The 55,643-nt window shown below is 73.4% G+C and carries 52 protein-coding genes (1 of these 52 running past the window's edge); 19 read left to right on the forward strand and 33 right to left on the reverse strand.

Annotated elements, in window-relative coordinates; all coding sequences use genetic code 11:
* Both ACWEJ6_RS28645 and ACWEJ6_RS28650 read left to right on the forward strand, forming a co-directional pair.
* On the forward strand, positions 1-240 hold a 240-nt coding region (locus ACWEJ6_RS28645), incomplete at its 5' end, for an aldehyde dehydrogenase family protein (RefSeq protein ID WP_452427663.1).
* A gap of 85 nt (positions 241-325) precedes the next feature.
* On the forward strand, positions 326-1,936 hold the full coding sequence (locus tag ACWEJ6_RS28650; protein ID WP_452427665.1) for a serine/threonine-protein kinase: 1,611 nt from the start codon (positions 326-328) through the stop codon (positions 1,934-1,936).
* A 48-nt stretch (positions 1,937-1,984) separates the two neighbouring features.
* Here the strand turns inward: ACWEJ6_RS28650 and ACWEJ6_RS28655 are convergent, their stop codons facing one another.
* On the reverse strand, positions 1,985-3,340 hold the full coding sequence (locus ACWEJ6_RS28655) for a sensor histidine kinase (RefSeq protein WP_452427667.1): 1,356 nt from the start codon (positions 3,338-3,340) through the stop codon (positions 1,985-1,987).
* Positions 3,341-3,443: 103 nt separating this feature from the next.
* Positions 3,444-5,270, reverse strand: coding sequence for a transketolase-like TK C-terminal-containing protein (locus tag ACWEJ6_RS28660; RefSeq protein ID WP_452427669.1), 1,827 nt, complete (start codon positions 5,268-5,270; stop codon positions 3,444-3,446).
* Positions 5,271-5,319: 49 nt separating this feature from the next.
* On the opposite strand from ACWEJ6_RS28660, the gene ACWEJ6_RS28665 reads away from it, so the two are divergent.
* The 3 genes from ACWEJ6_RS28665 to ACWEJ6_RS28675 all read left to right on the forward strand — a co-directional run bounded on the left by ACWEJ6_RS28665 (position 5,320) and on the right by ACWEJ6_RS28675 (position 7,195).
* The gene (locus ACWEJ6_RS28665) at positions 5,320-5,694 is read left to right on the forward strand and encodes a GNAT family N-acetyltransferase (protein ID WP_452427671.1); all 375 of its coding nucleotides are present in this window, start codon (positions 5,320-5,322) and stop codon (positions 5,692-5,694) included.
* A gap of 211 nt (positions 5,695-5,905) precedes the next feature.
* Positions 5,906-6,259: a hypothetical protein gene (locus ACWEJ6_RS28670; protein ID WP_352355057.1), complete on the forward strand. Its 354-nt coding sequence runs from the start codon at positions 5,906-5,908 to the stop codon at positions 6,257-6,259.
* A 126-nt stretch (positions 6,260-6,385) separates the two neighbouring features.
* Entirely contained in the window at positions 6,386-7,195 is an 810-nt protein-coding gene (locus tag ACWEJ6_RS28675) for a TetR/AcrR family transcriptional regulator C-terminal domain-containing protein (RefSeq protein ID WP_452427674.1), read from the forward strand.
* Here the strand turns inward: ACWEJ6_RS28675 and ACWEJ6_RS28680 are convergent.
* From ACWEJ6_RS28680 to ACWEJ6_RS28705, 6 genes are all read right to left on the reverse strand, one after another.
* Entirely contained in the window at positions 7,182-8,312 is a 1,131-nt protein-coding gene (locus ACWEJ6_RS28680) for an aminotransferase class I/II-fold pyridoxal phosphate-dependent enzyme (protein WP_452427676.1), read from the reverse strand. The genes ACWEJ6_RS28675 and ACWEJ6_RS28680 overlap by 14 nt on opposite strands.
* Positions 8,309-8,935, reverse strand: a complete 627-nt coding sequence (locus tag ACWEJ6_RS28685) for a helix-turn-helix transcriptional regulator (RefSeq protein WP_364338690.1) — start codon at positions 8,933-8,935, stop codon at positions 8,309-8,311. Before ACWEJ6_RS28685 ends, ACWEJ6_RS28680 begins: the two co-directional genes overlap by 4 nt.
* 64 nt (positions 8,936-8,999) lie before the next feature.
* The gene (locus ACWEJ6_RS28690) at positions 9,000-10,124 is read right to left on the reverse strand and encodes a winged helix DNA-binding domain-containing protein (RefSeq protein ID WP_452427678.1); all 1,125 of its coding nucleotides are present in this window, start codon (positions 10,122-10,124) and stop codon (positions 9,000-9,002) included.
* A gap of 115 nt (positions 10,125-10,239) precedes the next feature.
* Entirely contained in the window at positions 10,240-11,478 is a 1,239-nt protein-coding gene (locus tag ACWEJ6_RS28695; RefSeq protein WP_452427680.1) for an RNA polymerase sigma factor, read from the reverse strand.
* Positions 11,475-11,846, reverse strand: a complete 372-nt coding sequence (locus tag ACWEJ6_RS28700; RefSeq protein ID WP_452427682.1) for a YciI family protein — start codon at positions 11,844-11,846, stop codon at positions 11,475-11,477. The genes ACWEJ6_RS28695 and ACWEJ6_RS28700 overlap by 4 nt, the downstream gene beginning before the upstream one ends.
* A 40-nt stretch (positions 11,847-11,886) precedes the next feature.
* Positions 11,887-12,549 (reverse strand): DUF998 domain-containing protein, encoded by a 663-nt coding sequence (locus ACWEJ6_RS28705; RefSeq protein ID WP_452427684.1) that lies wholly within the window; start codon positions 12,547-12,549, stop codon positions 11,887-11,889.
* A 159-nt stretch (positions 12,550-12,708) separates the two neighbouring features.
* Between ACWEJ6_RS28705 and ACWEJ6_RS28710 the strand changes: the two genes are divergently transcribed.
* From ACWEJ6_RS28710 to ACWEJ6_RS28720, 3 genes are all read left to right on the forward strand, one after another.
* Positions 12,709-13,134, forward strand: a complete 426-nt coding sequence (locus ACWEJ6_RS28710; protein WP_452427686.1) for a hypothetical protein — start codon at positions 12,709-12,711, stop codon at positions 13,132-13,134.
* Positions 13,135-13,429: 295 nt separating this feature from the next.
* Positions 13,430-16,798, forward strand: a complete 3,369-nt coding sequence (locus ACWEJ6_RS28715) for an OmpL47-type beta-barrel domain-containing protein (protein WP_452427688.1) — start codon at positions 13,430-13,432, stop codon at positions 16,796-16,798.
* Positions 16,799-16,887: 89 nt separating this feature from the next.
* Entirely contained in the window at positions 16,888-18,303 is a 1,416-nt protein-coding gene (locus tag ACWEJ6_RS28720) for an amino acid permease (protein ID WP_452427690.1), read from the forward strand.
* A 15-nt stretch (positions 18,304-18,318) separates the two neighbouring features.
* On the opposite strand, the gene ACWEJ6_RS28725 is transcribed toward ACWEJ6_RS28720, so the two are convergent.
* Positions 18,319-20,406 carry a hypothetical protein gene (locus tag ACWEJ6_RS28725; protein ID WP_452427692.1) on the reverse strand — a complete coding sequence of 696 codons (2,088 nt, stop codon included), beginning with the start codon at positions 20,404-20,406 and terminating at the stop codon, positions 18,319-18,321.
* 419 nt (positions 20,407-20,825) lie between these two features.
* Here ACWEJ6_RS28725 and ACWEJ6_RS28730 point away from each other — a divergent pair, with 419 nt between their 5' ends.
* Positions 20,826-23,831, forward strand: coding sequence for a M4 family metallopeptidase (locus tag ACWEJ6_RS28730; RefSeq protein ID WP_452427694.1), 3,006 nt, complete (start codon positions 20,826-20,828; stop codon positions 23,829-23,831).
* Between the two features lie 214 nt (positions 23,832-24,045).
* Positions 24,046-24,531 (forward strand): DUF4232 domain-containing protein, encoded by a 486-nt coding sequence (locus tag ACWEJ6_RS28735; protein WP_452427696.1) that lies wholly within the window; start codon positions 24,046-24,048, stop codon positions 24,529-24,531.
* Between the two features lie 18 nt (positions 24,532-24,549).
* Here the strand turns inward: ACWEJ6_RS28735 and ACWEJ6_RS28740 are convergent, their stop codons facing one another.
* Genes ACWEJ6_RS28740 through ACWEJ6_RS28750 form a run of 3 tightly spaced genes read right to left on the reverse strand, consistent with a single transcriptional unit; the run spans position 24,550 to position 25,665 of the window.
* Entirely contained in the window at positions 24,550-24,672 is a 123-nt protein-coding gene (locus ACWEJ6_RS28740; protein ID WP_358299463.1) for a hypothetical protein, read from the reverse strand.
* Between the two features lie 51 nt (positions 24,673-24,723).
* On the reverse strand, positions 24,724-25,296 hold the full coding sequence (locus ACWEJ6_RS28745; RefSeq protein WP_358299460.1) for a dienelactone hydrolase family protein: 573 nt from the start codon (positions 25,294-25,296) through the stop codon (positions 24,724-24,726).
* 51 nt (positions 25,297-25,347) lie between these two features.
* A complete protein-coding gene (locus ACWEJ6_RS28750) occupies positions 25,348-25,665 on the reverse strand; it encodes a helix-turn-helix transcriptional regulator (protein WP_452427699.1) in 318 nt (105 codons plus the stop codon).
* 228 nt (positions 25,666-25,893) lie between these two features.
* Here ACWEJ6_RS28750 and ACWEJ6_RS28755 point away from each other — a divergent pair, with 228 nt between their 5' ends.
* The 3 genes from ACWEJ6_RS28755 to ACWEJ6_RS28765 all read left to right on the forward strand — a co-directional run bounded on the left by ACWEJ6_RS28755 (position 25,894) and on the right by ACWEJ6_RS28765 (position 28,082).
* The gene (locus ACWEJ6_RS28755; RefSeq protein ID WP_387674124.1) at positions 25,894-26,277 is read left to right on the forward strand and encodes an STAS domain-containing protein; all 384 of its coding nucleotides are present in this window, start codon (positions 25,894-25,896) and stop codon (positions 26,275-26,277) included.
* Entirely contained in the window at positions 26,277-26,672 is a 396-nt protein-coding gene (locus ACWEJ6_RS28760) for an STAS domain-containing protein (RefSeq protein WP_452427701.1), read from the forward strand. The genes ACWEJ6_RS28755 and ACWEJ6_RS28760 overlap by 1 nt, the downstream gene beginning before the upstream one ends.
* Before the next feature lie 225 nt (positions 26,673-26,897).
* A complete protein-coding gene (locus tag ACWEJ6_RS28765) occupies positions 26,898-28,082 on the forward strand; it encodes an alpha/beta hydrolase family protein (RefSeq protein ID WP_452427703.1) in 1,185 nt (394 codons plus the stop codon).
* A 103-nt stretch (positions 28,083-28,185) separates the two neighbouring features.
* Here the strand turns inward: ACWEJ6_RS28765 and ACWEJ6_RS28770 are convergent, their stop codons facing one another.
* Genes ACWEJ6_RS28770 through ACWEJ6_RS28780 form a run of 3 tightly spaced genes read right to left on the reverse strand, consistent with a single transcriptional unit; the run spans position 28,186 to position 30,677 of the window.
* Complete coding sequence (locus ACWEJ6_RS28770; protein ID WP_452427705.1) at positions 28,186-28,752, reverse strand: YciI family protein; 567 nt, start codon at positions 28,750-28,752, stop codon at positions 28,186-28,188.
* Between the two features lie 41 nt (positions 28,753-28,793).
* Positions 28,794-29,966: a macrolide family glycosyltransferase gene (locus ACWEJ6_RS28775; protein WP_452427707.1), complete on the reverse strand. Its 1,173-nt coding sequence runs from the start codon at positions 29,964-29,966 to the stop codon at positions 28,794-28,796.
* A gap of 54 nt (positions 29,967-30,020) precedes the next feature.
* Positions 30,021-30,677 carry a CatB-related O-acetyltransferase gene (locus ACWEJ6_RS28780; protein WP_387674139.1) on the reverse strand — a complete coding sequence of 219 codons (657 nt, stop codon included), beginning with the start codon at positions 30,675-30,677 and terminating at the stop codon, positions 30,021-30,023.
* Between the two features lie 55 nt (positions 30,678-30,732).
* Between ACWEJ6_RS28780 and ACWEJ6_RS28785 the strand changes: the two genes are divergently transcribed.
* Complete coding sequence (locus ACWEJ6_RS28785) at positions 30,733-31,389, forward strand: TetR/AcrR family transcriptional regulator (protein WP_452427709.1); 657 nt, start codon at positions 30,733-30,735, stop codon at positions 31,387-31,389.
* A gap of 14 nt (positions 31,390-31,403) precedes the next feature.
* Here ACWEJ6_RS28785 and ACWEJ6_RS28790 read toward each other — a convergent pair whose 3' ends face one another.
* Both ACWEJ6_RS28790 and ACWEJ6_RS28795 read right to left on the reverse strand, forming a co-directional pair.
* Positions 31,404-32,030 carry an NAD(P)-dependent oxidoreductase gene (locus ACWEJ6_RS28790; RefSeq protein WP_452427711.1) on the reverse strand — a complete coding sequence of 209 codons (627 nt, stop codon included), beginning with the start codon at positions 32,028-32,030 and terminating at the stop codon, positions 31,404-31,406.
* Between the two features lie 39 nt (positions 32,031-32,069).
* Positions 32,070-32,525: an SgcJ/EcaC family oxidoreductase gene (locus ACWEJ6_RS28795; RefSeq protein ID WP_452427713.1), complete on the reverse strand. Its 456-nt coding sequence runs from the start codon at positions 32,523-32,525 to the stop codon at positions 32,070-32,072.
* Between the two features lie 180 nt (positions 32,526-32,705).
* Here ACWEJ6_RS28795 and ACWEJ6_RS28800 point away from each other — a divergent pair, with 180 nt between their 5' ends.
* Positions 32,706-33,131 carry a MerR family transcriptional regulator gene (locus ACWEJ6_RS28800; RefSeq protein WP_358299351.1) on the forward strand — a complete coding sequence of 142 codons (426 nt, stop codon included), beginning with the start codon at positions 32,706-32,708 and terminating at the stop codon, positions 33,129-33,131.
* Positions 33,132-33,229: 98 nt separating this feature from the next.
* Here the strand turns inward: ACWEJ6_RS28800 and ACWEJ6_RS28805 are convergent, their stop codons facing one another.
* Positions 33,230-34,666: an MFS transporter gene (locus tag ACWEJ6_RS28805; RefSeq protein ID WP_452427715.1), complete on the reverse strand. Its 1,437-nt coding sequence runs from the start codon at positions 34,664-34,666 to the stop codon at positions 33,230-33,232.
* 136 nt (positions 34,667-34,802) lie between these two features.
* Here ACWEJ6_RS28805 and ACWEJ6_RS28810 point away from each other — a divergent pair, with 136 nt between their 5' ends.
* Positions 34,803-35,156, forward strand: coding sequence for an ArsR/SmtB family transcription factor (locus ACWEJ6_RS28810; protein WP_452427717.1), 354 nt, complete (start codon positions 34,803-34,805; stop codon positions 35,154-35,156).
* A 78-nt stretch (positions 35,157-35,234) separates the two neighbouring features.
* Positions 35,235-36,296 (forward strand): hypothetical protein, encoded by a 1,062-nt coding sequence (locus ACWEJ6_RS28815; RefSeq protein ID WP_452427719.1) that lies wholly within the window; start codon positions 35,235-35,237, stop codon positions 36,294-36,296.
* 16 nt (positions 36,297-36,312) lie between these two features.
* On the opposite strand, the gene ACWEJ6_RS28820 is transcribed toward ACWEJ6_RS28815, so the two are convergent.
* Complete coding sequence (locus ACWEJ6_RS28820; RefSeq protein WP_387674164.1) at positions 36,313-36,858, reverse strand: YceI family protein; 546 nt, start codon at positions 36,856-36,858, stop codon at positions 36,313-36,315.
* A gap of 89 nt (positions 36,859-36,947) precedes the next feature.
* Between ACWEJ6_RS28820 and ACWEJ6_RS28825 the strand changes: the two genes are divergently transcribed.
* Positions 36,948-37,403, forward strand: coding sequence for a MarR family winged helix-turn-helix transcriptional regulator (locus ACWEJ6_RS28825; RefSeq protein ID WP_452427722.1), 456 nt, complete (start codon positions 36,948-36,950; stop codon positions 37,401-37,403).
* 30 nt (positions 37,404-37,433) lie between these two features.
* Here ACWEJ6_RS28825 and menC read toward each other — a convergent pair whose 3' ends face one another.
* From menC to ACWEJ6_RS28885, 12 genes are all read right to left on the reverse strand, one after another.
* The gene (menC, locus tag ACWEJ6_RS28830; protein WP_452427723.1) at positions 37,434-38,552 is read right to left on the reverse strand and encodes an o-succinylbenzoate synthase; all 1,119 of its coding nucleotides are present in this window, start codon (positions 38,550-38,552) and stop codon (positions 37,434-37,436) included.
* Positions 38,549-39,307: a GNAT family N-acetyltransferase gene (locus ACWEJ6_RS28835; protein ID WP_452427725.1), complete on the reverse strand. Its 759-nt coding sequence runs from the start codon at positions 39,305-39,307 to the stop codon at positions 38,549-38,551. Before ACWEJ6_RS28835 ends, menC begins: the two co-directional genes overlap by 4 nt.
* A 53-nt stretch (positions 39,308-39,360) precedes the next feature.
* Positions 39,361-40,968: a PucR family transcriptional regulator gene (locus ACWEJ6_RS28840; RefSeq protein WP_452427727.1), complete on the reverse strand. Its 1,608-nt coding sequence runs from the start codon at positions 40,966-40,968 to the stop codon at positions 39,361-39,363.
* Positions 40,965-42,515: an N-acyl-D-amino-acid deacylase family protein gene (locus ACWEJ6_RS28845; RefSeq protein WP_452427729.1), complete on the reverse strand. Its 1,551-nt coding sequence runs from the start codon at positions 42,513-42,515 to the stop codon at positions 40,965-40,967. Before ACWEJ6_RS28845 ends, ACWEJ6_RS28840 begins: the two co-directional genes overlap by 4 nt.
* Positions 42,516-42,556: 41 nt before the next feature.
* Entirely contained in the window at positions 42,557-44,269 is a 1,713-nt protein-coding gene (locus tag ACWEJ6_RS28850) for an oligopeptide/dipeptide ABC transporter ATP-binding protein (protein WP_452427731.1), read from the reverse strand.
* The gene (locus tag ACWEJ6_RS28855) at positions 44,262-45,119 is read right to left on the reverse strand and encodes an ABC transporter permease (RefSeq protein WP_352355187.1); all 858 of its coding nucleotides are present in this window, start codon (positions 45,117-45,119) and stop codon (positions 44,262-44,264) included. Before ACWEJ6_RS28855 ends, ACWEJ6_RS28850 begins: the two co-directional genes overlap by 8 nt.
* Positions 45,116-46,063: an ABC transporter permease gene (locus ACWEJ6_RS28860; RefSeq protein ID WP_352325726.1), complete on the reverse strand. Its 948-nt coding sequence runs from the start codon at positions 46,061-46,063 to the stop codon at positions 45,116-45,118. Before ACWEJ6_RS28860 ends, ACWEJ6_RS28855 begins: the two co-directional genes overlap by 4 nt.
* Positions 46,063-47,622 (reverse strand): ABC transporter substrate-binding protein, encoded by a 1,560-nt coding sequence (locus ACWEJ6_RS28865; RefSeq protein ID WP_452427734.1) that lies wholly within the window; start codon positions 47,620-47,622, stop codon positions 46,063-46,065. The genes ACWEJ6_RS28860 and ACWEJ6_RS28865 overlap by 1 nt, the downstream gene beginning before the upstream one ends.
* A gap of 121 nt (positions 47,623-47,743) precedes the next feature.
* Positions 47,744-49,309 carry a serine hydrolase domain-containing protein gene (locus ACWEJ6_RS28870; protein WP_452427736.1) on the reverse strand — a complete coding sequence of 522 codons (1,566 nt, stop codon included), beginning with the start codon at positions 49,307-49,309 and terminating at the stop codon, positions 47,744-47,746.
* Between the two features lie 59 nt (positions 49,310-49,368).
* The gene (locus ACWEJ6_RS28875; protein ID WP_387674189.1) at positions 49,369-50,223 is read right to left on the reverse strand and encodes a M55 family metallopeptidase; all 855 of its coding nucleotides are present in this window, start codon (positions 50,221-50,223) and stop codon (positions 49,369-49,371) included.
* Between the two features lie 2 nt (positions 50,224-50,225).
* Positions 50,226-51,650 carry an MFS transporter gene (locus tag ACWEJ6_RS28880; RefSeq protein ID WP_452427738.1) on the reverse strand — a complete coding sequence of 475 codons (1,425 nt, stop codon included), beginning with the start codon at positions 51,648-51,650 and terminating at the stop codon, positions 50,226-50,228.
* A gap of 63 nt (positions 51,651-51,713) precedes the next feature.
* Positions 51,714-52,325, reverse strand: coding sequence for a TetR/AcrR family transcriptional regulator (locus tag ACWEJ6_RS28885; RefSeq protein WP_452427740.1), 612 nt, complete (start codon positions 52,323-52,325; stop codon positions 51,714-51,716).
* A gap of 68 nt (positions 52,326-52,393) precedes the next feature.
* Here ACWEJ6_RS28885 and ACWEJ6_RS28890 point away from each other — a divergent pair, with 68 nt between their 5' ends.
* On the forward strand, positions 52,394-53,725 hold the full coding sequence (locus tag ACWEJ6_RS28890) for a M14 family zinc carboxypeptidase (protein WP_452427742.1): 1,332 nt from the start codon (positions 52,394-52,396) through the stop codon (positions 53,723-53,725).
* Here the strand turns inward: ACWEJ6_RS28890 and ACWEJ6_RS28895 are convergent.
* Entirely contained in the window at positions 53,691-54,377 is a 687-nt protein-coding gene (locus tag ACWEJ6_RS28895; RefSeq protein WP_352355203.1) for an alpha/beta hydrolase family protein, read from the reverse strand. The genes ACWEJ6_RS28890 and ACWEJ6_RS28895 overlap by 35 nt on opposite strands.
* Before the next feature lie 2 nt (positions 54,378-54,379).
* Positions 54,380-55,643, reverse strand: the 3' portion of a protein-coding gene (locus ACWEJ6_RS28900) for an FAD-dependent oxidoreductase (RefSeq protein ID WP_452427744.1). It continues 71 nt past the right edge of the window; 1,264 of the gene's 1,335 nt are visible here — the last part of the coding sequence; the start codon falls outside the window, past its right edge; it ends in the stop codon at positions 54,380-54,382.

Genomic DNA, 55,643 nt, shown 5'->3' on the forward strand with positions numbered 1-55,643 from the left:
GGGGGCGCGGCGCGCCGGTTCCAGAACGAGGTCGAGGTGGGGATGGTCGGGATCAACGTGCCGATCCCGGTGCCGATGGCGTTCTACAGTTTCGGTGGGTGGAAGTCGTCGTTGTTCGGTGACACGCATGTGCATGGCACCGAGGGGGTGCAGTTCTACACGCGGGGCAAGGTGGTGACCTCGCGCTGGCTGGACCCGTCCCACGGTGGTGTGAACCTCGGCTTCCCCACGAACGGGTGACCCCGCGCCCGCCCTTCTCACAGGATCGACTCGAAGCCTGTGCGGCCGTTGCATGAGGGCGGGATGATCGGGTAGGCAGGGCGGCATGTCACTTTCGCACTGTGCGGGCTGGTTGCTGGCCGGACGCTACCGGCTGCTGTCCGAACTGGGCCGCGGTGGCATGGGCCGCGTCTGGCGGGCCCACGACGAGCTGCTCGACCGGCAGGTCGCGGTCAAGGAGGTCACCCTCGGGCACGCGCTGGGGACCGAGCGGGAGCGGCTGCTCGGCCGGACGATGCGGGAGGCGCGGCTGGCCGCCCGGCTGAGCCACCCGCACATCGCCGCCGTCTACGACGTGGTGGTGGCCGACGAACGGCCGTGGATCGTGCTCCAGCTCGTGCCCTCGCGCAGCCTCGCCGACGTGATCGCCGAACGCGGGCCGCTGTCCCCGCCCGACGCCGCGCGCCTCGGGCTCCAGGTGCTGGAGGCGCTGAGCGCGGCGCACGCCGACGGCATCGTGCACCGCGACGTCAAGCCCGGCAACATCCTGCTGAACGGCGACCGGCACGCCCTGCTCACCGACTTCGGCCTGGCCACCACCCTCGACGACCAGGCCAACATCACCCAGTCGGGCATGGTGGTGGGCACGCCCGCGTACATCGCCCCGGAACGCCTGCGCGGCGGCCACGCGACCCCGCAGGCCGACCTGTGGTCCCTCGGCGCCACCCTGTACGCGGCCGTCGAGGGCCAGTCGCCCTTCCCGCACAGCGGCCACCTGGCCGCACTGACCGCGGTGCTCACCTCCGAGCCCGCGCCGTTCCACCTGGCCGGGCCGCTCGCGCCGGTCATCGCCGGTCTCCTGACCAAGGACCCCGCCCGCCGGATCGACGGCGAGGAGGCCCGGCGGCGCCTGACCCGGGTGGCCGCGCTGCGCGACGAGGAGCCCCACGACACCGCCGCCATCCCCCTGTCCACCCCCCTGCCCAACACCGGCGACCTCCTTCCTCCCACCCTCTTCCCCACGGCCCCCGCCCGGGAGGTCTCCCTCCCCGCCCCGGAAGCCGCCCCCGCCCCCGCCCCCGCCCCCGTCCCCGAGGCCGGTCCCGTCCCGGTGGGCGTCCGGGACGTGGGGGCCGTCGCCGGGGCGCGGCCGGACGCCAGGCGGCGGATCCCGGGCTGGGACCGCGCGGTACGCAGGACCGGCGAGCGGAACCACGCCGTGCGCCGGACCATGCCCGACGCCGCGCGCGGGCTTCGCGCGCACCGCGAGCTGCTGCCGTTCTCGGTGTCGATCCCGCAGCCGGGCAGGCCGCAGCGCTGGCGGCAGCTCACCGCCCTGGCCGCGCTCGTCACCAGCGTGCTCCTCACGACGTCCTGGAACGGCGACGGCGGGCCGCCCGCCGCCACCCGCACGCCCTCCTACGCCGACCCGGCGCCGAACCAGGCCACCGAGCACGAGGGCATCATGCACGCCGTGGCCATCGCGCGTGACCGCCCTTCGGAGGGCGCCTCCGACCGCGCGGCCGAGCAGAGCGGCTCCCGTCGCCGTCCGGCCGCCCAGCCCGTCGCCCAGTCGCCGGCCCAGCGGCCCGATGTGACCGGCGCCAGGTCCGGCGCCACGTCCGCCGCCGGCTCCGGCAAGGGGCGGAAGGTCGGCCATCAGGCCGCCAAGGCCAAGCACGGCAAGGGCCTGGCCCGCGGCCACGGCAAGCACTAGAACCCCGCGGCCCCGCCCAGCACCAGAACCCCGCGGCCCCGCACCCCGTCAGGCGAGGGGGAGGCGGAGGACGAAGCGGGCGCCCTTGGGGGAGTCCTCGATGGTCAGCGTGCCGTGGTGCGCGGTCGCGATCTCGCGGGCGATCGGCAGCCCGAGGCCGGTGCCGCCGGCGTCGCGGTTGCGGGAGTCGTCCAGGCGGGTGAAGCGCTGGAAGACGAGCTCGCGCTGGGCCGGTTCGATGCCTGCGCCGTCGTCCAGGACCTCCAGCACGGCCCGGCCGCCCTCCTGCCGGACCGTCACGGTGACCTGTGTCTCGGCGTGCCGCTCGGCGTTGTCCAGCAGGTTCGTCAGCAGACGGGTGAGCTGCAGCCGGTCGCCCATGACCACCACGCCCTCGTCCGGGCCGGTGACCACGCGTTTGGCCCGCGGCCTGGCGGTCTCGGCGGTGACCAGCTCGCCCAGGTCCACCGGCTGGTGGTCGCTCGGCGCCCCGGCGTCCAGCTTGGTCAGCGTGAGCAGGTCGGTGACGATGGCCTGCAGCCGGTCGAGGCTGGCCAGCACCTGGGTGCTGGTCTCCCGCCAGTCGGTCTCCTCCGGATGCAGCATGGCCTCCTCGACCTGCGCGCGCATGGCGGTGATCGGGCTGCGCAGGTCGTGCGAGGCGTCCCCGGCGAACCTGCGCTGCTGCTCCATCGCGGCCTCCAGGCGGGCCCGCGCCGTCTCCAGCCGTTCCAGCGTCTGGTTGGCGGTCTCGGCCAGGGCTCTGATCTCGTCGTCGGTGTCCGGGACGGGCACCCGCAGGCCGCCGCCGTCCGCGGTGATCTCGGCGAGCCTCTTGGTGATGCTGCTGACGGGGGCGAGCGTCCTCGCCACGACCCGCGACACCCCGAAGAAGGTCAGCCCGACCAGCAGCGCCGACACCACGATCTGGAACAGCACGACCTGCGGGCTGACGAACCAGGGGACCGCGGGGTCGAAGGCGTAGATGATCCAGGTGCCCTCGGGCTGGTAGGCGCGCAGGGCGACCACGAGCTCGCACCGGCCGGGGAAGGCCGGCAGGTCGCAGCTCCTGCTGACGTAGTTCGCCTGGTCGCGGGGGATGTGGGCCGTCTGGCGGGGGGCGCCGGCCAGGTTGGGCGTCCAGGCGACGGCCCGTCCGGCCGGGTCGACGACCTGGATGCCGTCGAGGCCGAGGGGTTCCAGCACCTGGGGCAGCTGGTTGCGCTTGACCATGAGGAGCACGCGCAGGGCCCGCCCGGACACGTCGCTGGCGCGCACGTCGGCGACGTCGTCGTGGATGCCGAACATGACGAAGCCGCTGACGACGACGTTCAGCAGCAGCATGGCGATGCCGGCGAGCAGTGCCAGCCGCGTACGCAGCGACCGGCGCAACCGTGTTCTCACCCGTCTCCCCCCGGGATCAGCAGAACACGGTTGGTGCACCAGGCCCTAACTTAGGGAGATTCCTCGATAAATACGGTTACGCCGGGACGAGTTGCCCCCGCTGCTACTCCTCCACCGCCTTCAGCACGGCGTCCGCGATCGAGCGCGGATCGACCCCGAAGTGCCTGCGCACGGCCTCCCGGGTGTCGGAGAGCCCGAACCCGTCGGTGCCGAGCGAGGTCCACGGCCGGTCGATCCAGGGCCTGATCTGGTCGGGAACGGCCCGCATCCAGTCGCTGACCGCGATCACCGGCCCCTCGGTCCCGGCCAGCGCCTGCCGCAGGTACGGCACCCCGGTCGCCGACATGGCCTCGCGCCGCAGCTCGCTCCACGAGGTGACCGACCAGACGTCCACGCCCAGCCCGTACTCCTCGGCCAGCAGCCGCTGGGCCTCCAGCGCCCAGTGGATCGCGGTGCCGCTGGCCAGCAGGTGGGCGGCGCCGCCGCCGGCGGAGTAGCGGTAGATGCCCTTGACGATGCCCTCCTCGACGCCCTCGGGCATCGCGGGCTGGGGCAGCGGCTCGTTGTAGAGGGTCAGGTAGTAGAACACGTCCTCGGCGGCCTCGCCGTACATGCGCCTGAGCCCGTCGCGGACGATGACGCCGACCTCGTAGGCGAAGGCCGGGTCGTAGGCCAGGCAGGCGGGGTTGGCGGAGGCCAGGAGCTGGGAGTGGCCGTCGGCGTGCTGCAGGCCCTCGCCCGTCATGGTGGTGCGGCCGGCGGTCGCGCCGAGCAGGAAGCCGCGGCCGAGCTGGTCGGCCAGGGCCCACATCTGGTCGCCGGTCCGCTGCCAGCCGAACATCGAGTAGAAGATGTAGAACGGCACCATCGGCTCGCCGTGGGTGGCGTAGCTGGTGGCCGCCGCGGTGAAGGAGGCCATCGAGCCGGCCTCGGTGATGCCCTCGATGAGGATCTGCCCGTCCACCGCCTCCTTGTACGCCAGCAGCAGCTCCCGGTCGACGGACTCGTAGCGCTGGCCGAGCGGCGAGTAGATCTTGGCCGTGGGGAACAGCGACTCCATGCCGAACGTCCTGGCCTCGTCGGGCACGATCGGCACCCAGCGCCGCCCGGTCTCCGGCTCCTTCATCAGGTCCTTGACCAGCCGGACGAACGCCATCGTGGTGGCGATCGGCTGCGTCGAGCCCTTGGCCAGGGCCGCGAACGGCCGCTCGCCGGGCTGCGGCAGCGGCCGGCCGGCGACCGTGCGGCGGGGGATCGGGCCGCCCAGCTCCCGGCGGCGCTCGGCGACGTACTCGGCCTCGGCCGAGCCGGGCCCCGGGTGCAGGTACGGCGGCAGCTCCCCGGCCAGCGCCGAGTCGGGGACCGGCAGGCCGAGCCGGTCGCGCATGACGCGGAACTCGTCGAGGGTGAGCTTCTTCATCTGGTGGTTGGCGTTGCGCGCCTCGACGCCCGCGCCCAGCGTCCAGCCCTTGACCGTCTGGACCAGGACCACCGTGGGCGCGCCGCGGTTCTGCAGCGCCCGGTGGTAGGCGGCGTACACCTTGCGCGGCTCGTGCCCGGCCCGCGAGCCGCCGACGATGCGCCGCAGGTCGTCGTCGGAGTAGGGCACGTCGAGCCCCTGGAACAGGTGCTGCCTGATGTAGGCGCCGTCGGCGGCGGCGAACGTCTGGAACTGGCCGTCCGGCACCTCGCCGAGCCTGGCCACGAGCTCGTCGGAGCCGAGCAGGCCGTCCCACTCGGCGCCCCACAGCGCCTTGACGACGTGCCAGCCCGCGCCCCGGAAGACGCTCTCCAGCTCCTGCACGATCCGGGTGTTGCCGCGTACCGGGCCGTCGAGCCGCTGGAGGTTACAGTTGATCACGAAGGTGAGGTTGTCCAGCCCCTCCCTGGCGGCCAGCGTCAGCGCCGCGGTGGACTCCGGCTCGTCCATCTCGCCGTCACCCAGGAAGGCCCAGACATGACTGTGCGAGGTGTCCTTGATGCCGCGGTTGGCCGCCCCCGCCCCCGGGCCGCCCCCGCTCCCGCTGGAGGAGCTCACCGCCGGCGACCATCCGCGCGTCGTCCGGGCCCGCCGCTACCGGGACGCCGTGCGCGTGTGGGTCACCGGCGACGGCGCCGGCCTGGTCACGCTGGGCCGCGGCGTGGCGGGCCGCTGGGAGGCGGCCGTCGAGGTGGAGCCCGAGCACCGCGGGCGCGGGCTCGGCAGGTCGCTGGCCGCGGCGGCCAGGCACCTGACACCCGGCCCGCTGTGGGCGCAGATCGCGCCGGGCAACGCCGCGAGCGTACGGGCCTTCCTGGCCGCGGGCTATCTGCCGATGGGGGCCGAGGTGCTGCTCGTTCCGGAGAACGGCTGACTCGGAGGCGTCCTGTGCAGGGCGTGGGCTCGTGCCGGAACGCCGTGCGGAAGGCCCAAGCGCCCCTTGCCAGGCCGGGGTTGCCGGTGTCCGGGAGTTTGCTGGTAGGGGGCCCGCTGTTGGGGGAAACCGGGTGTGGCGCTGCGGAGGGCGTCCAAGATCGCTACGTATAGTGATGGCCGATGTCACTTCGTGATTACAGGGGGAGCTCATGAGAGGTAACCTCATCGCCGCCGGCGGTGCACTGCTCGTCGCGGCCGCGGTGTTCAGCATGGCCGGCGTGGCCGCCGCGGACGCCTGGTCCGACGAGAGGCACTGGCACCCGGACAACTGCAGCCTCGGAACGAACGACGACTCCACGTACCACCACGTCACGAAGTACGGCCGGTTCGCCGGCACCCGTGACGCCGACGCCTGCAAGGGCGGCGAGCACGGGCACGACTCCGACGACGACGGCTGGGGCTGGAAGCACGACCACGGCCGCCACAACTGGCCGGGCAGCGGCAACGGCAACTGGATCGGCCACGGCTACGGCCCCGGCGCGGGGGTCGGCGTCGGGGGCTGACGCCCTCACCCACCTCGATCCCGGCGCCCCCGCGGGGCGCCGGGATCGACGCACGCCCCCGCCCTGCCACTCAGAGCGCTGATATCTTCTGCCGTAAAGAGATCCGGGGCAGAGGAGAGTCGTACCGTGGTCGTCTTCGCCGGGCAGGGGGACGCGCGCCGTTCGATGGCGTTGTTGTGGCGGACCGAGGAGCCGGGCGAGTCGCGTCCCGGCCCCAAGCCGGGCCTGAGCGTCGACCTGATCGTCGACGCCGCCATCGCCGTCGCCGACGCCGAGGGCATGGCCGCGCTGTCCATGCGCAAGGTCGGCGAACGGCTGGGCCGCACCGGCATGGCCCTCTACACCTACGTCCCCAGCAAGGGCGAGCTGGTGGACCTCATGTACGACAAGGCCCTGGGCGAGCTGCCCACCGCCCACGACATGGCCGGGGGCTGGCGGGCGGCGGTCACCGCGTGGGCCGGGCACCTGTGGCACTTCTACCAGCGCCATCCCTGGGTGCTCCAGGTGTCGCAGGCCCGTCCGGTGCTGGGCCCCAACGAGTTCGCGCTGCTGGAGAGCCTGGTCGCGATCCTGCGTGAGACCGGCCTGCGCCCGCCCGCGCTGCGCGGCGTGGTGTCGCTGCTGTTCGACTTCGTCCGCGGCGCGGCCCGGACGGTCACCGAGTCCCGGCAGGCCCCGTCGGCCACCGGCGTGTCGGACGAGGAGTGGTGGCACACCCGTTCCCAGCTGCTGGAGGAGGTCGCGCCGGGCTTCGCGGCCCGCTTCCCCATGGTGACCTGGATCGAGAGCGAGGGCAGCGTCCCCGGCGAGGGCGAGCCGTACCTGGAACACCAGGTGAACGAGGCGTTCACGGTCGGGCTCACCGTGCTGCTCGACGGCGTGCAGGCCGCCGTCGAGCGGACCGGCCCGCACGCCGGGCCGGTCAGCGCCCCTTGAGGAAGGACGCCCAGGCTTCCAGGCCCGGCTCGGGGTCGGCGCGGCCCACGCCGAGGCGGAACCGGTCGTCCGGCGTGGACGTGAGCTCCGAGCGGTAGACGCCCGCGGGCAGCAGCAGCACGCCGGCCCGCTCGACCAGCTCGGCGCAGAACGCCTCGACGCCGTCCGGCCCCAGGTAGCGGGGGAACGTGACGCAGCCGCCGTCGGGCGCCCGCCACTCGAACAGGTCGCCGAACTCGCCGAAGAACGCCTCGAAGCGCGGCAGGTTGGCGGCGATGATCCCGCGGTTGCGCTCCAGGATGCGGTCCCGGGCCTTGATCGCGATGCGGGCGAGGAGCTCGCTGGGCGCGGAGTTGCAGATGGTCGTGTAGTGCTTGGCGCGTTCGAGGCGGGCGCGCAGCTCGCGGTCGCGGCAGGCGATCCAGCCGATGCGCAGGCCGGGCATGCCGAGGGACTTGGAGGTGACGTTCAGCGAGAGCGCCGCCGGTGACAGGTCGGCGGCCTGCGGCAGCGTACGGGCGGGGTCGAGCTCCAGGCCGCGGTAGACCTCGTCGCTGAACAGGTGGATGCCGCGCTCATCGCACAGCGCGGCCAGCCGGGCGAGGTCGGCCGCGCCGATGACCTTGCCCGTCGGGTTGTTGGGGAAGTTGACCGACACCACGCGGGTGTTCGGCCGGATCGCGGCCTCCACGGCGTCGAGGTCGAGCGCCCAGTCGCGGTCCGGGTCGAGCGCGACGCCGGTGACCTCGCACAACGCCATCGGCACCGTCTCGGCGGACTGGTAGCACGGCGTGACCACCACGGCGTGGGCGCCGGGGCCGAGCAGCACCTGCATGGCCAGGTACAGGGCTTCCTGGGCGCCCGCGAAGACGACCACGTCGTCCGCGCCGACGCGCTCGTAGGTGTCCGCGACGGCCTGACGCAGCCCCGGGTCGCCGAAGGTCTCGGTGTAGCCGAGGGACAGCGTCTCCCAGGCGTGCCTGTCGTCGTCACCGGCCAGGGCGAGCAGCTCGGCCATGGTCATGGTCTGCGCGTCGGAGGCGGCCAGGTGGTGGCGGGCGGTGAACTCCCAGCGGGAGAAGTAGACCTCCAGCCGGAAGTCGGGAAGCGGGGTCACGGTCGGCTCCTCCTGAGCTCGGCGAGCAGGGCGTAGAGGGTGGAGCGGGACGTCCGCAACGCCCCCGCGACGACGGACGGCGCCCGCCGGACGGTGAAGACCCCGGCCTGGTCCAGCTCGGCCAGCACGGCGAGGCGGTCCTCGCGGGTCAGCCGCTCCACCGGCCGGCCGTGCTCGCGGACGTAGGCGCCGACGATCTGCTGCACGCGCTCGGTCCAGTCCTGCTCGAACAGCGCCTCCGGACGCGGCGCCGACGGCGCGGCGAACGCGGCCAGCAGCGCCGCGGCCTGCTCCAGCGGGGTGCGGTCGAGGTTCACACAGAGCACGGCGGACGGCTCGCCGCCGGGGTCGCGCAGCACGGCGCTCACCGACGACAGCCGCCGCCCGTCGGCCAGCAGCTTCTCGTAGGGCCCGTAGACGCCGCTGGGCGAGGGGTCGAGCCGGTCGAGCTCGCCGAGCAGCGACGGGGCGCCGGGGCCGCGCCCGGACATCGGGTTCCACACGCCCAGGACCCGGTCGCCGCGGACGTCGTGCAGGACCACCTCGGCGTACGGGGCCAGCAGCGCGGCCACCGCCTCGCACACCGGCGACCACAGCCGCACGCGCTCATCCGTGTTCGTCACGCCCGGATGCTATGTCCAGTTCGGACGCTTTGTCCAACCAGGCCGACGCGCGTTCCCCGAGCGCTCAGGCGTGCGCGCCCACCGTGACCGGGCCGAGGGTCAGGCGCGGCCGGCCCTCCAGGATCTCCCCCACCCGTTCCACCTGCTCGTCGAGCTCACCGCGCTGGGCGGCGGTCAGGGCGGACAGCAGTTCCACCGTGACGTCGATCCGGCTGCCGGAGCGCCGCTGGTGCCAGACCCCGCGCACCTCGCCGTCCACCAGCAGAACGGGGAAGGTGCCCGCCTGCCCGCCGGACAACGCCCGCTGCCAGGCCGGGCCGGGGTAGAGCAGCTCGCGCGGCCGGCCCGCGATCAGGTAGGCGTCGAAGTACGGCAGCAGGCGCACGCCGCGCGGCGGCCCGTCCGGCACCGCCGTGTCCCCCGCCAGCACCCGGGCCGGACGCCCGTCGAACGACACCTCCTCGGTCTCCACCGTCGCGAACGCCTCGGCCGCCCACCGCCCCGTCGCGCCGACCCACTGGGCGAACTGCGCCGGGGTGGCCGGCCCGTACGCGGCCAGGTAGGCCCTGACCAGGCCGGCCCGAGCATCCGGCGGCACGGGCGCGGCCGGCGCGGCGCGGTAGGTGACCTTGCGCCCTCTGACCGGCCCGAACACGAACGCCCCGCGGTGCGCCGCGGTGTGCATCGCCTGCCGCCAGCGCGGCCACATGCCCTGGAACGCGGGCATGACCAGGTCGCCCGCCCACGGCCCGGTGGCCGCCACGACCGCGTCGCTCAGCTCGTCGATCGTCATCTCGGCCCCGGCCAGCGCGTCGCGGACGGCCTGGACGACCTGGTCGGTCTGGTCCGCCGTCAGCCGGACGCCCTCGGCCCCGCCGGGCCCCGGCGGCAGCGACGACAGGGCGCCCAGCCACATGGGCAGGTCGCTCGCGGGCAGCAGGTGCACGGTTCCGCGCGGCCCGTGCGTCTTGACCAGGGTCCCCTCGTCCCACAACGCCTCGCGCACGTGGGCACGGGTGACGCCGTCGAGCCGCAGGCCGATCGAGAGCTCGGCCGCCGACATGACCTGGGCGTGCGCCCCGCACATGGCGGCCACGACGGCGGCCTGGCCCTTGTCGGCGGCGGGGGCGGCCAGGTGCGCCCGCTCCAGCCGGCGCGCGCTGACCTGCGGCCACGACAGTTCGATCACGAATTCCTCCTCGGTGCGTTCCCTTCACCGTAGAAGGACAGGCGGAAAGGTTCGTTCCGCTACGGCGGGTGTCACCCCGGCGATCCGCCCACGGTGTCGCCCGTGCCGGTGCCGGTCAGCTGAGATCGCCGGCCTTGCCGAGCAGATAGCGCCGCTCGACCTGGTTCGCGGTCAGGCCGGCGGCCTGACGGTAGAGCGCGGCGGCCCGCGTGGTGTCGCCGGTCATCTGGAGCAGGTGGGCGCGGACCGCGTGCTCCCGTTGCCTGGTGAGCGGGTGCCGGTCCAGGTGGTGGCGGCGGTTGAGGTCGTCCAGGAGCGCCACGCCGCGGGCCGGTCCGTAGGCGTGGGCCACCGCCACCACCCGGCTGAGCTGGACCGGCGCGGTGGGGGTGAGCCGTTCGAGCCACACGTACAGCATGGCGATCTGGGCCCAGTCGGTCCGGTCGGGCGCGGCGGCCGCGGAGTGCACGGCGGCGATCGCGGCCTGGAGCTGGTAGGGGCCCGTCCGGCCGCGGTTCCAGACGCCGTCGATGAGCGCGGTGCCCTCGTCGATCAGGTCGCGGTCCCACCGGGTGCGGTCCTGCTCGTCCAGGGGGACCAGGTCGCCGCCGTCCGTACGGGCGGCGCGCCTGGACTCGGTGAGCAGCATCAGCGCCAGCAGGCCGGTCACCTCGGCGTCGTCGCCGAGCGTGGCGTGCAGCATGCGGGTCAGCCGGATGGCCTCGCGGGTCAGGTCGACCCGGGCGAGCCGGTCGCCGGCGGTGGCGGTGTAGCCCTCGTTGAAGATCAGATAGAGCACCCGCATCACGGCGGTCATGCGGCTGTCGCGGTCGGCGTCGGTGGGCGGTGTGAAGCGGGCTCCGGCGCGGGCCAGCCGTTGTTTGGCGCGGCTGATCCGGGCGCCCATGGTGGGCTCGGTCGTGCCGTGGGCGTGCGCGATCTCGGCGGTGGTCAGGCCGCCGACCGCGCGCAGCGTGAGCGCCACCTGGGAGGTGGGGTCGAGCGCGGGATGGCAGCACAGCAGCAGCAGGGTCAGGCTGTCGTCGCTCCCGGCCGCGGGGTTCGCCCGGCGCCCGGGTTCCCGCATGGCCAGGTCGGCCACTCCGGCCTGCAGCTCGCGGCGGTGGCGGGCCTGGTCGGAGCGGAGCAGGTCCACCATGCGCCGGTATCCGACGCGGATCAGCCAGCTGCGCGGGTTCTCCGGGACGCCCTCGACCGGCCAGGCACGCCCGGCGGTCAGCAGCGCCTCCTGCACCGCGTCCTCGGCGATGTCGAACCGGCCGAAGCGGCGGACCAGCGCGCCGAGCACCTGCGGCGCCTCGGTGCGCAGCAGGTGCTCCAGCTCGCGGTTCACGCCCCGAAGTCCGCACCCATGATCGGGCGGATCTCGATCGGTTCGCCGAGCGCCTCGACGATGCGCGCGGCGATCTCGACCGCCCGCTCCTTGCCGGTCACGTCGATCACGGCGAAGCTGGCCAGGACCTCCTTGAGCTCGGCGAAGGGACCGTCGGTGGCGACCACCTTGTCACCGTCGCGGTGGACGGTGGTGCTGACCGCCGGGTGTCCCAGGCCCTCGCTGCCGACGAACTCGCCGGAGGCGATCAGCTCCTGCTCCAGCCTCTGGTAGGTCGCGAAGGCGGCCAGCGCCTCCTCGGAGGGGACGTCGGCGGTGGCGGCGTCCCACGCGGCGGCCGGGGTGTAGCCGAGCAGCAGGTATTTCATGGTGAATCCCTTGATCGTGGCAGCCGATTCTACGTTCGCCTCAGGCGGCACGCCGCAGCGACACCGCGAGGACGGTCGTCCAGGTGAAGGCGACCAGGCCGTTCACGGCGATCTGGACGCTCATGCGGTCGGGCGACATCGGCACCAGCAGCACCAGCGCGGCGACGGCGCTCAGCACGGCGCCCGGCACGGCGGGCGGCGCCGACCGGCGGCGGGCGCACCGGACGCTCATCACGACGGCCGCGACGGCCAGCGCGGTGAAGGCCACGGCGGCGGCGGCCGAGTGCGCGATGCCGTGCCAGGACATCTGCGGGACCGGCCCCTCAGGGGTCCCCGCCGGGAAGCCCTTCTCGGGGTCCATGGTGAAGACCCCGGCCGCCACCAGCCCCGCGCCGAACACGCCCACCAGGATCGGCAGCGCCCGCCGCCCGATCCCTTCGGTGAGCGTGCGCCTGACGCCGACGGCCAGCGCCAGCGCCCCCGTCCCCGCGAGGACGAAGGTGAGGATCTGGATCCACCCCAGGTCGCCGGTGGACAGCTGGCTGATGGGGTGCCGGGTGATGTCGAAGCCCTCACGGGTGAGCATCTGCGTGGTCGCCGAGGCGAAGAAGATCGGCCCGGCCAGCGCCCCGGCCAGCAGCAGGCGTCCGGACGTCCGGGCGCTCCTGCGGACGGGGACGCCGGTGGCGGTGGTGGTGGTCATGAATGTCCTCCTTCGTCGGTGGGTTTCCCGCTCGCTACCTCGGACCCGGACCGCCCTTCTTGACGCCGAGCGAGTGTGATTCACGTCACAGCGGTCTCGTGTCAAAGCCCGGCAGGGGGCTCCGAGGTACCGGTGAGACACCCCACAGAGGAGGACGACATGATCGAGACCCAGCAGCCCAGCCCCGAACTGAAGGCCCTGGACCGGCTGGTCGGCACCTGGAAGGTCACCGGCGGCGCCGAGGGGACCGTGCGCTACGAGTGGCTGCCCGGCCGGTTCTTCCTCGTCCAGCACGTCGAGCTCACCCAGTTCGGCGACCCGGTCACCGGCATCGAGGTGATCGGCAACCTGCGCCCGTTCGGCGAGCCGGCCGGGGCGGACGTGGTGTCCCGCTACTACGACTCGGCGGGCAACACCTTCGACTACGTCTACGAGCTGGACGGCGACCGGCTGACCATCTGGGCCGGGGCCAAGGGCGGCCCGGCCTACTACGCGGGCACCTTCGACGCCGAGGGCACCACGCTCATCGGCGAGTGGGTCTACCCCGGCGGCGGCGGGTACGCCTCCACCTCCACACGCGTCTGACGCCCGGCCGGGGAAACCCACGGTGGCGGCGAGCCGTCCTGAACGGCTCGCCGCCTTCCGCCGGCGTGGCTGCTCGTCGGCCCTCGCGGGCGCTCGCGCGGCCAGCGCCCCGGACGTCCCGGCAACCTGCTCAGGAACGGCCGGAGAGATCCGATCATCTGGGGGACAAACCGCGATTTTCGGTGCACCACGAGCCTTCTGGAGTGGATTGGTCGGATGAAACGTGACCTTGGCGTGATCGCCTTCGTCTGAGGGCTTGGTCACAATGAGGGCCATCCCCCGACTGGAGGCCCTTGTGCGCCATGGCAAGCCCTGGCGGCTGCTCCTCGCGGCGACTCTCGCCGCGACCGGACTGACCGCTCTCTCCCCCGCCTCCGCCCAGGCGGCCGGCACCGTCTTCCACGTCTCCCCCGACGGCGACGACGGCGCCGCCGGCACCGAGGCGGCGCCGTTCCGTACGATCGAGCGTGCCCAGCGCGCGGTGCGCGCGGTCCTGCCCACCGCGCCCGAGCCGCCCCGGGTACGGGTCCGCGGCGGCGTCTACCACCTCGCCGAGCCCCTCACCTTCACCCCCGCCGACTCCGGGGCCGTCTACGAGGCGGCCGCCGGCGAGCAGGTCGTGCTCAGCGGCGGACGCCGGCTGACCCCCGCCTGGACGCCGTACCAGGGCGCGACCCTGGTGGCCGACATCGGCGCGGGCCTCGACTTCGACGAGCTCTTCCTCGACGGCACCCGGCAGGTCCTGGCCCGCTACCCCAACGTCGATCCCAAGGAGGCCGTGCTCGACGGGTACGCCGCCGACGCGATCTCGCCCGAACGGGTGGCCCGCTGGAAGAACCCCACGACCGCGCTGGTCCGCGGGCTGCACCAGGGCGAATGGGGCGGGAACTCCTTCAGGGTGACCGGCGTCGGCGACGGCGGCGTCCCGATCCTGAAGTGGGTCGGCGACAACAACCGGGGCGACGGCCTGCATCCGCAGAAGCGCATGGTCGAGAACGTCCTGGAGGAGCTGGACGCCCCCGGCGAGTGGTTCTACGACAAGGACGCCGGCCGCCTCTACCTCCAGCCGCCCGCGGGCCTCGACCCGGCCAAGGCCCGCGTCGAGACCGCCGAGCGCGAGGAGCTCGTGCGGGTCGTCGGCGACTCGCCCGCCGCGCCGGTGCGCGACCTCACCTTCACCGGGTTCACCTTCACCCAGACCCACCGCACGCTGTTCAGCCGCCCGTACGAGAAACTGCAGCTCGGCGACTGGGCCATCGTCCGCGCCGGCGCGGTCTACCTGCGCGACACCCAGCGGGTCGCCATCCGCGACGCCCGGTTCGACCAGGTCGGCGGCAACGCCGTCTTCATGGACGGGTACGCCGAAGGCAACGTCGTCTCCGGCGGCGAGTTCCGCGAGTCAGGGGCCAGCGACGTCGCGGTCATCGGCTCTCCGGCGGCCGTCCGCGAGCCGTCCACGTGGGACGACATGCGGCGCACGATCACCGACACCACGCCGGGCCCGAAGACCGAGGACTACCCGCGCGACATCACCATCAGCGGCAACCACATGACCCGCAACGGCCGGTTCGAGAAGCAGAGCTCGGGCGTGCAGATCTCGATGAGCCGCCGGGTGACGGTGTCCGGCAACACCGTGCACGACGGCCCGCGCGCCTGCGTCGACATCAACGACGGCACCTGGGGCGGCCACGTCATCGAGGACAACGACATCTTCGACTGCGTGAAGGAGACCTCCGACCACGGGCCGATCAACAGCTGGGGCCGCGACCGCTTCTGGCCGCTGACCGCCGGGGACGCCCAGAAGAAGGCGTACGCCAAGCTCGACGCGATGGAGACGACGAAGATCCGGCACAACCGGATCCGGCACTCCTCCCACTGGGACGTCGACCTCGACGACGGCTCCTCCAACTACGAGGTCACCGGGAACCTGCTGCTCAACGGCGGGGTGAAGCTGCGTGAGGGCTTCTTCAGGACCGTGCGCGGCAACATCTTCGTCAACGGCGGCGGCCACTTCCACGTCTCCTACGCGAGCAACGGCGACGTCGTCGAGAAGAACATCTTCGTCACCGACGACCCCTACGACTTCATCCAGAGCGACCCGTCCACGTCCGGAACCGTCTACGACGACAACCTGTTCTGGAACAACGGCAAGCCGGTCGCCGACATCACCGCCGCCTGGCGGGCCCGCGGGCTGGACACCCGCTCGGTGGTCGCCGACCCGCTGTTCGAGGGGCAGAGCCCGTACGCCGACCCGGCCAAGCTCGACTACACGCTCAAGGCCGGCTCCCCCGCCCTCGCGCTGGGCTTCCAGCCGTTCCCGATGACCGGGTTCGGCAAGCCCGGCTCGCCCACGCCGCCGCCGCTCACCTGGCGTGAGCCCGAGACCGGCATGACGATCGGCAACCTGGCCGAGCCGCTCATGGGCGCGACGGCCACCGAGGTCCACAGCGACGAGGTGAAGTCCTCGGTCGGGCTCACCGACTACGACGGCCTGTTCCTGGCCGCCGTCCCGGCCGGGTCCCACGCCCACGGGCAGGGGCTGCGCACCGGCGACGTGATCAGGGAGATCGCCGGGACCAAGGTCACCGGCCGCGACAGCTTCTGGAAGGTCTACAACCGCACGCCCGCCGGGCGTCCGGTGCCGCTGAAGGTCTGGCGCGCGCAGGCGCTGACCGAGCTGAGCCTGACCAAGGCGTACGGGGTGGAGACCATCGACAACGTCTCCGGCGTCACCTACACCGGCGAGGGCTGGGACTGGAAGAACGACCGGCGCGGCGGCGGCGGCTCGACCCTCGACGACCTGCACGCCACCCAGACCGACGGCGACTCCTTCGAGCTGGCCTTCCACGGCACCGGCGTGGAGTACATCGCCCAGGTCAACTCCGACGAGGGTAAGGTCGACCTCTACCTGGACGGCAAGCTCGACGCCACCATCGACAACAGCAACCCGACCCGCGAGTACCAGAAGGTCGTCTACACCAGGACCGGGCTGGCGCCCGGCCCGCACACGCTCAAGGGCGTCAAGAAGGACGGCTCGTACTTCATCGTGGACGGCTTCAAGATCCACTCCGCCCCCGCGAACGAGGACGGCGAGCCTCCGGTGACCACCGCGTCCGGGGTGCCCGCCGGCTGGTCGGACGGGCCCGTGGACGTGGTCCTGACCGCCGCCGACGCGGGCTCCGGCGTGGCGCGCACCGAGTACCGGCTCGGCGACGGCTCCTGGCAGCGCTACACGGACCCCGTCCGGGTGGACCGCGAGGGGGAGAGCGCGCTTGCCTTCCGCAGCGCCGACCAGGCCGGCAACGTCGAGGAGCCGAAGTCGGTCACCGTCCGGATCGACGCGACGGCCCCCACCCTGACCGTCACGCCGGACCCCGCCCGGCTGTGGCCGCCGAACCGCAGGCTGGTGCCGGTGGAGGTGGCGCTGAAGGCGTCCGACGCCGGGCCCGTCACCGTCACCCTGGTCTCGATCACCAGCTCCCAGGGCAACGCCCGGGACGACGTGCGCGAGGCCGCCACCGGCACCGCCGACACGTCCTTCGCCCTGCGCGCCGAGCGGGACGGCGGCCAGGACCGGGTCTACACGATCACGTACCGGGCGGTGGACCGCGCGGGCAACGCCACCGAGACCCGCGCCCAGGTCACCGTGGGACGCGCCGGCTAGCAAGCGGACGGACCGGCTCCTTCGAGCCGGTTCGTCCGACTTCCGCCGTCATGCGCATGGCGGGCTTCCTGTCAGGGCAGGACCCCGCCATGACGTCTGCGCGAGGCTTCGGCGGCGGGTCCGGGATATTCCGCCGCAAACCGGTAGAACAGATCGCCACCGAGCACGAGGGCGAGCTCAACCGCGTGCTCGGGCTCTGGCAGCTCACCGCGATCGGGGTGGGCGGCATCATCGGCGCCGGCATCTTCGCGCTGGCCGGCGCCGTCGCCAACCAGACCGCCGGGCCCGCCGTGGTGATCTCCTTCCTGATCGCCGGCATCGCCAGCGCCGCCGCCGCGTTCTCCTACGCGGAGTTCACCGGCATGATCCCGAAGGCCGGATCGGCGTACACGTACGGCTACGCGGTGCTCGGCGAGATCGTCGGCTGGTTCATCGGCTGGGACCTGCTGCTGGAGTACACCGCCATCGTCGCGGTCGTGGCGATCGGCATCTCGGGCTACTTCGGCTTCCTCCTCGGCCAGTTCGGCATCGACCTGCCCGCCTGGATGCTCGGCGCGCCGGGCACCGGGCCAGGACACGTCGTGGACCTGTTCGCGGCGATCCTGTGCCTGTTCATCGCGTTCCTGCTCAACCTCGGCATGCGGTCGGCCGCCCGGTTCGAGACGTTCGTCGTCGCGATCAAGGTCGCGGTGGTGCTGCTGGTGATCGTGGTCGGCTTCTTCTACATCAAGACCGACAACTACACGCCCTTCTTCCCCTACGGGTTCGGCGGGGCGGTGACCGGCGCGGCCACCGTGTTCTTCGCGGTCTTCGGCTACGACGCCATGAGCACGGCGGCCGAGGAGTCGAAGGACGCCCAGCGGCACATGCCCAAGGCCATCCTCTACTCCCTGGCCATCTCGATGGTCCTGTACGTGCTGGCCTGCCTCGTGCTCACCGGCATGCAGAACTACCAGGACATCGACCCCGAGAGCGGCTTCTCCTCGGCGTTCGCCTCGGTCGGGCTGTCCGGGCTGGCCAGCGTCATCGCGGTCGGCGCCATCGTCGGCATCCTGACCGTCATGTTCACGTTCATGCTGGGCGTCACCCGCGTGTGGTTCGCGATGAGCCGGGACGGGCTGCTGCCCTCCTGGTTCGCCAAGCTTCACCCCGTACGGCACGTGCCGTCCAGGGTGACCTGGATCGTCGGCGCCGGCTCCGCGCTCATCGCCGGGTTCCTGCCGATCAGGGAGGCGGCGGAGCTGACCAACATCGGCATCCTGCTGGCCTTCGTGGTTGTCTGCGCGGCGGTGATCGTGCTCCGCTACCGGCGTCCCGACCTGCCGCGCGGCTTCCGCATGCCGGGCATGCCGGTGGTGCCGGCGATCGGGGTGCTCTTCTCCCTCTGGCTGATCACGTTCCTGGAGCCGCTGACCTGGCTCAGGTTCGTCGTGTGGTTCCTGATCGGGCTGGTGATCTACTTCGCCTACGGGCGCCGCCACTCGGCGCTGAACCGCCGCGACTGACGTCCGGCGGCGGATTCAGTTCGTGTCCTGGTAGACCTTGGGGCCGATCGCCTTGTACGCGGCCTTGGAGGCGTCCTTGAGCCACGGCCGGGTGCTGGTGGAGTTGGCGCGGTTGGTGTAGAGCGCCATGGTGTGCAGCAGGTAGCGGTGGGTGTACCCGACCCATCCCCAGGTCTGGGCCCTGCTCCAGCTCGTCGAGTGGCACAGCCCGGAGCCGGGGCCCTTCCGGGGGCAGACGATCCCCCAGGCGTCGGCGTAGGCGTCGTCGAGCCGCGCGTACGCGGTGTCGGCCCGGCCGTCGTTCTTCAGCGGCACGACCCACACCGAGACCATGATGCGCTTGTTCCCGGGGGCCCCGGGGTTCACGTACGAGCCCTTGACCATCTTGGAGCAGCGCGCCTTGCGCAGGACCGAGCGGACGTTGGCCGCGTGGTAGGCGTCCGGGCACTTGTCCACGCCGCTCGACCGGAGGGTGTAGCGCACGCCCTTGGCCGTGGTGAAGGAGCTGGGCAGCAGGGCGCTCGGCGTGAGCGGGATCGGGTCGGTGTCCTGGCGGTCGAGGTCACCCGGGTCAAAGGGCTCCTCGGTGGGCGGTTCGAGCGTGGGCGTCTCAGTGGGCGTCTCGGTGGGCGTCTCAGTGGGCGTCTCGGTGGGCTGTCCGCTGGGCCACGGGGTGGCCGAGGACGGCGCCGGTGTGGGGACGACCGCGTCCGGCGAGCCGGAGGACGCCGCGGTCAGCCTGCTGTCCCCGCGTTCCGGGCCGAGATCCTTCACCACCGAGACCACGAACACCGCGGCCGCCACGGCGAGCGCCACACCGACCACTCCCACACCGGCCCCCAGACCGACCTTCATCCCCGTACTGAGCCCGCCGCCGGACGGGCGCGGCCCCCCGGCCCCGGGAAAAGGCGGCCTCGAAGGCCCCCGCGGCGGCAGCGGCGGTGGCCCCTGCGTCGGCGGTGGTGACAGGAGTGAGGGTGAGGGCGGTTGCAGGAGCGGTGGTCCCTGCGGCGGTGCCGGTGGCAGCAGCGAAGGTGACGGCGGCGGGGGTGATGGCGATGGCGCCAGCGGAGGTGACGGCGGCGGTGGTGGCAGGAGCGGGGGTGGTGGGGGCGGTGCGTGGGTGGGCGCGGTCGTGGCCGACGAGGCGGCCTGCCGCAGCTCCTGCGCCCACTGCTCGGGACGCGGCCGCTCGTCCGCGGGCCCGTGGAGCGCCGCCGCGGCGAGGTCGGCCGCCGCGGGGGCGACCGCGGCCAGCCTGCCTGGGTTCGTTGAGGTCCGGTCGCGGGCCAGGAGCCGTACGGCCAGCAGCGCGAACCTGTAGGCGTCACCCTGCGGCGTGCCCTCGGGCTCGTCGGCGGGGATCTCCCACCCGGACGTCTCCACCTGGGGTAACGCCGCCGTCCCGGCGAGCCGCATCGCGTCGCAGCCGATGAGGAAGCACTCCGGGGAGCCCTCCGTGGCGAACAGCAGGTGCTCGGGCGACAGGCCGCCGACGACGATGTCCATCGTGTGCAGGCGGGCGAGCGTGTCGGCCAGGTCGGCCAGCAGCAGCAGACGGTCACGATCGCCGACCCGCCGGCCGATGCCGCCGCCACGGACGCCGTCATGGGCGGGGTCGTGAGCGGGGTCGTGAGCGCCGACGTGGGCAGGGGCGTGGGGGTCGTCGTCGAGCAGGAGCTCCATCGTGGCCGGGCGGCGTTCGGTTCCCGACGGCGTTCGCAGGTCGAAGGAGAACCGGTGGGGCACCGACCGCATGAGGAAGCCACGGACCGCGCCGCCGGACACGACGATCTCGGCGGGCCAGGCCGCCTTGTCACACAACCAGGCCGCGTCCCATCCGGGTAGCCGGCCGATCAGCCCGGCCATCTCGGTGAGGACGCCCACGTCGAGGCCGGGCAGAACGTCGGGGTCGTACTCCTTGTAGACGACCTCGAACTGGCCGTTGATCCGGCGGCCGGGCACCTCGTGGACCATGCCCCGGCCGTCCTGCCCGAGACGCCGTCCGAGGACGAGGTCCGCCCGGTCGGTGCCGCTCGCGGGACCGCTCGTCGGGCCGGTGCCCGGGTCGCCGATGCCCGAGTCGCTCGTCGAGTCGCTCATCGGGCCGCGTCCCCCGGCCACAGGGCCGGCTCGGACCCCGGGCGCGACCGTGTCGTCTGCAACCTCGGGCGCGACCGTGTCGGCTCGGGCCCCGGGCGCGGCGGCTCGGTCTCCAGGCCGGGCGCGTCGAGCGCGACGCGCGCCCAGGCGTGGATCCGGTCTGCCTGCTCCGGTGCGTGCCGCACGTGCGCTCTCCCCGCCCTTCGAGCCCGCCCTTTTTCGGAGGATATCAGCGTCCATTTGCTGAAGATCAAGGATTTGCGGAGCCGGATCTGCCGGTTCCCCCGGCATACCGTGGCGTTATGGAAATTTGTGAGCTGTTCGCCTGACCACCCTGGGTGACAACTTTAATCAAGCCCCAGCCAAAGGGCTCCTTCGATCCCCACACCCCCGGGGACATGTGAGAGGAGTCACCCAGAGTGAACAGCACGTTCAAGTCGGGCACGATCGCCGTTTTGGCGGCGGCGGCCCTTACCGCCTCGATGACAGGCGCCGCCGGCGCCACCTCGAAGGCGCACTTATCCACCGCGGCGACCACCGTCGCCAGGACCGACCCCCCGGCGTTCGCGCCGGCGGACGCCAAATCGCGCGACCGCGCGAAAGTGAACGCCGACGCGGCACTCGCCGCCGGAGCCGAACGCCTGCACAAGGGCTCCGGCGACGCCTTCACTCTCTCGTCCAACGTCGCCGGAACCTACGGCCTGCAATATCTGACCTACGAACGCACGTACAAGGGCCTGCCCGTCTACGGCGGCGAGGTCGTCGTGGGCACCGACCGGGCCGGCCAGGTGATCCAGCAGGTGGTCACCGGCCAGACCGCGAAGATCAAGGTCGGCACCGAGCCCTCCGTCCCGGCCAGGCAGGCGGCGGCCACCGCCAGAGCCCTCCTGCCGCAGGTGGACGAGGTGACCACGGCGAAGCTGGTCGTGCACGCCACCAGCGCCACCCCCAAGCTGGCCTGGCGGGTCCAGGTCACCGGGCGGACGGCCACCGGCAGGCCCAGCATCCTCGACGTGTTCGTGGACGCGCGCTCCGGCTCGCTGATCGACAAGTTCGACAAGGTGCACGAGGGCACCGGCCGCGGCTTCTACGACGGCACGGTGACGATCGACACCAGCGGCTCCGCCGGCTCGTACCGGATGGTGGACACCACCAGGCCGGGCCTCCAGTGCGGCGGCCAGAACGGGTCGGCCTACACCAAGAGCAGCGACTCGTGGGGCAACGGCTCGGGCACCGACCTGGAGACGGCCTGCGTGGACGCGCTGTACGCCGCCCAGATGGAATGGAACATGCTGCGCGACTGGCTGGGCCGCAACGGCCACAGCGGGACGGGCCGCTCGTTCCCCATCCGGGTCGGGCTGAACGACGTCAACGCGTTCTGGAACGGCTCGTACACCACCTTCGGCCACAACCAGGCCGGCAACCAGCAGGCCACCCCGATGGACGTCGTCGGCCACGAGTTCGGCCACTCCGTCTTCACCAACACCCCCGGCGGCGACAACGGCAACAACGAGGTCGGCGGCCTGAACGAGTCCACGGGCGACATCTTCGGCGCGCTGACCGAGGCCTACGCCAACAACCCGAACGACCCGCCGGACTACCAGGTGGGCGAAGAGGTCAACCTCGTCGGGAACGGCCCGATCCGGTACATGTACAACCCGTCCCAGGTCGGCGACCCCAACTGCTACAGCACCGCGATCCCCACCACCGAGGTGCACGCGGCGGCCGGGCCCCAGAACCACTGGTTCTACCTGCTGGCCGAGGGCAACAACCCCGGCGGCGGCAAGCCCTCCAGCCCGATCTGCTCCGGCGGACCGTCCTCGGTGACCGGCATCGGCATCCAGAAGGCCGGCAAGATCTTCATGGGCACGCTGCAGGCCAAGACGCAGCCGTGGACCCACGCCAAGGCGCGGGTGGCCTCGCTCAACGCCGCCAAGGCGCTGTTCCCGAACAGCTGCGTGGAGTTCAACGCGGTCAAGTCGGCCTGGGACGCCGTGAGCGTCCGGGGCACCAGCGACCCGACCTGCGTGGCCAACCCGGACACCTTCTCGCTGCAGGTCAGCCCAGGTTCGGGCGCGGCCGACCCGGGCGGCTCGGCCACCACGACCCTGAGCACGGTGACGACCGGCGGCAACGCCCAGCAGATCCAGCTCAGGACCGGCACCCTCCCGGCGGGCGTGACCGCCCAGTTCAACCCGGCCACCATCCAGTCGGGCCAGTCGTCCACGCTGACCCTGAACGTGGCGGCGAACGCGGCCCCCGGGACGTACACCGTCCAGGTGACCGCGCAGGGCACGGCCCAGACGCAGACGCAGAACTACACCCTGACCGTCAACCGGCCGATCCCCGACCAGTTCTCGCTGACGCTGAGCCCCACGTCGGGGTCCGTGGACGCGGGCGGCAGCACCGCCTCGACGCTGACCACCACGACCACGAGCGGCAACGCCCAGCAGATCCAGCTCAGGACGGGCACGCTCCCGGCGGGCGTGACCGCCCAGTTCAACCCGGCCACCATCCAGTCGGGCCAGTCGTCGGCGCTGACGCTCGCGACGGCGTCCTCCGTGCCGGCCGGGACGTACACCGTCCAGGTGATCGCCCAGGGCACGGCCCAGACGCAGACGCAGAACTACACCCTGACCGTCTCCCGGCCCGGTGACCCGGACGCGTTCTCCGTCCGGCTCGACCCGGAGGCGGGCACCGCGACGGCCGGCGGCACCGTGGCCACCACGGTGAACACGGCGACGACCGGCGGGCAGCCCCAGCAGGTCACGCTGTCGGCGGCCAAGCTGCCGAGCGGCGTCACCGTGGCCTTCGACCCGGCCACGATCCAGTCGGGCCAGTCGTCCAGGCTGACCTTCACGGTGGCCTCGACGGCGAAGAACGGCACGTACCCGATCACGGTGACGGCCACCGGCACGGCCCAGACGCAGACGGCGAGCTACGCGCTCACGGTCACCGGCGGCACGCCGGCGGGCGACTTCACCGTCGCCGCCGACCCGTCCTCGGCCACCGTCACGGCGGGCGCGACGGCGACCACCACGCTGAGCACGCAGGTCACCACCGGCCGGCCGATCCCGCTCACGCTGGCGGCCGACGGCGTGCCGCCGGGCGCGACCGTGACCTTCAGCCCGTCCTCCATCAACTCGGGCGAGTCGTCCACGGTGACGGTGACCACGTCGTCCAGCACGCCGGCGCAGACGTACACGATCACCCTCAACGCGAACGGCTCCGCCAGCCACGGCACGTCGTTCTCGCTGACGGTGAACGGTGGCGGCACCGGTGACACCTGGCAGGAATGGCACGCCTACAACGCCGGCGACGAGGTCACCTACCAGGGTGTCCGCTACCGCTGCGTGATCGCCCACACCTCGCAGCCGGACTGGACGCCCGACGTCGTACCGGCTCTGTGGCAGCGGATCGGATGACGGTCCGCCCGGTGCCCCACGTACCCGGGGGGTGACTGAGGGCCGGAGCGGAGGGGGTCCCACCGGACCCCCTCCGTTCTGGTTTTCCGGACGCTCCGGCACGGGCTGTGGTTCGGCGCCGCCTTCCTCGCCTCCGCCGTCGTGTCGGCGCTGCTTCCCGGACGAGTTGACGTCCGGCCATAACTTTCACCGCGTTCCCTGCGTCAAAAACCACATGAGACGCCTCACCACCGCCACGCTCGTGGCCGGGCTGCTGCTGGCGGGCGGGGCCGCGCCGGCGCTGGCCGGCGAGTCCGCCCCCGTCCGCCGCTGCTCGGCCGCCCAGCTCCAGGTGCGCCTGGGCACGATCGACGCCGGCGCGGGCAACAGGAACGCGCCGCTGGTGTTCACCAACAGCTCACGGACCGCCTGCACCCTGTACGGGCACCCCGGCCTGATCATGATCGACAAGCAGGGCGACACCCTGCGCACCCGCGTCCGCCGCACCGCCGGCCCCAAGCACCGGGTGACGGTCAAGCCGGGCGGCAGCGCCCGCACCACCCTGCACTGGACGGTCGTCGAGACCGGCGCCGAGACCGCCTGCCCGAGCCCGGCCCGCCTGCTGGTCATCCCGCCGGACGAGCACTCGTACCTGAACGTGCCCTTCGACGCCGGCCAGGTGTGCGACGGCGGACGCCTCGACGTCACCCCGCTGGCCTGACGTCCATACGGGGGCCGGTCAGCGCAGCAGCCAGTTGACGACGACCGTGAGCACGGCCGACAGCAGCAGCGAGATGAGGATCATCGCCAGGCAGCCCGGCCAGCCGCCCAGCGGTCGCACTTCCCAGTTCCCGAACCTCATCCCCGGCCCCTACCCGGAGCGGCCGGGGATGTACCCGGGCCGGGGCGGAGGTCAGAGCCCGGCGACGAAGTCGAGGGCGACCGCCCAGGCGCGTTCGGCGGCCGGGGCGTCGTAGTCGGGCAGGCCGGGGTCGGTGAACAGGTGGCCGACCCCCGGGTAGCGGAAGACCTCGACGTCGGCCCGCGCCCGGCGCATCCGGAGGTACCAGGCGTTGAGCCAGTCGACCGGCTCGTAGAAGTCGGGGTCGGCGACGTGCAGCTGCACCGGCAGGTCGTCGGCGACGGCGCCCTCGGCCATGTCGGAGGTGCCGTGCATGAGCAGCAGCCCCTGGGAACGCTCGTCGCCCAGCGCGAGGTTCTGGGCGATGGCCGCGCCGAGGGAGAAGCCGGCGTAGACCAGGCCGTCGCCGGACAGCGGGGCCGCCGCCGTGATGGCCCGCTTCAGCAGCTCCTCGCTGCCGATCTCCTCCTTGATCGCGATGCCCTCCTCGGGCGTGTCGACGACGCGGCCGTCATAGAGGTCGGGGACGTGCACCTCGTGCCCCGCCCCCCGGAGCCTGTCGGCGGCCTGGTGGACAGCGGGCCGCAGGCCGTACATCGAGTGCAGGAGGAGAATCCGCGCCATACGCGCAGCTTAGCGGCCCTGGACGGGTGCGCCCGGCCCGGCGGCGGCGGGTCAGCCGTCCTCGGCGGGCAGGTCGTGGGCGGTGAACATGTCGATCAGCAGGCGGACGGGCAGCCCCGCCTCGGTCGGGTAGCGGAACTGCCGGTCGAGGTCGAGACTGTAGCGGTTGCGGCGGCCGATCCGCTCGCGGGTCAGGTAGCCGGCCTGGTAGAGGTCGGAGACGATGTTCTGCACGGTGCGTTCGGTGACGCCGATGCGGGCGGCGATGTCGCGCAGCCGCGCGTCGGGGTCGCGGGCGATCTCCACCAGCACGCGGGCGTGATGGGTCAGGAACGTCCACGTCGCCGGATGGTCTTCAGGGTCGGGCACAGCCTCTGACGCTTTCTACCTGGACGTCCCGGATCCGCGGGGCGGACGAAAATGCTTACCTGAAGATCCTATGACGAAAGCTCTTTCCTGCAACCCTCTTCGCCCCTAACCTTGGGGCGTGGGGTGGCCCCGACGCCGCCCCTACCGGCCAGGCCCACTTGGGGAACAAAAGATGTCCGTATCCCAGACGTACCTCGCCGTCGCGCCGAGCGCCGCCATCGGGCCGCCATGTCCGTGCTCAGCATGAGCTGCCGGCCGGTTCCGGCCGGCGCGCTGGTCACGGTTTCCGGTGAGCTCGACGCCACCAACGCCGATCGCCTGGAGTCCGCCATCCGCGACGCCCACCGCCCCGGCCGGTCCCTGATCCTCGACCTGGGCGAGCTGACCTTCATGGACAGCAGCGGCCTGCACGTGCTGCTGCGGGCGCACGACGACGTCCACGACACGGGCGGGAGCCTGCGCCTGGCCGCCGTGCGGGACATCCCGGCCCGCATCCTGCAGATCACCGGGGTGTGGGACACGCTGCACATCCACGCCTGCGTGGAGGAGGCCGTCGGCGCGGCCGCGGACGCCCTGCTCGATCGGCTGCCGGATGATGTGGAGCGGTTGTGATGCACCTCGCCAGCAGCTACCTGCCCGGGATCACCGTGATCACGGTGGCCGGCGAGGTCGACGCCACCGCCTCCGGTCACCTGGAGACCTACCTCGACCAGGTGCGCCGCAGCCTGGACGAGCACCTGATCATCGACGCGCACCGGCTGACGTTCCTCGACAGCTCCGGCCTGTCCGTCCTGCTCGCCGCCGCCACGCTGGCCCGCGCGCACGGCGTCGACGTGCACCTGGCCGGTCTCCAGCCCACGGTGTCCCGGCTGCTGGAGATCACCGGCACCGTCGAGCTCGTGACGATCCACGACCGCGTCTCCCAGGCCGTCACCGCGGTGGAGGCGCTCCGGGGCGCGGGGCCCGGCGAGCCGGATGAGCCCGCCGAGCCTTCCGAGGCCGTCTGACCGTCGCACGGCCGCCGGTCGTCATCGACGGCCGCCGAAGACGGGTGCCGCCCCACCACCTGCTCGACGAATTCGCCGTCGCTAGCAGGAAGTGCACTCGGTGTCCAGGCCCAGCCGGCCGTGCCCTCCCCTCCAGGTGGACGGCGGCTTCGTTCATGCGCATGAGTGCCGAAATCATCTCCGGTACGGAGTTTTTGCGCGCTGCGTCTCCCTAGCGTGGCGGTCATGAATCACGCACTTCTCCGACGGGGTCTGGCCGCCGCGGTGACGGTCGGCCTCCTGCTCACCGGACCCGCCGTACAGGCCAGGTCGAAGCCCGTCACCGTGACCCTGCCGCAGCCGACGGGCCCACGCGAGATCGGCACTGTCACACTGCACCTGCGTGACGGTTCCAGGGCCGACCCGTGGATCAAGGCCCATGACCGGCGTGAGCTGATGGTCAGCCTGTGGTACCCCACGCGCCGCCCGGACGGCCACCCCGCCGCGCCCTGGCTGCCGCCTCGCGCCGCCGAGGCCTTCTACCGCAGCAACGGCCTGTCGCCCGCGGCTGTCGGCCTGCCCCTGACCCATGGCCGCGAAGGGGCCCGCGTGGCCGGCCGGGGGCTGCCCGTCGTCCTGTTCTCGCCCGGCAACGGCGCCGACCGTTCCATGAACACCACCACGGTCGAGGAACTGGCCAGCTGGGGCTACATGGTGGTCACCATCGACCATCCGGGCGACGCCGGCGAGGTGGAGTTCCCCGACGGCACGGTGACCGGCCGCGTGCTGAAGCCGGTCCCGGTGAGCCGGCTGGCGGAGAAGGCAGAAGAGATCAAGGTGCGGGTGGCTGACGCGCGCTTCGTGCTGGACCGGCTCAAGGAGCTGAACAAGGGACAGAACCCCGACGCTGAACGCCGGACGCTGCCGGAGGGGCTGCGTGGCGCGTTCGACCTGGGCAGGGTCGGGATGTTCGGCCATTCCGCCGGAGGAGCGACGGCCGCCGCGACGATGCTGGCGGACCGGCGGATCAAGGCGGTGCTGAACCTGGACGGACCCGCCCTCGGCAAGGTGGCCGCCAAGGGGCTGGCCAAGCCGTACATGCTCATGGAGGCCGAGATCTTCGACAAGCCCATCCGCGGGCAGAAGGCCTTCTGGTCCCGGCTGAAGGGCTGGCGGCTGCACGTGCGGACCAACGGCGCCAAGCACAATTCCTATACCGACCTGCCGGTGGTGTACGAACAGGCGGCCGCGGTGATGGGCCTGTCGAAGGAGCAGTTGCGAGCGGTGAACGGGACGCTTTCTGCGGCGCGTTCCGTGGCCGTCACCCGCGCCTACACCAGGGCCTTCTTCGATCTGCATCTTCGACGCGAAGGCACCCTGCTCGGCAAGCCGTCCTCACGGTTCCCCGAGGTGCAGGTGATCGCCCGCTGAGTTCCCCGCACCACCACCGCCGGCGCCCCGAGGCGACACCAGCGGCAGCGCGGGGAGGCCGGCAGGCCGGACGGCCGCCCGCCCGACTGCCGGCCGCCGGTCGTCATCGACGGCCGCCGAACCCCCAGTCGTGCACCTCGATCCCGGCGTAGCGGTCGGCGGTGAGGATCGCGCGGGCCGCGTCCGCGTCCGGCGCGCGGACCAGCAGCGCGGTGCCGACCCAGGTGGCGCCGTCGTCGGACAGCAGCGGCCCGTACGCGATCAGCTCGTCGCCGTCGGCCGGCGGGACGAGGTCGGCGGGCTGCCCGGAGCCGAGGCCCAGCACCAGGTACCGGTTGCCGCCCTGCCGGCCGCCGGGGAACTCCCACATGGTGCGCCCCAGCACGTTGCGCCAGCGGCGGAGCAGCACGTCGCGGTAGACCCCGGCCTGGTAGTTGGGCTCGTCGAAGGCGAACGCCCGCGCGGCGGCGGGGTCGGGCAGATCGACGATGTGCACGCTGCCGGTGGCCGCGTCGGTGTCGCGGTCGAAGGTCGGGCCGCGGGCGATCAGCTCCGCTTCGTACCGGTCCATGTAGGACCAGTGCGCCTCCCTCAACTCCCCGCGCAGGGGGCCCGATCCGGGACGGTCACGGTGGTAGCAGAAGAACTCCATGCCGAGAGTACCTACCACGTGATCTTCACCCGGTCACCATCGCCGCCCGGCCCGACGGCTCAGCCGAGCATCTGCTCGACGAGGTCGGCGGCGCGGGTGGTGCCGCCCTCGGCCCGCGCCTCGGCCTGCAGGCGCGTCAGGCGGCGGGCCACCTCGGGGTCGCCGGTCAGCTCGGCCAGCGCGGCGCGCAGGACCTCGGCCGTGGCGTCGGCGGTGTCGATGCGGCGGGCCACGCCCAGCTCCACGAGCCGGTCGGCGTTGGCAAACTGCTCGGCGCCCTGCGGGACGGCGATCATCGGCACGCCCGCCAGCAGCCCTTCGCAGCAGCCGCCCATGCCCGCGTGGGTGACGAACGCGTCGGCCTGGTCGAGGATCGCCCGCTGCGGCACCCACGGGTGCACCTCGACGTTGGACGGGATCTCGCCCAGCTCCCCCACGTCGGTGTACTTGCCGATCTGCAGCACGACGTGCCAGCCGGGCAGGTCGCCGAAGGCCGCCAGGCACCGGCGGTAGAACTCCGGCTGACGGGTGTAGGCCGACCCCAGGGAGATCAGCAGCACGTTCGCGGCGTCGCCCGGACGGGTCCAGCCGCCCTGCCCGCGCAGGTCGTGGCAGGGGCCGACGAAGGTCACGGTGGCGGAGTCGACCTGGTCGGCGTGCGGCTGCATGGCCCGCGGGATCAGGGCCAGCGCGCGAGGCGGATGGCCGGAGAAGGCGTCGACGTCGGTGGTGGTGGCGCCGGCCCCGGCGAGCCAGCCGGCGAACCTGGCCCGGTAGGCGTCGGCCCCCGGCAGCCGCCACAGCTGCGCCGCCACCTCCTCCTGGTAGCCCTTCCAGGCCACGAACGTCGGCGACAGCTGGAGCAGGGGCCGGCCCTGCGCCTCGGCCAGGGCCCGCGCGGCGTAGGCGCCGATGTCGTACAGGTAGAGGTCGGCGGGGTCGTCGTCGTAGGCGGCGCGCAGCTGCGGGAGCGCCTGGACGGCGTCGTCCAGGAAGAGGCTCATCGCCGCGATGGGGTCGTCGGGCCAGTCGTTGTCGGCGACCGGCAGCGTCGAGGTGCACGGGACCAGCTCGGCGCCGGTGCCCGTGACCAGGTCGGCGACCGCCGGGTCGTTGGCGTACGTCACCCGGTGGCCGCGGGCCACCAGCTCGCGGACGATCTCCAGGCTGGGCAGGACGTGGCTGACGGCGGGGATGCCGACCATGGCGATGTGGGCGCGACGGCGAGACATGGGCGAATCACTCATTTCGGGTTCTGCGCGGCGGGACGGGTGCTGGACGACGGGTCAGGCGCGACGCGCGCCCGGCGCGGCGGCCTCCAGGTCGGCCACGCTGCCCGACATGATCGTGCGCACGTGCTCGGTGATGTGCTCGGCGGGCCAGTCCCACCAGGCCACCGCGAGCAGGCGGGCGACGTCGTCGGCCGGGTAGCGGGTGCGGATGAGGCGGGCCGGGTTGCCGCCGACGATCCCGTAGTCGGGCACGTCGGAGGTGACCACGGACCCGGCGCCGATGATCGCGCCGTGCCCGATGCGCACGCCGGGCAGCACCGTCGCGCCGTGGCCGAACCAGACGTCGTTGCCGACGACGGTGTCACCGCGGTTGGGCAGGCCGGTGAGCAGGTCGAAGTGGTCGGACCACGAGCCGCCCATGGTGGGGAAGGGGAAGGTCGAGGGGCCGTCCATGCGGTGGTTGGCGCCGTTCATGATGAACCGCACGCCGGTGCCCAGGGCGCAGAACCGGCCGATGACCAGCTTCTCCGGGCCGTAGTGGTAGAGCACGTTGCGGGTCTCGAACGCGGTCGGGTCGTCGGGGTCGTCGTAGTAGGAGAACTCCCCCACCTCGATCAGCGGAGACTTGACCAGCGGCCGCAGCAGCACCACCCGTGGCTGGGCGGGCATCGGGTGCAGGACGGTGGGGTCGGCGGGGACGCGGGCGTTCATGGATCTCTACCTTCCGCCACTGCTAATGCGACAACCTGTACATTAAGATGGTGGCATGTCGACGTCCGCCTCGCAAACGGGTAAGGGAACGACGACGTCCGAGAGCCCGTCGTCCGGGCCGCGCCGCCGTCCGGGGGGCCGTACCGGTCGCATCCGCGCGCAGGTTCTCGACGCGGTCCGCGCCGAGCTCGTGGAACGCGGCTTCGACGGGCTGACCCTCGACGCCGTCGCGGCCCGCGCGGGCGTGCACCGCGCGACGGTCTACCGGCGCTGGCGGGACGTCGGCGGCCTGCTCGCCGACGTCCTGGAGGCGACCGGCGACGACGACTGGCAGCCCCGGGACACCGGCTCCCTGCTGGGTGACCTGACGGCGCTCAACCACGAGAACCAGGCGGCCATGACCGCGCAGCCGTCGATCGCCGCGGCCCTGATCGCCGCCTCGTTCCGCTCGGAGGAGGCCGCTCGCGGCGTGCGGCGGCTCTGGCAGGACCGGTACACCCGCTGCGAGGTCATCGTCAGGCGGGCGGTCGCGCGGGGCGAGCTGCCGGCCGGCACCGACGCGCGGCGGCTGCTCGTTGCCGCCACCGCGCCGCTCTACCACCACCTGGTGCTGCTCCGCACGTCCCCCGACCCGGACCTGCCGGAGCAGGCGGCGCGGACGGCCGTGCTCGCCGCCACGGCCGGCGCCTTCGCCCCTCCGCCGGGGCGGTGAGGACGAGATCGCGGTCAGGAGGAGACGGCGACGGGCAGGCGGTAGGTCCGCGGGTCGTCGAGGTGTCCGACGATGAAGGCGGCCAGGTCGGCGCGGGACGTACGGGCGCCCAGGCGTTCGGTCGCGCCGATCGAGACGCGGGGGCGGCCGGTGCCGGGCCGGTCGGTCAGGCCGGTGGGGCGGACGGCCGTCCAGTTCAGCCGCGTCCCGGCGAGCGCCTGTTCCATGCGCGCCATGTCGGCGTACGGATGGCGCATGACGTGGTGCAGGACGCGGCCGAGCAGGCGGGTGACGGGCCCCGCGCCGGGCGGGACGGCCAGCCCGGCCGAGGAGATCACGACGAGCCGGGCGGACGGCGGCAGCGCCGCGACGATCGCCGCGGTCCCCTGCGAGTAGACCGTGGTGGGGCCGCGGCCGGACGGGCCGAGGGCGGAGATCACGGTGTCGTGGCCGGTCAGCGCGTCACGAAGGCTGATGGGGTCGGTCACGTCGGCGGCGCGGCGGACGAGCCGCGGATGGTCGAGGTCGAGGCCGCCGGGGCGGCGGGCGACGGCGGTGACGGCGTGTCCGGCCGCGAGGGCGCGTTCGACGACGAGGCGTCCGGTGCGGCCCGTGGCGGCGACGACGGCGAGGGAGGTCATGAGCGGGCGATCTTCCGTGGCGAGGGTGGCGCGATGGCTTCAGACGTGGGCGGCGGGCTTGCTGGCGGGCTGGAACCTGAAGGAGATGGCCTCCATGAGGGCCTGGTGCTTGGTGTTCTGGAAGGCGGCGATCTTCCAGTCGCCGTCCGCCTGCCGGACCATCGTGTAGGTCTGGATCTTGTGCAGCTTGCCGGGCTTGCCCTTGTAGGTGTCGCCGCGGGTGATGACGAGGGCGGTGTCGGGGCCGGCGAGACGGATGCCGACGGTCTCACTGGCCAGCCTGGTGCCCTTGACGAAGCTGTCGAACAGCGCCTGGTGGGCGTCGCCGATCTCGCGGGCGCCGGTGTAGAGGGTGCCGACGTAGGTGATGTAGGTGGCGTCCTCGGTGAACAGGTCGCCGTACGCGCCGCCGTCGGCCCGGTTCCAGGCGTCGGCGAGACGGTCGAGCACGGAGGTGATGGCGGCGGCGTCGGCGGCGGTGAGGGTGTTGCTCATGGTCGTTGCCCTTCCTCAGGTGACTTCGCGGAAGCATTTGCTTCTTTGAAGATTTATCTTCTCTGAAGAAGAGATTAGGAGAGGGGTCGGCCCCTGTCAACACGGGGCGCCGCCGATCGCCGCCGCACCGCCTGCCGGGGCCTGATCCAGGACGGCGGGCTCACGTATGCTTGCGGTCCCATGAGTGAGCAGTTGACGATCGGCGAGCTGGCCGAACGCACCGGGGTCGCCACCTCCGCGCTGCGCTACTGGGAGGAGCTCGGGCTGATCCCGGAGCCCGAGCGCGTCTCGGGGCAGCGGCGGTATCCGCCGTCGGCGGCCGAGCTGGTCGCGGTGATCCTGCTGCTGCGCGAGGTCGGCCTCACGTTGCGCGAGATCAGGACGTTCATCGCGGCCCGGTCCCAGCCGGGCGACGGGTGGCGGGAGCTGTACGGGCGCAAACTCGCCGAGCTGGACGAGCGCATCGCCCGCGCCCAGGTGGCGCGCACCGCCATCGCGCACGGCATGGCCTGCCCGCACGAGAACGTCTTCGAGTGCCCCGCCTTCACCGGAGCGGTCAGGGCGCGGCTGGCGGGGGCGTCCCTGGAAGAGGCGCACCAGCACTGAACGGCGGCCCCGCGGGCGCGGACGCCTCGGCCGCCGCATGCACCGAAGGGGTGCTCGCGGCGGCCGAGGCCCGTGTCAGGGGGTAAGGGGGCGGACCGTCAGGGGGTCGGGTCAGGCGTGCGGCGGGGCAGGGTGAGGGTGACCAGGAGGCCGGCGATCATCACCGCCGCGGTGAGCAGGACGACCAGGAACTCGCCGTCCGCCGTGGCGGCGCGCAGGGCCTGGCCGGTCCGGCCCGCGGTGCCGAGGTCAGCGATGACGGTGAAGACGGCCAGGCCGATGGCGTTGCCGATGTTGAGGGCGGTGGAGGCGATGCCGTTGGCGACGCCCTGTTCGTGGGCGGGGGTGCCGGTGGCGGCGGCGATCCACATGGCGGTCCAGACGACGCCCTGACCCAGGCCGGAGACGACGAGACCGGGGATCAGCAGGCCGTACCCGGCGTCGGCGTCGAAGCCGAGGGCCAGGACGGCGGTCCCGGCGACGCCGACGGCGAAGCCGATCAGCAGCGTGGCCCGGGTGCCGATCCGGGTGGCCAGGCGTTCGCCGCCCTGGGTGCCGGCGGCGATGGCCAGCGACGGGACGAGGAAGGCCAGCCCGCTCTGCAAGGCGCTGTAGCCGTGGACGCTCTGCAGCAGCACAGTGAGGAAGTACGGCAGGACGCCGAACGTGGCCATGTAGACGAAGGTGACCAGCATGCCGACGGTCAGGCTGCGGTTGCGGAACAGCCGGAACGGCATGAGCGGATCCGCGCTGCGGGCCTCGACCAGCGCGAAGATCACCAGCAGCACGGCGGCCACCGCGAAGGCGCCCGCGACCAGGGGGCTGCCCCAGCCCAGCTCGGGCCCCTCGACCAGGGCGAAGACCAGCAGCGTGGACCCGCCGGTGACGGTGAGCGCCCCCGGCATGTCGAACCTGCGCCGTTCCCGCCTGGCCGGGTCACGCGGGACGACGGCCAGGGCGGCCAGCGCGACCAGCCCGGCCAAGGGGACGTTGACGAAGAAGACGGCGGGCCAGCCGAAGTTCTCGGTGAGGACGCCGCCGAGCAGCGCGCCGATCGTCAGCCCGCTGGCGCCCGCGCCGCCCCAGACGGCCAGCGCCCGGTTGCGCTGCCGCCCCTCGGCGAACAGGCTGTTGAGCAGCGCCAGCGTCGAGGGCAGCAGCAGCGCCCCGCCGACGCCCTGCACCGCGCGGGCGACGATGATGACGACGGGGCCTGTGGCCAGCCCGCCCGCGAGCGAGGACAGCGCGTAGAGGGCCAGGGCGAGCACGAAGACGCGGCGGCGGCCGAGCAGGTCGGCCGCCCGTCCGCCGAACAGCAGGAAGCCGCCGGCGAACACGACGTACGCGCTGACCACGAGCTGCTGGGTCTGGCCGGGGAAGCCCAGGTCGGCGCCGATCCGCGGGAGCGCGACGAAGACGATGTTGAGGTCGAGCGCGTAGATGAGCTGGGCCAGGGCGAGCAGCGCCAGGGTCCAGCCGAGCCGGGGCTTGACGCCGTCCGCGACGGACGCGGGCAGCGTGGATGGTGTGGACATGGAACGCCCTTCGGAGGGAGCCGGTGAGCGGGCACGCGGAAGCCCGCCGCACGAAACGATCGTACGATGATTTACGTACGGTCGTACTATGCCAGACCGGGGAGGGATTGTTCGACAGTCGCGGTACAGTTGGACCATGGCATTCCGTCATCCCGATCGCGACCAGATCCGGGTCGAAGACGTGCTGTCGGCGCTGGGGAACGGCGTGCGGCTGTCCGTCGTCCGCATCCTCGACGCCGGGGGCGAGCACAACTGCACCAGCGTGCTGAACACGCTGGGGATCACCGCGAAGTCGACCATGACCCACCATTGGCGGGTGTTGCGCGACAGCGGGGTGATCCGGCAGCAGCCGTCGGGCCGGGAGAACCTGCTCGTCCTGCGGCGCGAGGACCTGGACGCCCGCTACCCCGGCCTGCTCGACGCCATCCTGTCCGGCGCCCGCACCGACGCCGCCGCCCAGCAGCACGACGACCCCGCCCCGGCCACCTGACCCACCGCCCCGGCCTCCCGGTGGAGCAATCCTCCCGGAGGGGCGGTCCGACCGGCTTACGGCGCGTACATTGCTGGCATGTTGCTGCGCGTCGGCCGGGTGGTCGCGGGTGTGGTCGCGCTGGTGCTGGCGGCTTCCGCCGCCTTTCCGCTGAACGCCCGGGGCCCGCGGCTCGGAGCCGGCGGCTGTCCGGTCTCGTCCGCCGGCGGGTGGGAGCGCGGTGACCGGCCCGGGGAGCTGGTGCCCGCCGACGGCGCGGTGTCGGTGACGATGTGCGAGCTGCCACTGCCGTCGTCGCAAGGGCAGGCGGCGGTGTCGGTCAGGAGGCTCACCGACGGGGTCGGCGCGATGGTCTCCGAGCTCAACGACCTGCCCACGCGCGACGCGCTGGAGGCCGAGCTGCGCCGGCGCGAGTCGGCCAAGGGCCGCGTCCTGGGCGACGACCTCCACCTCGGCGAGATCTGCACCCTGGTCGGCTACGGCACGAGCCTGTCCTTCGTCGTGCACTACGGGGACGTGCGCCGGCCCGCCGTCGTGCTGGTCGATCGCAACTGCGGCACCGCCCGGTACGCGGGCCGGACGCGGTTCGGCGATCCGAGCGACGCCTTCCTCCGCCGTTACCGGGCGCAACTGGAGGCGCGCCCGGCGCCCGTGCGGCTTCCCGGGTGCGCGGACGCGCTGCCGGCCGCCGACATCGACCTGACCCGCCCACGCGGTTGGCCGCGCGACGACGTCGCCGCCAACCGCGGCTTCCGTTCGCGCGCCCTCCTGCCCAGCCCGCTGTCGGCCGCCGCCGCCTGCCGGTACCGGCTCGACGGGGACGTGCTGCGGTTGCGGGCCCAGGCCCGCGTCCCGGATGATCTTGAATCCGTGCGGTCGCTGCTCAATGTCTCGACGGCCGTGGACACGGTGACCGACCGTGGCGGAACGGAGAGCGTCACCAATGCCACCGACTGCGGCCTGGGCAGGTTCACCCGCCCGGCCGCCCTCGACGTGGTGTGGGTGGGCGACACCACCGGCGCCGTCGCCGAGGTGCGGGTCTGGCGCGCGCCCTGCCGGGCCGTGTACGCCGGATCGACGGGCGGCAGGATCCCCACGGCGGAGTTGCTGTCCCGCCTGGACGCCTGGCTGGGACGCTGAGCAACCTCGCGCGCGCTCAGGCGGACCTGACGGCGGAGATGTCGAACTCCAGGGTGATCCGGTCGGAGATCATCACGCCGCCGGTCTCCAGCGCGGCGTTGTACGTCATGCCGAAGTCCTTGCGGTTGATCGCCGTGCCGCCCTCGAAGCCGACCCTGGTCACGCCCTGGGCGTCGACGGCGGTGCCGGTGTAGTCGAGCGGGACGGTGACCTGCCGGGTCACCCCGCGGATCGTCAGATCGCCGGTGACCTCGAAGGCGTCGCCGCCCGTGTGCTTGACGGACGTGGACTCGAAGACGATGTGCGGGTGGGCGGCGGCGTCGAGGAAGTCGCCGGTGCGCAGGTGGCCGTCGCGCATCTGGTTGCCGGTCTGGATGCCGGCCACGTCGAGCACCACGCGGACGGCGGAGGCCGCCGGGTTCGCCGCGTCCAGGCGGGCGGTGGCCTCCTGGACGGGGATGCTGCCGCGCACCTTGGTCACCATGGCGTGGCGGGCGACGAACCCGAACCGGCTGTGGGCCGGGTCGAAGGTGTAGTCGCCGCTCAGCTCGCTGGGGTACATGTCGCGCTCCAATTAGTTCAGCACTGGAAGATTCGGCACGACAGTACATAGATTTATTTCAGCACGCAACCTTCCAGTACGATCGGGGCATGACCCGCTGGCTCAACGACGACGAACAGCAGGCGTGGCGCAGGTTCGGGCTGGCCACCCGCCTGCTGACCGACCGCCTGGAACGCGACCTGATGGCGGCCGCCGACATGCCGCCCACCTACTACGAGCTGCTCGTCCTGCTGTCGGAGGCCCCCGGGCGCACGATGCGCATGAGCGAGCTGGCGCAGTGGACCAACTCCAAGCCGAGCCGCATCTCGCACGCGGTCAACAAGCTGGAGCAGAAGGGGTGGGTGCGCCGGGAGCACTACGCCGGCGATCGGCGCGGGTGGCTGGCCGTGCTCACCGACGACGGGCACGCCGCGCTCCGGGCGGCCGCCCCGACGCACGTGGCCAGCGTCCGTGAGCACCTGGTCGACCTGCTCACCGCGGAACAGCTGCGGCAACTCGCCGACATCAGCCAGGTCCTGCTCGACCACCTCGTCGAGCAGGAGTGACAACGTCCGGTCAGCCCACGCCCGACCGTCTCACCCGGCGGGGGTGACGCGGACGGGCGGGTCGGTGGTGAAGGCCGCCAGGGCGTCCGGGTCCGGCGTGACGCCGACGCCGGGGCCGTCGGGCACCACGATGGAGTCGCCGGTCAGCTCGATCGGCGCGGTGATGTCACGCTCGTAGTAGCGGGCCGTCGCCGAGATGTCGCCCGGCAGCGTGAAGCCGGGCAGGCTGGCCAGCGCCAGGTTCGCCGTCCGGCCGAGCCCGGTCTCCAGCATCCCGCCGCACCACACCGGCACGTCCGCGGCCAGGGCCAGGTCGTGGATCCGGCGGGACTCCAGGTAGCCGCCGACCCGGCCGGGCTTGATGTTGATGATCGAGCAGGCGCGCGCCCGGATCGCGGCCGTGGCGGAGCGGGCCGAGGTGATCGACTCGTCCAGGCAGATCGGGGTGTCCATGCGGGCGGCGAGCCGGGCGTGGCCGTCCAGGTCGTCCGGGGCGAAGGGCTGCTCCAGCATGGTCAGGCCGTAGGCGTCCAGGCGGGCCAGGTGGCGGGCGTCGGCGGGGGTGTAGGCGGTGTTGGCGTCGGCGGTGAGCATCAGGCCGGGGCCGAACGTCTCGCGCACCAGCCGCACCGGCTCCAGGTCCCAGCCGGGCTCGATCTTGAGCTTGATCCGGGCGTACCCGGCGCCGATGTGCCGGTCCACGGTGTCGAGCAGGTCGTCGAGGGTGTCCGCGATGCCGACGGACACGCCGACGCGCACGCTGGACCGCACCCCTCCCAGGTGGGCGGCCAGCGACAGGCCGCGTGCCCTGAGCACGGCGTCCAGGACGGCCGTCTCGACGGCGGCCTTGGCCATCGGATGGCCGCGCAGGTGCGCCAGCGCGGGCCCGACGCCGGCCGGGTCGAGGCTCGGCACCGCGAACAGGGCGGGCAGCAGGAAACGGCGGATGAGGTCGGCCGCGCCTTCCAAATACTCGGGGCTGTAGGTGGGCTCGTCGTCGGCCACGCACTCGCTCCAGCCCTCCTCCCCCTCGGCGCCGCGCACCCGCACCAGCAGCGCCCGGCGCACGGTCTGCGTGCCGAGCGAGGTGCGGAACGGGGTGATCAGGGGCAGCGCGACCGTGCGCAGCTCGGCTTCGGCGATCCTCATGCCGCGCGCTCCAGCACGTACCAGCCGTCCCTGGTGAAGGCGGCGATCCGGTAGCCGCGGGCGAGCGCGCCGCCCAGGGCGGCCCGCTGGGCGGCCCGCCACCGCGCGGCCTCCGCGGGCTGCTCGCGCCGCAGCCGCTCGGCGTCGGCGGGCGTGGCGCAGCGCAGCACGGCCGCGCCGCCCGGCTCGCGCGGCGCCCCGGTCTCGTCGAGGATCACCTCGGCCTTCCGGGTCTCGCCCGGGGCCGACCGCTCCGGAGAGGGGGCCGGGTCGACGGGCCAGTGGGCGAACAGGCGGTCGGTGACGTCGCCGCCGTTGATGCCGTCGTTCATCGGCCCGTAGAAGTCGGGCACGTACCGCTCGGCCCGCGCGCCGAGCCGGGCGAGGTTGAAGAAGGCGTTGCGGCGCACGAGCGGGTCGAAGGTCCAGGAGATGGAGTTCAGGCCGCGTTCGGCGGCCCACGTGCGCTGGTGCGCCTTGATCGCCTGGCCGATCCCCCGGCCCCGCGCCTCGGCGGCCACGCCCACGACGTGGGAGTGCAGGCTGCCCCCCTCGGCGAGGAACCCGGAGGCGGCGGCGACGAGCACGCCGTCGAGGAAGGCGCCGCCGACGTAACCGCCGGTGTGCTCAAGGGCGCACATGAGGTCGACGGCCACCGGCGGGTCGTCGCCCGCCCTGGTGTTCCAGACGCGGCGCAGCAGCCGGTCGGCGGCCTGGAACTCGGAGGTCCCGTGGAGGATGCGGATATCGAGCATGGCACCAGCATTCCGCCGGACCGCCGCCGGATCGTTGGCGCGCAAGCCCAACTTCAGCCGCCGCCGTTTGTGCCGGACGCCGGGTTCTGACCGTCGCCCGCGCCGGACGCCCCGATCTCGGCCAGCCGCAGCTGAAGGCCCAGCACGAGCCGGACGTCGGGCTCGTCGAGCGCGATCAGCTCGCCGATGCGGCGCAGCCGGTACCTGAGCGTGTTGGGGTGCAGCGACAACGCCTCGGCCGCCCTGGGCACGTCGTAGTGGGCGGCCAGCCAGGCCCGCAGGCTGCGGACGTAGTCGGTGCCGTGCCCGGCGTCGTGCTCGGCCACCAGGGACAGCGGCTCGCCCGTCAGCCCCGGGCCGGACCGCATCGAGGCGGCCGCGTCCAGCAGGAACAGCGCGGCGGCCAGCTCCTCGTGCAGGCCCACCTCGCCGCCCGCGAACGGGCCGCCCATCGCGCGCAGGGCCTCCTCGGCCTGCCGGGCGGCGGCCGGGACCTGCGCGAGCGAGGCCGTGACCCGTCCGACGCCCGCCCGCCAGTGCCCGCCGAGCCGGTCGGTGATCCGGCCGAGGGTCTCGGCGGTGACGCGGCGCAGCAGCGCGGTCCCGGCGCCGGCCGCCACGATCGCGTACGTCCGGCCGTCCACGGCGCCGACGGCGGCCCTGATCCGGTAGACGGCGTAGGCGGTGCGCAGCAGGTCGGCGGCGTGCGTGGCGGCGAAGACGTCGGTCCGCCCGGCCGGGTCCCCGGCGGCCACCACCCTGACCGGCTCGTCCGGGCGCAGGCCCAAGGAGGCGGCCAGTTCCCCGGCGGGGCCTGCGCCGCGCAGCAGCCGGCCCACCCACTCGTCCCTGGTCCGGCGGGCCTCGTCGGCGGCCAGGCTGAGGCGGGCCAGGTGCGGGGCGGCGGTCCTGGCGGCCTCGGCGAGCACGGCCTCGGCGTCGGGCGCGAGCGGCTCGTCCGCCTGGATGGCCCAGATCGTGCCGAGCGCCTCGCCCCTGGCGCGGACCGCGATGGCCAGCCGGGGCAGGTACTCGCGCGGCTCGTGGCTCCACACGGCCCCCTCGCAGCGCAGGACGGCGGCGTACTCCTCGGCGTTCGTCGGGTGCTCGGGCACGCGCCGGCCGAGGATGCCCTCCCTGCGCAGGTCGTCGATCGGCTGGCCGATCGTGGAGTAGGCCAGGACGCGCATGGCCAGGTCCTCGATGGCCACGGCGCCCCCGACGCGGGCGGCGACCTGGTTGGCCAGCGCGAACAGGTCGCCCGCCTGGCCGCCGCCCAGGTCCGCGGCCGGGGCGACGAGCGCGAGCAGGGCGTCCACCAGGGCGTAGAGCTGGCCCCAGGCCAGGCCGGGGGCGGCGGCCAGCAACGCCACGCCCGCGCCGCGGGCCGCCTCGGTCAGCGCGGCGGCGTCGCCGATCCCGGCCCGGACGACGACCGCGCTCACGCCCGCCCCGGCCGCGCTCTCCAGCAGGGACGGCTCCGGCCTGCCGGTGGCCAGCAGCAGCGCCCCGGCGTAGGCGGCCAGCGGCTCGTCGGAGCCGTGGATGACCGGCGCGCCCACCATCGCCTGGCGGCCGGACGGCAGGCACAGCGCGCTCACCGTCTCCGCGCCGAGGCTGTCGAGCAGCACGCCGAGCGTCACCCGGCCCTGGCCGCTCACGCCCGCCCCCCGCGCAGGAGGCGTCCGTGCCGGCCGCCAGTGAACTCGCCGTCGTCGATCACCATGCGGCCGCCCAGGAGCACGTGGGTGACGCCGGCCGGGCGGGTGGCGGGCTCGTCGTAGGTGCCGTCGTGGCGGATGGCGGCGGGGTCGAACACGCACACGTCGGCCACCGCTCCCCTGCCCAGCCAGCCCCGGTCGGCCAGGCCGAACTGGGCCGCGGTGGCCGAGCCGACCTTCCTGATCGCCTCGGCCATCGGCACGAGCCCGCGCTCGCGCACGTACTCGCCGAGGAAGGTGGGGAAGGTGCCGTACGTGCGCGGGTGGGTCGGCCCGTCGGGGGGCCCGCCGTCGGAGCCGATCGACACGAGGGGGTGCCGCATGATCCGGGTGATGTCGTCGTCGTGCATGGTGTGGAAGACGCCGTCGGCGTGCGGGTCGGCCATGAGCAGGTCGCACAGCGCGTCCCAGGGCTCGCGGCCGTCCAGCAGGTCGGCCAGCGAGCGGCCGGTGACGGCGGCGGAGGAGTGCCGCAGCAGCCGCACGTCCTCGGGGTGCGTCTCCCGCCACAGGCCGACGCCGGTCGTGCGCTCGGGATCCTCGGCCAGCGCGCGCAGCGCCCGCCGTTCCGCCGGGTCGGCCAGCCTCCTGAGCAGCTCCGGCTCGCCGCCTTCGCACGCGGCGGGTGGCAGCAGCGCGACCAGCCCGGTGCAGAACGCCCGGTACGGGTACACGTCGGCCCGCACGTCCACGCCCCGGACCCGGGCGGCCGTCAGCTTGTCCAGCAGCATGGCCGACGAGCCGTGCACGGCCCGGCCCGACGCCTTGCAGTGGGAGACCTGCAGCCGCACCCCGGCCGCCGCCGCGACCTCGACGGCCTCGTCCAGCGCGTCGGCCAGCCCCTCGCTCTCACTGCGCAGGTGGGTGGCGTAGACGAGGTTCCAGCGCCGGGCCGCGCGGGCCAGCGCGATCAGCTCGCCGGTGCCGGCGTAGGCGCCCGGCACGTACTCCAGGCCGCTGGACAACCCGCACGCGCCCGCGGCGAACGCCTCCTCGGCCAGCTCGGTCATCCGGTCGAGCGCCCCGGGCGGCGGCGCGGCGTCCATGCCGCAGACGGCCGTGCGCAGCGTGTTGTGGCCGACGAGCGCGGCCAGGTTGTTGGTCGTGCCCTCCCGCTCCACGGCGTCGAGGTAGCCGCCGAAGGTGGTGAAGGCGTGCTCGCCGAAGATCCCGGGGGTGAAATGGGCCGACTCGGGGTCGGCCGGCCCGCAGGAGAAGCCGCAGTTCCCGATGATCTCGGTGGTGACGCCCTGCCACAGCTTGAACGGCTGCGCACCGGCCATGAACGGCACGGTGTCGGAATGGCTGTGCGGGTCGATGAAGCCGGGCGCGACGACCATGCCGTCCACGTCCACCACGCGGGCGGCCCGGCCGAGGTCGCGGCCGGTCGCGGTGACGCGTCCGCCACCGATGGCCACGTCCGCGGTACGGGCGGGCGAGCCGAACCCGTCGTGCAGGGTGCCGCCGCGCAGGATGAGGTCGTGCATGCGGGTATTACCTTTCCCGGGTACGAGATTCGTCGGTCATGTCAGGGGACGGCCGCCACCAGGCGCCTGGTGTAGTCGTGGGCCGGGGCGTCCAGGACGGCCGAGGTCGTCCCCTCCTCCACGACCGCGCCCTTCAGCAGCACCACGGTCCTGACGGCGACCTGGCGGACGACCGCCAGGTCGTGGGTGATGAACAACATCCCGGTGCCCAGCTCCCGGCCGATGCCGCGCAGCAGTTCGAGCACGTGCGCCTGGACCGACACGTCCAGGGAGGCGACCGGTTCGTCGCAGATCAGCAGCGCGGGCCGGACGGCCAGGGCGCGGGCGATGGCGACGCGCTGGCGTTCGCCGCCGGACAGCGCCTTGGGGCGGCGGGCGGCGTACGCGGCGGGCAGGCCGGCCAGCTCCAGCAGCTCGCCCACGCCGATCCGGTCGGCGGGCGCGGCCCTGGCGATCGCCTCGGCCAGCGTCGCGCCGACGGTCATGGCGGGGTTGAGCGAGGTGGAGGGGTCCTGGAAGACGCACTGGACGAGCCGGTGCACGCGGGCGCGGTCGCGCGGGTCCAGGGCGGCGCGGTCGGTGACGTCGAGACCGGCGAGCCGGATCCGGCCGCCGTCGGGGGTGATCAGGCCGAGCACCGACCGGGCCAGCGTGGTCTTCCCCGAGCCCGACTCCCCCACCAGGCCGACGGTCTCGCCGGGGTTCACGTGCAGGCTCACGCCGCCGAGCGCGGTGTGGGCGCCGTACCGTTTGCGCAGGTCCTCGATGTGCAGCAGCGGCTCGTCGGCGGCCGGGGCGGCGGGGAGCGCGGCCTCGCGCAGCTCCACACGGGCGGCTCCGGCGGTGTCGTGCACGCAGGCGGTCAGCCGGTCGGGGCCGATCGGGCGCAACGGCGGCCTGGCCGCGGTGCAGGCGTCGGCGGCCCGGTCGCAGCGGGTGGCGAACGCGCAGACGTCGGCGACCGCGTCCGCCCGCGGCACGGCGCCCGGGATGCCCACCAGGCGCTCCAGCGTGCGTTCCGCCGAGGGCAGCGCGGCCAGCAGCCCCGCGGTGTACGGGTGCGCGGGCTCCGCGGCCAGCTCCGGGCCCGGCCCCTGCTCGACGACGCGCCCGGCGTACATCACCGCGACCCGGTCGCAGACGGCGAACGCCACGCGCAGGTCGTGGGTGATGAGCAGCACGCCCATGCCGCGCGCCTCCTGGACGCGGCGCAGCAGCGCCAGGATCTCGTGCTGGGTGGTGGCGTCCAGCGCGGTGGTGGGCTCGTCGGCGATGAGCAGCTCGGGGTCGCCGGCCAGCGCGGCGGCCAGGGCGACGCGCTGCCGCATGCCGCCCGAGAGCTGGAACGGGTAACGCCCGGCCACGGCGGGGTCGTCGATGCCGACCTCGGCCAGCCTGCGCGCGAGCTCCTGCCGGGACGTGCGGCCGGGCAGGGTCTCGGCGATGTGCGCGCCGGCCGTGCGCAGCGGGTTGAGCATGGCGAAGGGGTCCTGCATGAGCAGCGAGATCCGTCGTCCGCGCACGCCGCGCAGCAGCCGCTCGGACGCGCCGACGAGCTGCGCGCCGCCGACCTCGACCGACCCCTCGGCGCGCAGGCCGCGCGGGAGCAGGCCGACGAGGGCGCGGGCGGTCAGGGACTTGCCGCTGCCGGACTCGCCGACCAGCCCGACGGTCTCGCCCGCGGCGACCGTCAGGTCCACGCCGTCCACGAGCACCCGGTCGCCGACGACCCGCAGGTCGCGTGTCTCAAGCATCGGAGAGCCTCTCGAAGAGCTGGTCGCCCAGCAGGGTGGCGGCGGTGGCGGCGACGGTGACCAGCGCGGCGGGCACCACCGCGGCCCACGGGTTGAGGTCGAGCAGGCCGCGGTTCTCCTCGATCATCAGCCCCCAGTCGGGCGTGCCGGCGGGCAGCCCGATGCCCAGGAAGGACAGGCCGGACAGCGCGACCAGCGCGGCGACGAAGCTGAGCAGCGCGCCGGCCACGACCGTGGGCGCGATGTTGGGCAGCAGGTGCCTGAACATGATGCGGCCGCGGCTGAGCCCGAGTGTACGTGCCGCCTCGGCGTAGGCGAGCTCGCGCTGGGCCATGGTGAGGCTGCGCACCACCCGGATGTCGCCGGGCGTGAACAGCACCGCCATCGCCAGCACCGCCCACCCGATGCCGCCGCCCAGCACGCCCACCAGGACGATCAGCATGAGCAGCCCCGGCATCGCGATGAGCAGGTCGACCACCCGCATCATGACGGCGTCGATCCAGCCGCGGCGGTAGCCGGCCAGCAGCCCGAGCGAGGTGCTCATCGCGCATGTGCCCAGCGCGACGACGAGCGGCCACAGCAGCGCCGAGCGGGCTCCGGCCAGGCAGCGCGACAACACGTCCCGGCCCAGCTCGTCGGTGCCCGCCCAGTGGGCCCAGCTCGGCATCGTCGCGCCGAGCGCGAGGTCCTGCGCGGCCGGGTCGTAGGGCGCGATCCACGTCCCGAACAGGGCGGCGAACGCCATCAGGGCGAGGATCCCGCCCGACAGCAGCGTCAGCGGCCCCGGCCTGGCCCGGCGCAGCCGCCGCGCCCGTCCGCCGAGGCGCACGGTCCCCGTCACGACGCTCACGCGGCCACCGCCCCGTGACGCACCCGCGGGTCCACCGCGAGGTAGGCCAGGTCGATCAGCAGGTTGACGGCGACCACCACGGCGCCTCCCATCAGGACGAGCGCCTGGACGACGGGCAGGTCCTTCTGCCCGACGGCGCTGACGAGCAGCTCGCCGACGCCGTGCAGCCCGAAGGCCCGTTCGACGAACAGCGCGCCGGTGAGGTTGGCGGCCAGCAGCAGGCCGCCGACCGTGAGGACGGGCAGCGCGGTGTTGCGCAGCGCGTACCCGATCCAGTAGCGGGCGCGGCCGACCCCGCGCGCCCGGGCGAAGGTCATGAAGTCCTGCCCGGCCAGGTCGAGCGCGGCCGCCCGCATCTGCCTGATGACGACCGCCGCCTGCCCGGTGGCCAGCGCGATCGCGGGCAGCGTCAGGTGCGCGACCCGCTCGGCGAACGTCTCGCCCGCGCCGAAGACGGGGAACCAGCCGAGGGTGACGGCGAAGCCGTACAGCAGCAGGATGCTCATCGCGAACGGCGGGATCGCGAGGCCGACGAGGGCGGAGAGCGTGATGCCCCGGTCCAGCGGGCCGCCCCTGCGCATGGCGGCGGCCAGCCCGGCGGGCAGGCCGACGGCGAGGGTGAGGATGATCGCGTAGGCGGCCAGGCCGGCGGTGACGGGCAGCCGGTCGGCGATGACGCTGGTGACGGGTTCGCGGCTGTAGAGGGAGGCCCCGAAGTCGCCGCGCACGGCGTCGCCGAGCCAGGTGGCGTAGCGGACGGGCAGCGGGTCGTCGAGGTGGTACTGCGCGCGGACGGCGGCGCGCGACTCCGCGGTGGAGGGCCGCGGCCCGAGCAGGACCTGCTCCGGATCCCCCGGGGCGAGCGCCAGCAGCGCGTAGGTGAGCACGGACAGCACGCCGAGCAGGAGCAGCGCGGCGGCCAGGCGGCGGGCGACGAAGGCCATCAGACACCGGCCGCCGGGCGGATGGTGCTGAAGACGTTCATGGTCCAGGTGCCGAACTGGCCGGTGAACCGCTTGCGCAGCGCGACGGCGGCCTCCTTGGTGTAGAGCGGCACGTACGGCACCTGGTCGGCGATCTCGGTCAGCACCTCGGTGACGGCGGCGGCACGGTCCGCTCCCTCGAGCTTGCCCAGGTCGTCGAGCCGGGCGTCCATCTCGGGCGAGCCGTAGCCGCTGAAGTTGAAGCCCTGAGGTCCGGCCGAGGCGCGGCTGACCAGGTCGGGCAGCACCTCACCCGGGTCGGGGGTGCCGTAGAGCAGGTCGACGAGCTGCAGCGGGGTGTCCTGGTGGCTGAACATGCGCTGCCGGTACTGCTCGGTGGGCAGCGGCTGGAGGTCGAGCTTGACGCCGATCACCGCCAGGTCGGCGACGATGGCCTGGAGCGCCTTGACGTCGTCGCTGCCGCTGTCGTACGGCGCGGCCAGGGTGAAGCCCTGAGGGTGGGCCGACTTGGCCAGCTCGGCCTTGGCGGCGTTCACGTCGTGGGGGTAGGCGGGCAGCTTGGGCAGCTTGCCGCCGTACAGGGCGGCGAGCTGCGGCTTGGGCAGCATCAGGTCGGCGATGCCGCCGTGGCCGCTGGTCATGAGCGTGGCCAGCGCCTCCCGGTCGAGGGCGTGGGCGATGGCGCGGCGCACGTGCACGTCCTTGAGCGGCCCCTCGCGCACGCCGAGTGACAGGTACGCGATGTTGTTGGCCGGGTAGAAGGAGGTCGTGACGCCGGGCAGGGCGCTCCACTTGCGCGTCTCGCTGACCTGGATCTCGTTGGTGCCGTCCACCTCGCCGGAGGAGACGGCCAGGCGCAGCGTCTCGGGGTCGCCGATCGCCTTGATCTCGATCCTGCGCAGCTCCGGCTTGGGGCCCCAGTACAGGTCGTTGCGTTCCAGCGTCACCCCCGAGGTGAGCGAGAACTTCGTGACCTTGAAGGGGCCGGAGCCGAGGGTGCCGACCTCGGGCGAGCCGAGGTCCTTCGGGTGCGCGGCGGCCAGCTTCTTCGGCACGATCTGCCAGGCCAGCGCGGCGGTGGCCAGGAAGCTGGCGCTGGGCTTGCTCAGGGTGACCTTCACCGTGCGCGGGCCGGTGGCCTCGGCCTTCTTGACCTGCGTGACGTAGCTGGCGGCCTGGGAGGTCACGGCGGGGTCGAGGTGGCGGGTCAGGGAGTAGGCGGCGTCCTCGGCGGTGACCGGCGTGCCGTCGCTGAACCTCGGGCCCTCGCGCAGGGTGAAGACGTACGTGCGCGGGTCGGGATGGGTCCAGGAGGCGGCGATGCTCGGGATGACCCGGCCGTCCGGGCCGAGGGTCACCATCGTGTCGAGGACGGCGAACTGCACGGTCGTGGAGGCGTCGTTGAAGCCGTGGGCGATGTCGAGGCTGTTGGGGGCCGTCCCCGTCGCCCAGCGGAGCGTGTCGGGGGCCGCGCCGGAGCTCGCGGCTCCGGCGCAGCCGGCCACCAGCACGAGCAGAGCGCCCGTGGCGAGCCTGGCGAGTGCGGTTGCGGATGTCATGGAACCACCTCGGGGAGTGAGCGGGGGGAATAGTCGGACGCTAGAAGCCCGGCCTCCCTCGTTCACTGACCCGGCAGCCAAACTCTGCGCGCCCCGGCTCGTGCTGCAGGCCAACACGGCCCTAGACCAGACCAGGGGGGATGCCGACGGGCGCGGTGCCCTCGGGCTGGGCGGCGAAGCGCAGGCCGAGCAGGCCGAAGCCGCTGAGCAGCAGGTCGCCGTCCCCGTCGAGGCGCAGGGTGAACGGGCCCGCCCGCCACGTCCCGGCGGGTGCGGGGGCCACGGGGGCCTGGAAGGTGAGGCCGACGCGCAGGGTCCCCTCGTCGATGACGGCGAGCACGCCCGTCTCGTCGTTGAGCCAGGCGCCTCGCGGGGCGGGCTCCTCCCCCGGCGGGTCGCACGGCTCGTACACGTGCGGCCATCGGATCGACCCGTCGTGGCCGAACAGCAGCCGCCCGTCCTCCGGCACGATCCAGATCCGGCCGGCCGGGACCTGGGCGTACCAGCGGCCGTCGTCGTCGAGGGCGAGTTCGAGGTCGAGGGCGCCGGTCAGGGCGATCTTGCCGCCGTCGTCGTCGCCGGCGGGTTCGAGCGTGAGCGTGGCGTCGGTCTCCGGGTCGTACCAGTGCCCGAGCAGGGCGGGCCGCGCCGCCTCGGCGTCGGCCCGGGGGGCGGGGGCCGGACGGGGGGCCGGTTCCTGGCCGGTGAGGGCGCGGGCCAGGCGGAGGCTGAGGCCGACCGGGTCCAGGCCGCTGTGGTTGGTGAGGACGGCCACGCCGAGGCCGGGCTCCGGCAGGTGGAGCAGGTTGCCGACGTAGCCGTGCATGCCGCCGGCGTGGCCGTACCCGTCCAGATCGCCGACGGTCAGGTGGCAGATGCCGCGGGCGTACCGCAGGACGGCGCCGTCGGCGAGCGTGGTGCGCTCCAGCAGCGCGCTGCGCACGTCGGCGCCCAGCACCCGGCCGTCGGCCAGGAAGCCGAACCAGGGGGCGAGGTCGGCGACGCCGGTCACCAGGCCGCCGTCGCCGACCGCGCTCTCCTGCGTGTCGGCCCGCGCGCCGGCGCCGTCGTAGCCGTAGGCCATCCGCGGCAGCGGGACGGAGGCGTCGTCGCGGAAGACGGTGTCGTCCATGCCGAGCGGCTCGAAGAGCCGTTCGCGGGCGAAGTCGGCCAGCGACCGGCCGGTGAGCCGCCGGATCACGACGGCGGCCAGGACGTAGCCGGTGTTGGAGTAGGAGAAACGGGTGCCGGGCTCGAACGTGGTCCGGCGCATGCCCGCCACGAGCTTCATCAGCCGTTCCTCGTCCATCAGGGTGAACGGGACGCCGGTGACGGCCTGCAGGCCGTACCACTCCGGCAGGCCGCCGGTGTGCCGCAGGCACTGGTCGAGCGTGACGGGCACGTCGAGCCGCAGCTCGGGGACGTGCTCGCGGACGTCGTCCGACAGGCTCAGCCTGCCGTCGCGGGCCAGCAGCAGCAGGCACGCGGCGGTGAACTGCTTGCTGATGGAGGCGATGTCGAAGCGGGTACGGGAGTCGATCGGGACGCCGAACTCGACGGTGGCCACGCCCCTCGCCGCGGTGTGCAGCACCTTGCCGTCGGCGTAGACCCCGACGGCCAGACCCGGCCCGCCGGAGCGGAGGCCGGGAAGGGCGTCGAGCGCGCGTTCTACCTGCTCAAAATCCATCGTTCAAGTATCTGGATGTCCGGGTTCGAAACGCTTGTCCGGAGCGGCAAACCTGGGGGCTACCTGGTTGGTCTGCCGTACAGGGCCATCCTGGCGATCATGGCGTCCGCCGCCAGGTGGTAGCAGGTCGTCACGCATCCGAGCACCTCCCTCGGGGTGGTGAAGGTGGCCGCGAGCGTCTTGTCGGCGATCCGGCGCACGCCCGGCACCAGCTCGCCCAGCTCGGCGGCGGGCGTGGTGGGCATGTCGATCTCCAGCTCCAGCACGCCGGGCAGCTCGACCGGCCGCAGCTCCCCGGCCGAGCGCACGGTCTCCGCCGCCGCCTCCTTGATCAGCCGCCGCGCCTCGGACGGCGAGAGGCTGTCGGCCGCGGTGTGCCCGTGAGCGATCTTGACGGCGACCGTGCGCACCCCCGGGAACGCCTTGCCGGCGACGTCGCAGATGACGTCGTCGCCGGTGAGCAGCCCCACCGGCACGCCGACGGCGGCCGCCTGGAGGGCGTTGACCTCGGCCTCGGAGACGATGGCGCCGTTGAGCCGCACCTCGTAGAAGTGCGAGGAGTAGGTGTGGGCGAGCACGCCGGGGGAGCCGGCGGCGGCGTGGTAGCCGAGGAACATGGCCACGTCGTGCTCGGCGGAGACGCCCTCGGCCATGCAGTCGAGCTTGGGCGTGCCGAAGATCAGCCGGGCGCGCGGGTCGAGCTCCTCGTGCAGCAGGTTGTCCATGGTGCCGTGGCTGTCGTTGACCAGGACGCTGGCGGCCCCGGCCGCGAACGCGCCCTCGATGGCGGCGTTGGCCTCGGCGGTCATCAGGCGCTGGGCCCGCGGGTAGCCGTGGCCGGCGCGGGAGACCTGGTCCATGGTGGCGATGCCCGCCACGCCTTCCATGTCGATGGAGATGTAGACGTTCGTCATCGTCACAGGCTTTCACCGGGGCGGACGGACGGCTTCGTCGCCAGGGCAGAAACCGTCTCCCCCTCTTGCGTCTTCCGCACAGTGGCCGGGATCACGAAGGCGGCGGCGACGGCCAGCAGGCCGAGCGCCGCCGACAGCAGGTACGTGTCGACGAAGCTCTGCTCGGTGGGCACCCCCGCGACGGCGCCGGAGGCCAGCACCATGGCCCCGAACTGGGCCCCGAACGTGCCGCCGATGCTCTTGGCGACGAAGACCACGCCGCTGACCCCGGCCGCGCGCTCGCCCGGCACGTCGGCGGCCACGGCGTTGAGCCCGGCGGTGAGCCCGATGGAGGCGCCGAGCCCGATGACCGTCACCGCGGCCATGACCTGCCAGGGCGCGGAGTGCCACAGGGCCAGCCCGCCGGTCCCGGCGCAGACGAGCACGCTGCCCAGCACCAGCACCGCCCGCCGCCCGAGCAGCCTGGTCATCGGCCCGACCAGCGGCGCGATCACGGTGCCCGCGACGCCCATGGGGAACATGTAGATGCCGATCCACAGGGTGTCGGCGCCCTGGCCGTACCCGGTGCCGACGGGCGCGGCCAGCATCATCGGCAGGGCGACGACGAGGCCGAAGGAGGCGAAGCCGAGCAGCACCCCCATGGCGGTCACCCCGGCCGGGGTGCGTCCGGCCAGCAGCCGCAGGTCCACGAGCGGGTCGGCGACGCGCAGCTCGACGACCACCCACGGGCCCAGCGTCAGCACGGCGGCGGCGAACAGGGCGAGCGTGGCCGGGGACGTCCAGCCCCAGCTGGAGACGGCGGTCAGGCCCAGCATGACCAGGGCCACGCCGCCGCCGAGCAGCAGCCCGCCCGCCCAGTCGACGCGACCGCCGGCCGCGCGCGGGGTGGACGGCACGGTGAACCAGGCCAGCAGGGCGGCCGCCGCCACGCCGGCCACGGCCAGCAGGAACAGCGACCGGTAGCCGAGGGCCGAGGTGATGGGCCCGGCCAGGATGAGGCCGAGTGCGCTGGCCAGCGCGGCGACGCCGACGACCAGGCCGTTGCCGGTGGCGGCGCGCTCGGGGGTGAGGGTGTCGCGGAACAACCCGACGGTCAGGGGCAGCACGCCCAGCCAGATGCCCTCGATCGCCATGCCGGCGATCAGCAGGGTGATGTTCGGCGCCAGGGCGGAGAGCAGGACCCCGGCGCCGCTGAGCGCCAGCAGCACGCGCCGCTTGTCGTACATGTCGGCCAGGCGGCCGACGATGGGGGTGCTGATCGCCGAGCTGATCAGCGAGCCGGTGAAGATCCACGCGAGCGCGCCGGGCGAGGCCCCCAGGTCCTGCTGGACGAGCGGGAGCGCGGGCGAGAGCGTCATCTCCATGGTCTGGAGGACGCCGATGTACAACACCGGCGCGCCGATGACGCCGAAGCCGGATCTGGACATGGTTCTGCCTTTCGGGGTGGGGTGACGTGCGGCCGTGTGGTCCCCCCGAACCCCGGCCGTGATCTAGGCCGGTCCGAGCACCGTCGGCGTGATCAGCGCCAGGGCGGTCTCGACGAAGAACTCCTCGTCGGCCTCGTGGGCGCCGAGCACGACGCTCTGGCCGAGCCCGGATAGCAGCGCCGACAGCGCGCGGGCCAGGCGCAGCGCCTGGCCTTCGGTGACGGCGGCCCCGCCGTGCTCGCGGCCGGTGAACAGCGCGGCGAACTCGACCTCGGTCGACCTGATCGAGGTGTTGAGCCTGCGGTGCAGGTCGGGGTCGTTGAGCACGAGGTCGAGGACGCGGGCCTCGAACAACATGCGGCCGGCCGCCTGCGGGTCGGCCGACATGCGCAGGTAGCGGCGGGCGATCTCGGCCACGACCTCCGCCAGCCGGGTGCCGAACCCGCCGGTCTCGGGCGCGCGCAGGTCGAGCGGGCCGACGTAGTCGTCGACCATGGCGGCCATCAGCCCGTTCTTGCCGCCGAACAACGAGTAGACCGCCCCCGTGGTCAGACCGGCCAGCTCGGTGATGTCCTCCAGCTTGGCCTTCGAGCCGTCCCTGCCGACGATCTCGCGGGCGGCCTCGATCAGCGCGCGCTTGTTGGCGGCCTTGCTTTCCGCTCTGGTCAGCCGCATGACATCTCCTGCATGCCGTAAAGATAATCTGATTTACTAGAATAATCCAGATTATCAGGAGGCCCGAAATGGACGTCGCCCCCCACATGAGCCGCGTGCCCGACTTCACCGCGTTCCCGACGGTGGACCAGATGCACGCCGAGCTCGACGACCTCGCCGCCGCCCATCCCGACCTGGTGCGCCTGCGCCGCATCGGCACCTCCCGCCTCGGCGAGCCGCTGCGCGTGGCCACCATCGGCGCGGGCCCCCATGACGCCGTGATCATCGGCGGCCCCCACCCGAACGAGCCCATCGGCGCGCTCACCGTCAGCACGCTGCTGCGGCAGCTCGTCGAGGACGCCGCGCTGCGGGAGGACTTCGGCTTCCGCTGGCACCTCGTCCCCTGCGTCGACCCCGACGGCGCCCGGCTCAACGAGGGCTGGTACGCCCGCCCGAGCGACCGCCGCGCCTACGCCGAGCACTTCTACCGCCCGGCCGAGGCCGACCAGGTCGAATGGACCTTCCCGCTGACCGGCGAGGACTACTTCTTCGACCGCACGCTGCCGGAGACCGAGGCGCTGATGCGGCTGATGGACGAGGTGCGGCCCGCCCTCGTCTACTCCCTGCACAACGGCGAGCTCCAGGGCGCCTTCTACTACCTCAGCCGCAACGACCCCGCGCTCGCCGCCCGCCTGACCGCCATCGCCACGGCCGAGGGCCTGCCGCTGCACATGGGCCCGCCGGAGCTGCCGGGCGCCGTCCAGATCGCGCCGGCGGCCTACCTGACGCCGCGCGGCGCCGACATCGCCGCGACGTACGGCATCGGCGGCGGCAGCGTCGACTACGCCGAGCGCTTCGGCGCCCTGCACCTGATCGCCGAGCTGCCCTACTGGGCCGACCCCCGCGTCGCCGACCAGACCCCGACCGGCCAGAAGTACCACGAGACGATCCGCGACTTCCTGGCCGGGCAGCGCGAGCTGATCGGGGAACTGGCCGCCTCGCTCGCCCGCGCCAAGGGCGACCTGACCGTGTCCTCCCCCTTCCGCCGGGCGCTGGAGGACTTCGTCGGCGCCCACGACGAGTTCATCAGCGAGTGGGAGGACCTGCCCGGCACCGACCGCCCGGCCACGGTGGCCGAGGTGGTCGGCGGCCGGCAGCTCGTGCACTCCATGAGGCTGCGGTACTGCGGCACCTACCTGCGCATGCTGGACGCCGAGCTGGCCGCGGGCAACGCGACGCCCGCCGTCCGGGCCGAGCGCGCCCGGCTCGGCGCGCGCTTCGACGAGTGGTTCGAGCAGGCCGAGGCCGACGCGCAGGGCACGCCGATCCCGCTGCGCTCGCTGGTCGCGGTGCAGCTCGGCGCGGCCCTGCTCGCGGCGGACGCCGTCAGGCGGGCAGAAGAGCGGTCAGCTCACGCCTGACCAGCGGCCAGGTACGGCTCTCCGGGTCGATGAGCACGAAATGGCCCGCCCCCGGGACGCGCACCAGCGACGTCCCCGGGTGGGCCGCCAGGTACGACTCCGAGACCTGGACGGGGACCCGCTCGTCCGCCGTGCCGTGCACGATCACCAGCGGGCCCGTCCGGTCCGGCAGGCGTACCGGGTCCAGGCCGGGATGGTCGTCCGGCGGCCCGCCGAGGAAGTCGGCCACCGCGCCGTCGTCGAGGTCCAGCCGCGCGGCCAGCCGCAGGTCGGCGACCGGAGCCAGGGCCAGGACGGCGGTCCCGTCCGGCGCGGCGCACATGGCGAGATGACCGCCGGCCGAGTGGCCGACGACCACCGAGGGACGCAGCAGGCCGACCGCGGCCCGCAGGTCCGCGACCGCCGCCGCCGGATCTCCCGGCCTGCGGCGGTACTCGACGGCGGCCACGCCGCACCCCGCCCGGTGCAGCGCGTTGGCCATGGGCCGCAGGTGCGTCCGGTCGTACTCCGGGCGCCAGAACCCGCCGTGCACCAGCGCCACCAGGGGTCCCTCGCCCGGCCAGAGGTCGATCACCTGGTCGGCGTCGGCCCCGTACCGCAGGGTCCGGAGCGGGCCGGGCGCCGGGCGGGTCAGGACGGCACGGTTCTCCACCCTCACCTCCCGCCGGACCGGCGGGAGGTGAGCCGGGCGAGCCCGGCCGCGCCCGCCGCCAGCAGCGCGGCCCCGGCCCCGGCGGCCCCGGCCAGCAGCAGGTGCTGCCGCCGGACCCGCCGCCTGACCTGCGCGTACGGCACCGTGGAGAACGACACCAGCTCGTACCGCGACACGTAGCGGCCGGGCAGCGCGCGTTCGAGGCGGTGCTCCACGCTCTTGGTCAGCCGGTGCACCGGGGAGGCGACCTTGTCGCGCATCTCGACGAAGTTGGCCAGCGCCATCTCGGCGATCGCGTCGGTGTCGTCCCTGCGCCGCGACTCGAACAGCGGCAGCGCGCGGGACCAGTCGCCGCCGGTCTCCGTCAGGCACCGGTCGAGCACGGTCACGTCCTCGAAGCCGCAGTTGGCGCCCTGGCCGTAGAAGGGCACGATGGCGTGCGCGGCGTCGCCGATCAGGCCGACCCGGCCGTCCGTCTGCCAGGGCGCGCAGCGGACGGTGCCGAGCCGGCCGACCGGGTTCTCCATGTACTCCTCTACCAGAGCGGGCGCGAGGGGGGGCACGTCCGGGTAGTGGGTGCGGAAGTGGCGTTCGATCGCGGCCGGGCCGCTCAGCGAGGCGAAGCTCGACGCGCCCTCGGTCGGCCAGAACATCGTGCAGGTGAAGGAGCGGTCGGGGTTGGGCAGCGCGATCATCATCGAGGTGCCGCGCGGCCAGATGTGCAGGGCGCCGGGGTCGAAGGCGAACTCGCCGGCCACGGGCGGGATCGTCAGCTCCTTGTAGCCGTGGCCGAGGAAGTCCAGGCTCTCCCGGATGCCCCGGTGGGCCACCAGCTCGGCCCGTACGGCCGAGCCGGCCCCGTCGGCGCCGAGCACCACGCCGGCCGTCGCGCGCACCGGGCCGGCCTCGGTGTCGAACTCCATCGCGCCGGTCGCCGGGTCCAGGCCGGTCAGCCGGTGCCCGAAGAAGATCTTCACGCCGGGCGCGGACTCCGCGGCGTCCAGCAGCGTGTTGTTGAGCGCGCCGCGGCTGATGGAGTTGATCGAGCGCACCCCGTCGTGGCTGTACGGCTGGAAGTTCAGCGGCCCGTCCACCGGGTGGATCATCCGGCCGCGCATGGGCAGCGCGCCGGCCATGACCTGCTCCTCCAGGCCGATCCGGCGCAGCGCGTCCAGCCCGCGTTCGGAGATGGCCAGGTTGATCGACCGGCCGCGCTCGGCGAGCCCGGCGCGCGGGTCGGGCCGCCGTTCGTAGACGGTCACGTCG

Source organism: Nonomuraea sp. NPDC004702, assembly GCF_053601695.1.

What these genes read in the sequence shown, in the direction of transcription:
- ACWEJ6_RS28735 (WP_452427696.1), top strand. Translation starts at nt 24,046, where the DNA reads ATGAGACGCCTCACCACCGCCACGCTCGTGGCCGGGCTGCTGCTGGCG.
- ACWEJ6_RS28800 (WP_358299351.1), top strand. Translation starts at nt 32,706, where the DNA reads ATGAGTGAGCAGTTGACGATCGGCGAGCTGGCCGAACGCACCGGGGTC.
- ACWEJ6_RS28745 (WP_358299460.1), bottom strand. Translation starts at nt 25,296, where the DNA reads ATGGCGCGGATTCTCCTCCTGCACTCGATGTACGGCCTGCGGCCCGCT.
- ACWEJ6_RS28885 (WP_452427740.1), bottom strand. Translation starts at nt 52,325, where the DNA reads ATGCGGCTGACCAGAGCGGAAAGCAAGGCCGCCAACAAGCGCGCGCTG.
- ACWEJ6_RS28845 (WP_452427729.1), bottom strand. Translation starts at nt 42,515, where the DNA reads ATGCACGACCTCATCCTGCGCGGCGGCACCCTGCACGACGGGTTCGGC.
- ACWEJ6_RS28805 (WP_452427715.1), bottom strand. Translation starts at nt 34,666, where the DNA reads ATGTCCACACCATCCACGCTGCCCGCGTCCGTCGCGGACGGCGTCAAG.
- menC (WP_452427723.1), bottom strand. Translation starts at nt 38,552, where the DNA reads ATGAGGATCGCCGAAGCCGAGCTGCGCACGGTCGCGCTGCCCCTGATC.
- ACWEJ6_RS28710 (WP_452427686.1), top strand. Translation starts at nt 12,709, where the DNA reads ATGATCGAGACCCAGCAGCCCAGCCCCGAACTGAAGGCCCTGGACCGG.
- ACWEJ6_RS28875 (WP_387674189.1), bottom strand. Translation starts at nt 50,223, where the DNA reads ATGACGAACGTCTACATCTCCATCGACATGGAAGGCGTGGCGGGCATC.
- ACWEJ6_RS28660 (WP_452427669.1), bottom strand. Translation starts at nt 5,270, where the DNA reads ATGGACGAGCCGGAGTCCACCGCGGCGCTGACGCTGGCCGCCAGGGAG.
- ACWEJ6_RS28705 (WP_452427684.1), bottom strand. Translation starts at nt 12,549, where the DNA reads ATGACCACCACCACCGCCACCGGCGTCCCCGTCCGCAGGAGCGCCCGG.
- ACWEJ6_RS28865 (WP_452427734.1), bottom strand. Translation starts at nt 47,622, where the DNA reads ATGACATCCGCAACCGCACTCGCCAGGCTCGCCACGGGCGCTCTGCTC.
- ACWEJ6_RS28860 (WP_352325726.1), bottom strand. Translation starts at nt 46,063, where the DNA reads ATGGCCTTCGTCGCCCGCCGCCTGGCCGCCGCGCTGCTCCTGCTCGGC.
- ACWEJ6_RS28780 (WP_387674139.1), bottom strand. Translation starts at nt 30,677, where the DNA reads ATGAACGCCCGCGTCCCCGCCGACCCCACCGTCCTGCACCCGATGCCC.
- ACWEJ6_RS28890 (WP_452427742.1), top strand. Translation starts at nt 52,394, where the DNA reads ATGGACGTCGCCCCCCACATGAGCCGCGTGCCCGACTTCACCGCGTTC.
- ACWEJ6_RS28700 (WP_452427682.1), bottom strand. Translation starts at nt 11,846, where the DNA reads ATGAAATACCTGCTGCTCGGCTACACCCCGGCCGCCGCGTGGGACGCC.
- ACWEJ6_RS28740 (WP_358299463.1), bottom strand. Translation starts at nt 24,672, where the DNA reads ATGAGGTTCGGGAACTGGGAAGTGCGACCGCTGGGCGGCTGGCCGGGC.
- ACWEJ6_RS28820 (WP_387674164.1), bottom strand. Translation starts at nt 36,858, where the DNA reads ATGTACCCCAGCGAGCTGAGCGGCGACTACACCTTCGACCCGGCCCAC.
- ACWEJ6_RS28850 (WP_452427731.1), bottom strand. Translation starts at nt 44,269, where the DNA reads ATGCTTGAGACACGCGACCTGCGGGTCGTCGGCGACCGGGTGCTCGTG.
- ACWEJ6_RS28815 (WP_452427719.1), top strand. Translation starts at nt 35,235, where the DNA reads ATGTTGCTGCGCGTCGGCCGGGTGGTCGCGGGTGTGGTCGCGCTGGTG.
- ACWEJ6_RS28765 (WP_452427703.1), top strand. Translation starts at nt 26,898, where the DNA reads ATGAATCACGCACTTCTCCGACGGGGTCTGGCCGCCGCGGTGACGGTC.
- ACWEJ6_RS28790 (WP_452427711.1), bottom strand. Translation starts at nt 32,030, where the DNA reads ATGACCTCCCTCGCCGTCGTCGCCGCCACGGGCCGCACCGGACGCCTC.
- ACWEJ6_RS28725 (WP_452427692.1), bottom strand. Translation starts at nt 20,406, where the DNA reads ATGAGCGACTCGACGAGCGACTCGGGCATCGGCGACCCGGGCACCGGC.
- ACWEJ6_RS28870 (WP_452427736.1), bottom strand. Translation starts at nt 49,309, where the DNA reads ATGGATTTTGAGCAGGTAGAACGCGCGCTCGACGCCCTTCCCGGCCTC.
- ACWEJ6_RS28825 (WP_452427722.1), top strand. Translation starts at nt 36,948, where the DNA reads ATGACCCGCTGGCTCAACGACGACGAACAGCAGGCGTGGCGCAGGTTC.
- ACWEJ6_RS28720 (WP_452427690.1), top strand. Translation starts at nt 16,888, where the DNA reads ATGACGTCTGCGCGAGGCTTCGGCGGCGGGTCCGGGATATTCCGCCGC.
- ACWEJ6_RS28760 (WP_452427701.1), top strand. Translation starts at nt 26,277, where the DNA reads ATGCACCTCGCCAGCAGCTACCTGCCCGGGATCACCGTGATCACGGTG.
- ACWEJ6_RS28755 (WP_387674124.1), top strand. Translation starts at nt 25,894, where the DNA reads ATGTCCGTGCTCAGCATGAGCTGCCGGCCGGTTCCGGCCGGCGCGCTG.
- ACWEJ6_RS28775 (WP_452427707.1), bottom strand. Translation starts at nt 29,966, where the DNA reads ATGTCTCGCCGTCGCGCCCACATCGCCATGGTCGGCATCCCCGCCGTC.
- ACWEJ6_RS28880 (WP_452427738.1), bottom strand. Translation starts at nt 51,650, where the DNA reads ATGTCCAGATCCGGCTTCGGCGTCATCGGCGCGCCGGTGTTGTACATC.
- ACWEJ6_RS28835 (WP_452427725.1), bottom strand. Translation starts at nt 39,307, where the DNA reads ATGCTCGATATCCGCATCCTCCACGGGACCTCCGAGTTCCAGGCCGCC.
- ACWEJ6_RS28795 (WP_452427713.1), bottom strand. Translation starts at nt 32,525, where the DNA reads ATGAGCAACACCCTCACCGCCGCCGACGCCGCCGCCATCACCTCCGTG.
- ACWEJ6_RS28810 (WP_452427717.1), top strand. Translation starts at nt 34,803, where the DNA reads ATGGCATTCCGTCATCCCGATCGCGACCAGATCCGGGTCGAAGACGTG.
- ACWEJ6_RS28665 (WP_452427671.1), top strand. Translation starts at nt 5,320, where the DNA reads ATGCCGCGGTTGGCCGCCCCCGCCCCCGGGCCGCCCCCGCTCCCGCTG.
- ACWEJ6_RS28670 (WP_352355057.1), top strand. Translation starts at nt 5,906, where the DNA reads ATGAGAGGTAACCTCATCGCCGCCGGCGGTGCACTGCTCGTCGCGGCC.
- ACWEJ6_RS28785 (WP_452427709.1), top strand. Translation starts at nt 30,733, where the DNA reads ATGTCGACGTCCGCCTCGCAAACGGGTAAGGGAACGACGACGTCCGAG.
- ACWEJ6_RS28650 (WP_452427665.1), top strand. Translation starts at nt 326, where the DNA reads ATGTCACTTTCGCACTGTGCGGGCTGGTTGCTGGCCGGACGCTACCGG.